Origin of the sequence: Okeania sp. (assembly GCF_035285525.1) — a bacterium.
In the GTDB taxonomy this organism is placed as follows: domain Bacteria; phylum Cyanobacteriota; class Cyanobacteriia; order Cyanobacteriales; family Microcoleaceae; genus Trichodesmium.
Genome location: NZ_JAYKGW010000018.1, coordinates 1 through 57,671 on the forward strand (window position 1 = coordinate 1; position 57,671 = coordinate 57,671).

Annotated in this window: 43 protein-coding genes, 1 tRNA gene and 1 pseudogene (1 of these 45 running past the window's edge); 25 read left to right on the forward strand and 20 right to left on the reverse strand. The window is 35.2% G+C overall.

The window, feature by feature from the left end; translation table 11 throughout:
- Positions 1-799 precede the first annotated feature (799 nt).
- Entirely contained in the window at positions 800-3,484 is a 2,685-nt protein-coding gene (locus VKJ25_RS01700) for a DUF3536 domain-containing protein (RefSeq protein WP_375340293.1), read from the reverse strand.
- Between the two features lie 2,180 nt (positions 3,485-5,664).
- On the opposite strand from VKJ25_RS01700, the gene VKJ25_RS01705 reads away from it, so the two are divergent.
- The 3 genes from VKJ25_RS01705 (at position 5,665) to cax (ending at position 11,587) form a co-directional block, all read left to right on the forward strand.
- Positions 5,665-8,130 (forward strand): HAD-IC family P-type ATPase, encoded by a 2,466-nt coding sequence (locus VKJ25_RS01705; RefSeq protein WP_324234895.1) that lies wholly within the window; start codon positions 5,665-5,667, stop codon positions 8,128-8,130.
- 1,166 nt (positions 8,131-9,296) lie between these two features.
- Positions 9,297-10,307: an NADPH-dependent aldehyde reductase Ahr gene (ahr, locus tag VKJ25_RS01710; RefSeq protein WP_324234896.1), complete on the forward strand. Its 1,011-nt coding sequence runs from the start codon at positions 9,297-9,299 to the stop codon at positions 10,305-10,307.
- A gap of 161 nt (positions 10,308-10,468) precedes the next feature.
- Positions 10,469-11,587: a calcium/proton exchanger gene (gene cax, locus VKJ25_RS01715; protein ID WP_324234897.1), complete on the forward strand. Its 1,119-nt coding sequence runs from the start codon at positions 10,469-10,471 to the stop codon at positions 11,585-11,587.
- Between the two features lie 747 nt (positions 11,588-12,334).
- Here the strand turns inward: cax and VKJ25_RS01720 are convergent.
- Positions 12,335-12,408: transfer RNA gene (locus VKJ25_RS01720), tRNA-Arg, on the reverse strand.
- Positions 12,409-13,416: 1,008 nt separating this feature from the next.
- On the opposite strand from VKJ25_RS01720, the gene VKJ25_RS01725 reads away from it, so the two are divergent.
- Positions 13,417-14,088 carry an Npun_F0813 family protein gene (locus VKJ25_RS01725; protein WP_324234898.1) on the forward strand — a complete coding sequence of 224 codons (672 nt, stop codon included), beginning with the start codon at positions 13,417-13,419 and terminating at the stop codon, positions 14,086-14,088.
- A 353-nt stretch (positions 14,089-14,441) separates the two neighbouring features.
- Complete coding sequence (locus VKJ25_RS01730; RefSeq protein ID WP_324234899.1) at positions 14,442-15,398, forward strand: hypothetical protein; 957 nt, start codon at positions 14,442-14,444, stop codon at positions 15,396-15,398.
- Positions 15,399-16,047: 649 nt separating this feature from the next.
- On the opposite strand, the gene dapB is transcribed toward VKJ25_RS01730, so the two are convergent.
- Positions 16,048-16,875 (reverse strand): 4-hydroxy-tetrahydrodipicolinate reductase, encoded by an 828-nt coding sequence (gene dapB, locus VKJ25_RS01735; protein WP_324234900.1) that lies wholly within the window; start codon positions 16,873-16,875, stop codon positions 16,048-16,050.
- 358 nt (positions 16,876-17,233) lie between these two features.
- Between dapB and bchI the strand changes: the two genes are divergently transcribed.
- The 6 genes from bchI (at position 17,234) to ruvC (ending at position 22,628) form a co-directional block, all read left to right on the forward strand.
- Positions 17,234-18,340 (forward strand): magnesium chelatase ATPase subunit I, encoded by a 1,107-nt coding sequence (gene bchI / locus VKJ25_RS01740; protein WP_324234901.1) that lies wholly within the window; start codon positions 17,234-17,236, stop codon positions 18,338-18,340.
- 812 nt (positions 18,341-19,152) lie between these two features.
- On the forward strand, positions 19,153-19,314 hold the full coding sequence (locus VKJ25_RS01745; protein WP_324234902.1) for a hypothetical protein: 162 nt from the start codon (positions 19,153-19,155) through the stop codon (positions 19,312-19,314).
- 416 nt (positions 19,315-19,730) lie between these two features.
- Positions 19,731-20,036 carry a hypothetical protein gene (locus VKJ25_RS01750; protein ID WP_324234903.1) on the forward strand — a complete coding sequence of 102 codons (306 nt, stop codon included), beginning with the start codon at positions 19,731-19,733 and terminating at the stop codon, positions 20,034-20,036.
- Between the two features lie 330 nt (positions 20,037-20,366).
- A complete protein-coding gene (locus VKJ25_RS01755; protein WP_324234904.1) occupies positions 20,367-21,134 on the forward strand; it encodes a serine/threonine protein kinase in 768 nt (255 codons plus the stop codon).
- Positions 21,135-21,210: 76 nt separating this feature from the next.
- On the forward strand, positions 21,211-21,759 hold the full coding sequence (locus VKJ25_RS01760) for a GUN4 domain-containing protein (RefSeq protein ID WP_324234905.1): 549 nt from the start codon (positions 21,211-21,213) through the stop codon (positions 21,757-21,759).
- A 377-nt stretch (positions 21,760-22,136) separates the two neighbouring features.
- Entirely contained in the window at positions 22,137-22,628 is a 492-nt protein-coding gene (gene ruvC, locus VKJ25_RS01765; RefSeq protein WP_324234906.1) for a crossover junction endodeoxyribonuclease RuvC, read from the forward strand.
- 806 nt (positions 22,629-23,434) lie between these two features.
- On the opposite strand, the gene VKJ25_RS01770 is transcribed toward ruvC, so the two are convergent.
- From VKJ25_RS01770 to VKJ25_RS01785, 5 genes and pseudogenes are all read right to left on the reverse strand, one after another.
- The gene (locus VKJ25_RS01770; protein WP_324234907.1) at positions 23,435-23,560 is read right to left on the reverse strand and encodes a hypothetical protein; all 126 of its coding nucleotides are present in this window, start codon (positions 23,558-23,560) and stop codon (positions 23,435-23,437) included.
- 46 nt (positions 23,561-23,606) lie between these two features.
- Positions 23,607-23,879 (reverse strand): HNH endonuclease, encoded by a 273-nt coding sequence (locus VKJ25_RS01775; RefSeq protein ID WP_324234956.1) that lies wholly within the window; start codon positions 23,877-23,879, stop codon positions 23,607-23,609.
- 74 nt (positions 23,880-23,953) lie between these two features.
- Positions 23,954-24,322: a hypothetical protein gene (locus VKJ25_RS01780; RefSeq protein WP_324234908.1), complete on the reverse strand. Its 369-nt coding sequence runs from the start codon at positions 24,320-24,322 to the stop codon at positions 23,954-23,956.
- An 892-nt stretch (positions 24,323-25,214) separates the two neighbouring features.
- Positions 25,215-25,277, reverse strand: a pseudogene (locus tag VKJ25_RS24425) (XisI protein); the annotation flags it as partial.
- Between the two features lie 6 nt (positions 25,278-25,283).
- Positions 25,284-25,406, reverse strand: a complete 123-nt coding sequence (locus VKJ25_RS01785; RefSeq protein WP_324234909.1) for a hypothetical protein — start codon at positions 25,404-25,406, stop codon at positions 25,284-25,286.
- 349 nt (positions 25,407-25,755) lie between these two features.
- Between VKJ25_RS01785 and VKJ25_RS01790 the strand changes: the two genes are divergently transcribed.
- The gene (locus VKJ25_RS01790) at positions 25,756-26,562 is read left to right on the forward strand and encodes a TPM domain-containing protein (protein WP_324234910.1); all 807 of its coding nucleotides are present in this window, start codon (positions 25,756-25,758) and stop codon (positions 26,560-26,562) included.
- Between the two features lie 650 nt (positions 26,563-27,212).
- Here the strand turns inward: VKJ25_RS01790 and VKJ25_RS01795 are convergent.
- From VKJ25_RS01795 to VKJ25_RS01815, 5 genes are all read right to left on the reverse strand, one after another.
- On the reverse strand, positions 27,213-27,962 hold the full coding sequence (locus VKJ25_RS01795) for a carbonic anhydrase (RefSeq protein ID WP_324234911.1): 750 nt from the start codon (positions 27,960-27,962) through the stop codon (positions 27,213-27,215).
- Between the two features lie 77 nt (positions 27,963-28,039).
- On the reverse strand, positions 28,040-28,675 hold the full coding sequence (locus VKJ25_RS01800; RefSeq protein WP_324234912.1) for a hypothetical protein: 636 nt from the start codon (positions 28,673-28,675) through the stop codon (positions 28,040-28,042).
- 302 nt (positions 28,676-28,977) lie between these two features.
- Positions 28,978-29,403 (reverse strand): thiol-disulfide oxidoreductase DCC family protein, encoded by a 426-nt coding sequence (locus tag VKJ25_RS01805; RefSeq protein ID WP_324234913.1) that lies wholly within the window; start codon positions 29,401-29,403, stop codon positions 28,978-28,980.
- 43 nt (positions 29,404-29,446) lie between these two features.
- On the reverse strand, positions 29,447-30,529 hold the full coding sequence (locus VKJ25_RS01810; protein ID WP_324234914.1) for a bifunctional heptose 7-phosphate kinase/heptose 1-phosphate adenyltransferase: 1,083 nt from the start codon (positions 30,527-30,529) through the stop codon (positions 29,447-29,449).
- 848 nt (positions 30,530-31,377) lie between these two features.
- A complete protein-coding gene (locus VKJ25_RS01815) occupies positions 31,378-31,923 on the reverse strand; it encodes a response regulator (RefSeq protein WP_324234915.1) in 546 nt (181 codons plus the stop codon).
- A 906-nt stretch (positions 31,924-32,829) separates the two neighbouring features.
- On the opposite strand from VKJ25_RS01815, the gene lipA reads away from it, so the two are divergent.
- A complete protein-coding gene (lipA, locus tag VKJ25_RS01820; RefSeq protein ID WP_324234916.1) occupies positions 32,830-33,771 on the forward strand; it encodes a lipoyl synthase in 942 nt (313 codons plus the stop codon).
- Between the two features lie 259 nt (positions 33,772-34,030).
- On the opposite strand, the gene VKJ25_RS01825 is transcribed toward lipA, so the two are convergent.
- Positions 34,031-34,423, reverse strand: coding sequence for a hypothetical protein (locus VKJ25_RS01825; RefSeq protein WP_324234917.1), 393 nt, complete (start codon positions 34,421-34,423; stop codon positions 34,031-34,033).
- Between the two features lie 383 nt (positions 34,424-34,806).
- On the opposite strand from VKJ25_RS01825, the gene VKJ25_RS01830 reads away from it, so the two are divergent.
- The 3 genes from VKJ25_RS01830 (at position 34,807) to clpB (ending at position 39,755) form a co-directional block, all read left to right on the forward strand.
- Complete coding sequence (locus VKJ25_RS01830) at positions 34,807-35,268, forward strand: hypothetical protein (RefSeq protein WP_324234918.1); 462 nt, start codon at positions 34,807-34,809, stop codon at positions 35,266-35,268.
- A gap of 365 nt (positions 35,269-35,633) precedes the next feature.
- Positions 35,634-36,110 carry a lactoylglutathione lyase gene (gloA, locus tag VKJ25_RS01835; RefSeq protein ID WP_324234919.1) on the forward strand — a complete coding sequence of 159 codons (477 nt, stop codon included), beginning with the start codon at positions 35,634-35,636 and terminating at the stop codon, positions 36,108-36,110.
- 933 nt (positions 36,111-37,043) lie between these two features.
- Positions 37,044-39,755 (forward strand): ATP-dependent chaperone ClpB, encoded by a 2,712-nt coding sequence (gene clpB, locus VKJ25_RS01840; RefSeq protein WP_324234920.1) that lies wholly within the window; start codon positions 37,044-37,046, stop codon positions 39,753-39,755.
- 304 nt (positions 39,756-40,059) lie between these two features.
- On the opposite strand, the gene VKJ25_RS01845 is transcribed toward clpB, so the two are convergent.
- A complete protein-coding gene (locus VKJ25_RS01845; RefSeq protein ID WP_324234921.1) occupies positions 40,060-40,266 on the reverse strand; it encodes a hypothetical protein in 207 nt (68 codons plus the stop codon).
- 580 nt (positions 40,267-40,846) lie between these two features.
- Between VKJ25_RS01845 and VKJ25_RS01850 the strand changes: the two genes are divergently transcribed.
- The 4 genes from VKJ25_RS01850 (at position 40,847) to psbU (ending at position 43,996) form a co-directional block, all read left to right on the forward strand.
- A complete protein-coding gene (locus tag VKJ25_RS01850; protein ID WP_324234922.1) occupies positions 40,847-41,551 on the forward strand; it encodes a DUF3120 domain-containing protein in 705 nt (234 codons plus the stop codon).
- 236 nt (positions 41,552-41,787) lie between these two features.
- Complete coding sequence (locus tag VKJ25_RS01855; RefSeq protein ID WP_324234923.1) at positions 41,788-42,765, forward strand: adenylate/guanylate cyclase domain-containing protein; 978 nt, start codon at positions 41,788-41,790, stop codon at positions 42,763-42,765.
- A gap of 474 nt (positions 42,766-43,239) precedes the next feature.
- The gene (locus VKJ25_RS01860; protein ID WP_324234924.1) at positions 43,240-43,419 is read left to right on the forward strand and encodes a hypothetical protein; all 180 of its coding nucleotides are present in this window, start codon (positions 43,240-43,242) and stop codon (positions 43,417-43,419) included.
- Between the two features lie 157 nt (positions 43,420-43,576).
- On the forward strand, positions 43,577-43,996 hold the full coding sequence (gene psbU, locus VKJ25_RS01865; RefSeq protein WP_324234925.1) for a photosystem II complex extrinsic protein PsbU: 420 nt from the start codon (positions 43,577-43,579) through the stop codon (positions 43,994-43,996).
- A gap of 388 nt (positions 43,997-44,384) precedes the next feature.
- Here the strand turns inward: psbU and VKJ25_RS01870 are convergent, their stop codons facing one another.
- The 3 genes from VKJ25_RS01870 to btpA all read right to left on the reverse strand — a co-directional run bounded on the left by VKJ25_RS01870 (position 44,385) and on the right by btpA (position 50,362).
- Positions 44,385-44,606 (reverse strand): hypothetical protein, encoded by a 222-nt coding sequence (locus VKJ25_RS01870; RefSeq protein ID WP_324234926.1) that lies wholly within the window; start codon positions 44,604-44,606, stop codon positions 44,385-44,387.
- Positions 44,607-45,103: 497 nt separating this feature from the next.
- Positions 45,104-47,311 (reverse strand): CHASE2 domain-containing protein, encoded by a 2,208-nt coding sequence (locus VKJ25_RS01875; RefSeq protein ID WP_324234927.1) that lies wholly within the window; start codon positions 47,309-47,311, stop codon positions 45,104-45,106.
- Between the two features lie 2,235 nt (positions 47,312-49,546).
- On the reverse strand, positions 49,547-50,362 hold the full coding sequence (gene btpA, locus VKJ25_RS01880) for a photosystem I biogenesis protein BtpA (RefSeq protein ID WP_324234928.1): 816 nt from the start codon (positions 50,360-50,362) through the stop codon (positions 49,547-49,549).
- Between the two features lie 934 nt (positions 50,363-51,296).
- Here btpA and VKJ25_RS01885 point away from each other — a divergent pair.
- Positions 51,297-52,232, forward strand: a complete 936-nt coding sequence (locus VKJ25_RS01885; RefSeq protein WP_324234929.1) for an SGNH/GDSL hydrolase family protein — start codon at positions 51,297-51,299, stop codon at positions 52,230-52,232.
- A 578-nt stretch (positions 52,233-52,810) separates the two neighbouring features.
- Here the strand turns inward: VKJ25_RS01885 and VKJ25_RS01890 are convergent.
- The gene (locus VKJ25_RS01890) at positions 52,811-54,007 is read right to left on the reverse strand and encodes an AI-2E family transporter (RefSeq protein WP_324234930.1); all 1,197 of its coding nucleotides are present in this window, start codon (positions 54,005-54,007) and stop codon (positions 52,811-52,813) included.
- Positions 54,008-55,155: 1,148 nt separating this feature from the next.
- On the opposite strand from VKJ25_RS01890, the gene VKJ25_RS01895 reads away from it, so the two are divergent.
- The 4 genes from VKJ25_RS01895 (at position 55,156) to VKJ25_RS24815 (ending at position 57,151) form a co-directional block, all read left to right on the forward strand.
- Positions 55,156-56,064: an AEC family transporter gene (locus tag VKJ25_RS01895; protein ID WP_324234931.1), complete on the forward strand. Its 909-nt coding sequence runs from the start codon at positions 55,156-55,158 to the stop codon at positions 56,062-56,064.
- Positions 56,065-56,285: 221 nt separating this feature from the next.
- Entirely contained in the window at positions 56,286-56,420 is a 135-nt protein-coding gene (locus tag VKJ25_RS01900; protein ID WP_324234932.1) for a hypothetical protein, read from the forward strand.
- Positions 56,421-56,579: 159 nt separating this feature from the next.
- Positions 56,580-56,843, forward strand: coding sequence for a hypothetical protein (locus VKJ25_RS01905; RefSeq protein WP_324234933.1), 264 nt, complete (start codon positions 56,580-56,582; stop codon positions 56,841-56,843).
- A gap of 137 nt (positions 56,844-56,980) precedes the next feature.
- Positions 56,981-57,151 (forward strand): hypothetical protein, encoded by a 171-nt coding sequence (locus VKJ25_RS24815; RefSeq protein ID WP_483143727.1) that lies wholly within the window; start codon positions 56,981-56,983, stop codon positions 57,149-57,151.
- A gap of 384 nt (positions 57,152-57,535) precedes the next feature.
- Here VKJ25_RS24815 and VKJ25_RS01910 read toward each other — a convergent pair whose 3' ends face one another.
- Positions 57,536-57,671 carry the 3' end of a SpoIIAA family protein gene (locus tag VKJ25_RS01910; RefSeq protein WP_324234934.1) on the reverse strand. 233 nt of this gene lie beyond the right edge of the window, so only the last 136 of its 369 coding nucleotides appear in the window; its start codon lies off the right edge, out of view — the gene reads right to left on this strand; its stop codon occupies positions 57,536-57,538.

Below are 57,671 nucleotides of genomic sequence, written 5' to 3' on the forward strand. Positions count from 1 at the left end.
GTGCCATACCCAATTGTACCAACTTCCCACCCATAGATTGGATCGGGATATGCTTGGGCTCGGCCATCAGAAAGTTCATCGTGATAACCCTCAAATTCCTTGATTAAATCAAGACCACATTGAGGAACTGAATTTTTTACACCCATAATTTTACTTAAATTTCCAGAATAAAACTCAAAGGACTTACACATAAACCAGTAAATGTTCTGGTTGAACAATAACCAGGGTAATAAACCCAGTTTCTTGTTGAGATGTGTAAGTCCTGATTGATACTAACTAAAGTGTCATAACCTAACAATCAAGTAAGACAGATATGACTTACACGGGAGGAACCCAGTTTCTAGGATAAATCGTTGTTTTAAGCAGTAATAATCTACCCTCGTACCGGGTTTCTGTGGGTTCATCTGCGTAAGTCCTGACAGAATTAGAGACTGCTTCATAAAACCGATATAAAACGTCATAATATGACATTTTACTGTTTACTTCCTGCTTTCACCGGAACTGTCCGCAGCACTCCATCCACAGGCATTAACGGTCAAGCTGACTGCATTTCTTAAATTTACAGGACTTACGCAAAGGTATTATATATAGAGTCAAAAAACTATTGTATAATAGTTTTAAGCACCATATCTAGGTTTGCTGCGTAAGTCCTGATTTATTAAGACAAATATTTATAGCAATGAGGGCTGGCATATTTACAAATTGCTAGAGTGGGAAAATAGCTGAAAGTCTTATATTATGACCAATTTAGTCCCCCTATTGCCTGCGCACAGTGCTATAAGTCTTCAAGAAAAAAGTATCAATATAACTGATTTAACCATTGATCTACATCAATTCCTAATTTTTTACCAAATTGTAATAATTTACGAATTTGAGGTAGTTCCCAAGTAGTTTTTCCAAAGTTTTCTCCTACTGTATTGGGTTTGATTTGAGTATTATTTATTCGTTGAATATAACCCAAACAAAGAGGTACAATTTGACTTTCCAAAGATTGGAAATAAATATCCTGAGCGCTAACTAATGATAAACCTAAATTTAATTGATTTCCTATTTCCACAAGTCGCTCTAAACCTTGGATATCTAATTCCAAATTATCGGGTTCATTATCATACAAAATATGCCGGAGCGAGGCAACAATTAATCTTTCCAAAGATTCTTTAACTTCCAGGTTGTGGAACCGACATTGCTGTTGACCAACTTCACTAGCAAGAGCTTCCAACTCTCCCAAATGACTAATATTTAATCTTCCATCACTACTTTCTGCCTCTAAAGTTCGCACGCTTGTCAATAACCGATGACCTAATGCCACTTCAGCAGCCACCTGTAACTCTTGGGGTACAGGTAAATCATCTCTACGGAAAGCCATCATTATGCTGTAATTATCTCGGTACACCTGAGTATACAATTGATCCAAACGATTGAGAGTTTCTTGACTCAATAAAGTCATTATCCGTTGACGCTCCTCTGCAAACAAATCTCCCAAACCAAATGAAGATTTTCCGAATAGTTCAGCCATACTCATAATTACATGAGCAACCCTGCCTTCTTCTAAAGCATCAAATAGGTTTTCTTTGATTTCCGTATAAACCCGACGACCAGTAAATGGTCGAACACAGCAATGGAAATCCCATCCTCCTAAATGCAGTACCGCAAACACAAATTCTTTGGATTCCAGAGTAATTTCTGAAGTTAATTGCAGTTGACCTACTGCTAAACTCAGATTACCCATTCGTCGCATTTGATAATCATTTTGTTTAGTGTTGTAGCAGTAAACTCGTTGTTCGCGAGTATAAGTAGTAAATAAGGAATTGATCGCGTAGTGAGCTGCTACTTGTTCCAAAGTAATTTGAGCGGTAGCAACTAACTGTCGATAAACTTCATCACCTGTTTTGAACAAGTCTACATTACTTTCAGCGAAAGCAAGTTGAGAGATAAACTCTTTCTCTAACTGTACTCCAGCCACATCACCTGCTAATTCTATGGCTCTGGAAGCATAACGCAAAATTTGAGTACCTTCTGGTCGAGATAGTTCATCAAAAAACCAACCGCAACTGGTAAACATTAACAGAGAATGTCTTTGCATTTCTAATAAACGCAAAGCGTCTACTTTTTCGGCTTCTGTCAGATAGTGGTTTTGATGCCGAGAAATGAAATTCTTAATGTTCTCAAGAGAACGATCAAGAATTACTTGAACGTATTCATCTCGTGCTGCCCAAACATCCTTGAAGAAATGACGACCAAAGTCTTCGTAAATGTCAACAAATTGATCTCGCAACCAATTAAGTGAATCTCTTAATGGTCGGCGCCATCTCTGATGCCAGGTGCCACCACCACCGCAACCACAATCATCTTGCCAACGGTCAACCCCATGACAACAACTCCATGCGGTAACTGGTTTTAATGCAACTTCCCAAGTTGGAGGATGAATACTGAGATAATGAGCAAAGTTAGTTACTGTCCAATTTCGCTGAGAAAATTCTCCTAAGAAAGCGAAAGCCAGACATTTTTCTGTACCACCTTTGTGATGACCAAATGTTTCACCATCAGTAGCAATAGCAATTAACTGGGAGGGTCGTTGGTCGCCCCGTATAGCCAGGCCAATGCGTCCAGCTAAATTATGAGAACTATTGAGGACATCATTAAAGCCCATATCTCTTGATATCGGACCGTCATAGAAAAAGATGTCAATGTATGGAGTTTCTGTGGAGTCATCAGTGTTGTTACTGCGCAGGAAACAACGATAAGGACGAGTAGGATCGATTTGGCTACCACCTACTTCGATCCATTCTGGATTTGGGTTGTCTGAGGTAGGGAATGGACGAGAACGTTGTGCTTGGGAAGGAGCTAAAACAATGAAACGGATCCCTTCTGCGACTAATGCTTCTAGGGTAGGATAGTCTACAGCGGTTTCTGCTAGCCACATTCCTTCGGGGTCGCGACCAAACCGAGAGCGGAAGTCTTCTTTCCCCCAACGAATTTGAGTATATTTATCTCGTTCGTTAGCAAGTGGTAAGATAATGTGGTTGTATGCTTGAGCGATCGCGTTACCATGTCCATCTAGTCGTTGACAACTTTTCCGATCTGCTTCAATAATTTTTTGATAGACTTCCATATCATTACGTTCCAACCAACTCATTAAGGTTGGACCGATATTGAAGCTCAGATATTCATAGTTATTTGTGATCCCCACTAATTCTCCTCTGTCATTGAGGACGCGAGCAAAAGCATTAGGGCGATAACATTCGTGTAAAATGCGCTCATTCCAGTCATGGCAAGGAGCTGCACTAGGTTGACGTTCAATGGCGTCTAGATAAGGATTTTCTCTGGGGGGTTGATAAAAGTGACCGTGAATGGTGACATAAACACCACTAGCAGTATGTACAGGTGCTATTGAAGTTGTTTGATTATCAGAAATAACTGATAATGATACTTCTAGTTCTAGGTCATTAGTTTGATTGATTTTTTTGTCAGATGAGGAAACCATGCGATCGCTTTCTCCGTTTAGTTTTTCTTGATTACAGGACTTACATATAAACACTATTGGTAGTGCATTGTTTCATTGAAAATGGTGTATGGGGTAGGGGCGGGTTTTCGCAAGAATTTTGATGCTTATCTAAAATTTATATAAACCCGCCCTTATGCCCTAATACACACTGATTAGATGAAACAGTCCAGTAAATGGTGCATGAGGTAGGGGCGGGTTTTCGCAATAATTTTGATGCTTATCTAAGATTTATATAAACCCGCCCTTATACACACTTATTAGATGAAACAGTCCAGTAAATAGTGCATGAGGTAGGGGCGGGTTTGAGCAATAATTTTGATGCTTATCTTAAGATTTATATAAACCCGCCCTTATACACACTTATTATTTGATGCTTATCTAAGATTTATATAAACCTGCCCTAATGCACACTTAGTTAGATGAAACAGTCCAGTCAATGGTGCATAAGGTAGGGCCGGGTTTTCGCAAGAATTTTGATGCTTATCTAAGATTTATATAAACCCGCTCTCATGCACACTTATTAGATGAAACAGTCCAGTAAATGGTGTATGGGGTAGGGGCGGGTTTTCGCAAGAATTTTGATGCTTATCATAAGATTTATATAAACCCGCCCTCATGCACACTTATTAGATTAGATGAAATAGTTCAGTAAATGGTGCATAAGTTAGAGCCGGGTTTTCGCAAGAATTTTGATGCTTATCTAAGATTTATATAAACCCGCTCTCATGCACACTTATTAGATGAAACAGTCCAGTAGGGTGTGTTGGTGCGTTAGCACCAACACACCTTATGTAGTGCCTTTCTTTGCCTAAGTTCTATTAATGAGACAAGTTATAGCAATCCTAAATAGGTTGTAAGATTTTATTGTAGGGGTTTGGTCTCCTTTCCCCAAGCGTTAAGGGATTTGGAAACCAAACCCCTACACTTTTTTCTTACAAATCATTTCTTATGGCTATAATTGCTTTACAGTTTGTCAACCTTAATTATGATGAAACTCCAAGATTGAGAATTTTTTTTCCAGGACTTATGCAGAAACCGGGTTTCTCAAGGAAATTTCGTCGTTTTCACAACAATATCACGGGAATAAACTCGGTTTCTTGGTTGGTTTGTGTAAGTCCTGTTAAACTTTAAAATTTAATGTTTAGTTCTAAATTTTGCTTCTTTTTTCTTTAGATCATGACTTACGCAAAGGCACTACATAAGGAGTATTGGTGCGTTACGCTATCGCTTTATATGTCGCGTAGCGAAACGCACCCTACTGGACTGACACACCTTAAATGGTGCGTTACTTTTTGGTTATGGGTAGACAAGGTGGACAAGGAAGACAAGGTGGTAAGGAAGAAAAAATCTAATGCACTATTTTAGCTGTGTCAGTCCACTACTAATAGCGTTCATGGCTTTAGTCCTATAGATTTCAATTACGTTTCTTGCTTTTGCCAATTAATTATTGCAGAGCAATACAAGGCAAATTATATGTAAGCATTCAGTAGTCAGCCATCAGCTTTATTAACTTTAAAAGAGGAAAAAGCAATAAGCCAGATTTCCCAGAATTATAAATTATTGTTCATTTAATAGATAATTACGTTTTTTGTTAAAAAGCTGAATGGGAGTGCATTCCTTAGAAATAGCTGTTGACGAAGCATTCAGCAGGAAATGCTTACAATTATATATTAGATAACCTCGATCGGTTAACCAAGCTTTAGTGTTTCAACAACTACCTTAAAAATATAATATTTCCTTCTGAATTGCCTTGATTGTAGTAGGTTAATTATAGCTAATTTTATAGTGTTGAAAACTTACTTAGAGAGTTCAATAAAATTTAATAACTACGGCTCGACTCCCATCATAAAGCCTATACTAACTTAAAAGCAAGACTGTAGTGATAAAACTTAACTTTACTTATGATTTCTCTGTAAATTAGTAACATTGTGTAAGCATTCAGCAGGAAATGCTTACAACAGTATTAAATCGAGCAATTTTATTTAATTTATGTCTAAAATATTATGTCTTTTTGGCAATAGGTAAGTCGGCAATGGGCAATCGGTAAGAGTTTTGGAATTTATTTCTAGTTTTTGAATTGTTAAAACCTATTGAGGATTGCTATATTAAAGATGCTTAATAATTAATAATTAATAACTGATAACTGATAACTGTAAAATATGAACGGTCTCACAGAAAGCGAGGTAATAGCTCGTCGTGCTGCTGGCTTAGGAAATAATATCAAATTAGATACAAGTCGCTCCTATAGGCAAATATTAAGAGAAAACTTATTTACTTTTATCAATATTGTTTTCCTCAGTATTAGTTTGGTTTTAATTTCTCTTTCTCGTTATGGCGATGCTTTTCTTGTGATCGTAGTTATTTTAGGTGGCGTTATAGTCAACGTTTGTCAAGAAATATATGCTCAACAAAAATTAGATCAAATTGCTCTCTTAACTAAACCATTAGCTACCGTTATTCGAGAAAACAAACAACAAAACATTGATCCCAGTGAGATCGTTGTCGGAGATATATTAGTAGTCCAGACCGGGGATCAAATAGTAGTCGATGGACAAGTGGTAGGAAAAGGCCAAATAGAAGTAGACGAATCACTCCTAACGGGGGAATCCGATCTAATTTCTAAAGAAGCAGGCCAACCAGTTTATTCTGGTAGTTTTTGTGTTAGTGGCAATGCTTACTATGAAGCCCAAAAAGTCGGACCCGAAAGTTTGGCCTACCAAATAACAGTAAGTGCCAGAGCATTTCGCCAAATTTACACCCCTCTCCAACAAGAAATTAACTTGCTCATCAGAGTCTTTTTACTCTTGTCTTGCTTTCTCTGGATACTAATTACTATTAACTGGTACTTGGGATTTTATACATTTGCTAATACCGTTCAGTATGCGGCAGTAATTGCTGGCCTAGTACCAAGTGGGCTTTATTTGGCCATCACTCTGGCTTATGCTTTGGGGGCTGTCAAAATGGTGGGGCAAGAAGTCCTAATTCAGCAGGCCAATGCTGTGGAATCATTGAGTAATGTGGATATTTTATGCTTGGACAAAACTGGAACGTTAACGGCTAATCGTATTACTTTACAAGATATTTATCCCATTGGACTTGATAAAACCCAGTTGGAAAATACATTAGGTGATTATGTAGCTAGTACCACTGTCAAAAATAAAACTATTGAAGCTCTAGCAGAGGTCTTTTCTGGAAATCAACGTTCTCTAATTTTGGAAATTCCTTTTACTTCATCTCGCAAATGGAGTGGTATGAGCTTTAGTCAGGAGGAAAATTTACCATCTGGAACATACATTCTTGGCGCTCCAGAAATATTAGCGGAAGTAACATCTCTGAGTAAACAAGTTAGTCAGCAAATTCAAGAATTAGCCAAACAAGGATTACGAGTGCTTTTATTTGCTCATAATCCTAACATTAATAGCTTAAACCAGAATTTAAAACAACCAAAATTACCTAAAGAACTTTTTCCCCTGGGAATTATTAGCTTTCAACATGAACTTAGACCAGAAGCTCGCGAAACCATCCAGGGTTTCTCGGAAGCAGGAATAGAGATCAAAATAATTTCTGGAGATAATCCTCAGACTGTAGCTACTTTAGCCTTACAAGTGGGACTTGCTTCAGATATTGAAGTTATTTCTGGTCCGGAACTGGCTAAACTAGATGAACCTCAGTTTATTCAAGCAGCAATATCTAAGACAATTTTTGGTCGTGTTACTCCCGATCAAAAAGCTAAACTGATCCGTAGTTTTAGGGAGCAAGGTCATTATGTGGCAATGATTGGAGATGGAGTTAATGATGTTCTATCTCTAAAAGAAGCTAATTTGGCGATCGCTATGGCAGGAGGTAGTAAGGCAACTCGTAGTGTAGCAGATATTGTTTTACTGAAAAATTCTTTTGGCTCCTTACCCCATGCTTTTTTGGAAGGACAACGGATTCGGAATGGTATACAAGATGTATTGAAATTATTTATGATTAGGGTATTTTGTGTTAGTATTCTAATTTTTGCTACAGGATTTGTGGGTGGTACTTTCCCTCTATTAAATAAACACAGTGCCGTTGTTACTCTTGTATCTGTAGGGTTTCCTAGTTTTTTTATTCCGCTATGGGCAAAACCAGGAGTATTACCTCGTCGTAGTTTAGTCCGAGCTTTACTGCACTTTACTTTACCTGCTACTTTAACTCTAACTCTTGTAGCTTTAGGCATTTATCTCACATATTTGGCAATACAAATAATGCCATCATTTTTAGGTAATCAATTACTTGAGAGTAGTCTAACTATTAATCTGAGCAATGACGAGCTTTCTATCCCTCGTAGTGCCCTTGTTACAATTATGATTTTCTGTGGTCTTTTATTAGTGCCTTTTCTGAAGCCCCCAACCAAAACTTGGGTGGGTGGAGAAAATTACAGTGGTGATTGGCGGTACACTTTAGTTGCCTTAGCTTTACTAGGAATTTATATAGTTATTTTGGCTGTTCCCCCTCTACGTCAATTTTTTGAACTATCTCTTCTCAGTACCCATGATTATGTTGTGATTATTTGGGTGGCTTTAGTTTGGTGTTTATTCTTACGTTATATGTGGCGAGCCAAACTTTTAGATAAATTTTTAGGCGTGGATTTAGCTTAAGGGAGTAGGGAGTGGGGGAGTGGGGGAGTAGGGGAGTAGGGGAGTGGGGGAATCTGGAATTTAAGATGAAACAGTCTAGTAGTGGACTGACATATCTAAGTTTTGTGTATGGGGTAGGGGCGGGTTTCTGAAGAGATTTTCATGGTTACTCTAAGATTTACATAAACCCGCCCCTGGAACATAAGCTTTACCCAGATATTTCTTAATATAAAACTTGGGCATTACAGATTTTTAGGTGTCGATCTAGCTTAAGGGAGTAGGGAGTAGGGAAGTATGGGAGTAGGGAGTAGGGAGTAGGGGAGTGGGGGAGTGGGGGAGTGGGGAAGAAAGACTTTTGTTGGGTTGAGGCACGAAACCCAACCTACGGGGAATGTGGGATTTAAGATGAAATAGTCCAGTAGTGAACTAACATATCTAATTTTGTGCATGGGGTAGGGGCGGGTTTCTGAGGATATTTTCATGGTTACTCTAAGATTTACACCCGCCCCCACTATGCTTTACCCACATATTTATTAATATAAAACTTGGGCATTATTAACAAGTTATGAAGTCTTAGTTCGGCTTTTACGGGAGAAAAATGTTATGAAAAAACACATTTTTTGGCGATCGCTTAAACTTGTTTTACTGAGGCCGTGTCATCAATTAAATAAGTTGACAACAAGGCTACTCTCTGTTATGTAAAAATGGCGATCGCGGTTGGGTAGGTTTAGATAGAGCGAGCGCATAGCTGAAATTGTGCGGTCTGTAGGGGCGGGTTTCTCAGTTAAATGAACGATTTTCAAAAGTCGAGTTAGATAAACCCGCCCCCCCAATGATGTAATGAACAGTTTTAACTTTGTCAGTCCACTACTTTTGTTGATAAAGCTTCTAACATCTAATTGATGACACACCCTAGCTACTATGATATTTTCTCCTTTCTCCCCTACTCCCTTCTCCCCCTCTCCCCACAAGCTTTTCAGGAGTTATAGGTAAGGGATAGCTCTGGAACGGTGACTTATATTTCAAAACTTTAAGAGCTATAATCATTTCCTAATCATACTTTCAGTATACTGTCAAATTCTAAATTCTAAATTCTAAATTCTAAATTTGTACTTTCCAGTCGATAACTTTTCCAGGTTAAAATTAACAAAATTATAGAAAATAATACAGCAAAGAAAACTCTAAACATGACTACAGTTCACGCTTACGCAGCCACAAAAAATGGTAGAACTCTCGAACCCTTCGAGTATGAACTAAGTCCCATTGAAGGACAAGATGTTGATATTGCCGTAGAACATTGTGGCATTTGTCACAGTGACTTAAGTATGATGGAAAATTCTTGGGGAATGACTCAATATCCCATTGTACCCGGTCACGAAGTAGTTGGTACAGTTTCCGCAATTGGAAAAGATGTCACCCACGTCAAAGTAGGCGATCGCGTCGGTTTAGGTTGGCACTCCGGCTATTGTATGGCCTGTTCAGAATGTTTAGGTGGTAATCATAACCTTTGTACTACTGCATCTGCAACCATTATTGGTAGACATGGAGGTTTTGCCGATCTTGTGAGGGCCAGAGGAGTAAGTGTCATTAAATTGCCCAAAGACCTTGACTTTCCTTCTGCTGGTCCACTCCTTTGTGGTGGTATTACAGTATTTAATCCCCTAGTCCAATTTAATATTTCACCCACAGCAAGTGTTGGTGTCATTGGTATTGGTGGTTTAGGACATATAGCTCTCCAATTCTTGAGTGCCTGGGGTTGTCAAGTTACAGCTTTTAGCTCTAGTCCCTCAAAAACTGAAGAAGCACTAAAATTAGGGGCGCATGATACACTCAATTCACGAGACCCTGAAGCGTTAAAAGCTAGTGCAGGTCGTTTTGACTTAATACTATCGACAGTAAATGTTAAGTTAGATTGGAATGCCTATGTCCAGACCCTTAAACCCAAAGGTCGTCTCCATCTTTTAGGAGTTGTTACTGAACCACTTGATTTAAGTTTGGTTCCCATGTTATTTGGCCAGCTTTCTGTATCATCTTCTCCAGTTGGTAGTCCAGAAACAATTACCCAAATGTTAGAATTTGCTGCTCTTCATCAGATTAAGCCCATCACAGAACATTTTCCCATGAGTAAGGTCAATGAAGCAATGGAACATTTACATGGCGGTAAAGCACGATATCGAATAGTTTTGGATCGTGAATAAATAGACATTTTCTCAAAAGAGGAAGCTCAGGAGTAGGGAAGAATAATTGATTATTTCTTAATAATTGATTTGATCTAAACCTTGGTTTTAGAGCTATGCTTTGCTTATTGCTTTTGTCTAATTTATGATTTACTGAACTTGAAACTTTTACTAATTTACTCATGCTAAATACACAAACAATCATTTCAATTTTATTAGTATTTGTGCCTATCTCCATCGCAGCTAATGTTATGGAATTAGGTTCATCAGCTATCTTTATTACATCTGCTATAGCAATTATTCCCTTAGCAAGTTGGATGGGTACAGCAACTGAAGAAATTGCGGTTGTTCTTGGTCCTAACTTAGGTGGTTTATTGAATGCTACATTTGGCAACGCTACAGAATTAATTATCGGTATTATTGCTTTAAATGCTGGATTAGTAAGCGTAGTTAAAGCAAGTATTACTGGTTCTATAATTGGTAACTTATTGTTAGTAATGGGTCTATCAATGTTTTTAGGTGGGTTACGTTTCAAAGAACAAACATTTCAGTCTGTAGTAGCTCGTTTAAATGCTTCAGCAATGAATTTAGCTGTTATTGCTATTTTAGTACCAACAGCAGTAGATGCTACTTCTCAGGGTATCGGTGAAAATACAATGCAAAATTTATCTGGTGCAGTAGCAGTAGTATTAATTACTGTTTATATACTCACCTTATTATTTTCCATGAAAACTCACTCTTATTTATATGAAGTTGGTTTGGCAGAAAATGAATCTGATGAATTAAATGCTGACAGTGAATCAGAAAAAGAGTCTGAACATAAACCTAATTTGTTACTGTGGATTTCAGTATTATTAGTCGCAACTTTAGTAGTAGCATTTGAATCAGAATTACTGGTTGATTCTTTAGAAGAAGCTACTGCTACTCTAGGATTAACAAGTTTATTTACTGGTGTGATTATAGTTCCAATTATTGGTAATGCTGCTGAACACGCTACAGCAGTAACTGTTGCTATGAAAAATAAAATGGATTTATCTGTTTCTGTGGCAGTAGGTTCTAGTTTACAAATTGCTTTATTTGTTGCTCCTGTATTAATTTTGGCTGGTATAGTATTAGGTCAACCTATGGATTTGAATTTTAATCCTTTTGAATTAATAGCAGTAGTAGTAGCGGTATTAATTGCTAATTCTGTCAGTTCGGATGGTCGTTCTGATTGGTTGGAAGGAGCTTTATTGTTAGCAGCTTATGCTGTTTTAGGATTAGCCTTTTATTTCCATCCCGTAATTGAAGGATTGAGTTAGATTATTCTAGTCTACATTATTCAGGATAAAATGTAGTATCAAGCTAGAAGTTAGAATCCAGAAGTCAGAAAAAATGGAAATCAGAGAAGAGATAGTCAGGCATTTTATCCTTTTTAGGGGACTTCCAGGTAAGAAATATTCCATTAGTTATTGAAGATAGGGAGAGTAGTAGAGATGTTGCATACAACTTCCCCATAGGGATTATATAGCAACTAGGTAACGATGAAACAGAAAATTGGGATAATTTATATTTTGCTATTCCCTAGGGTGTGTCATCAATTAAATAAGTTGACAAAAAAACTGTTTTCTGTTAAAGGGAAATAGCGATCGCCATTTCTTAGGTTTAGATACAGCGAGGGCACACCTGAAATTCTGGGGTCGGTAGGGGCGGGTTTCTCAGTTAAATGAACGATTTTTCATAGTGAGTGAGATCAACCCGCCCCCCAATGATGGAATACACAGTTTTAGCTTTGTCAGTCCACTACTTTTATTGATAAAGCTTCTAAGGTTTAATTGATGAAACACCCTAGGTGGGTGGTAAGAAATTACCGAATTTTCGCTTGATCAGGCTCAAAGATTGAGGATTATAGCACATAGTTGGGCAGTTGGCAAGGAATAATTTTTCCGATTTATCGGGAACCGTGTACCTTCTGTACAACTCCCTGAAACTATTGACTAGGTAGGGACCTGCCATGGCAGGTCCCTACCTAGTTTTTTTATTAGTCTAAAGAATATAATCTGAATCTACGGGTGCGGCAGGATTCGAACCTGCGACTCGCGACTTAGAAGGTCGCTACTCTATCCAACTGAGTTACGCACCCAATTATTAACAATGCAAGAAGTAATAGTGTTTCTTTACTACTATACTATAGTTAACCTCTAAATAAGTACTCAATTATTTAGATTAGATTAATAAAGTCAAACTCTAAAATCTAATATTAGCCAATTTCCTCAAATGCCTTAACAATGTAATTTTAACACAAGTTTTGGTTGTATTACCTCAAATAAGGTATCAGAATTTAGTAAAAAGCTAAATATGCAAGGAATTTGTCTTTAGTAAAAGGATACATACAAAATGAGCTGGACATTCTAACCTACTAAAAAATATAGATAAGGGGTAAGTTGTCCATTCTGCAAAACTATTAACATTATCGAACCAAAGACTCTTAATTATAAGCAAATGGTTAAGTATTAACCAGTATTAATACTTTATTATGTAATTTGGTCAACAGTTCAGATAAACTCAATCTATCTAGCTTTAAAATATGTTTCCCCAAAAAAATGCCTATTAAACTGTTTCATCTGAAAACGATCCAATAAAAAAATTGGTACTAAATTGCTTCATTATAATTCATAATGATAATTATAATGCACTATTTTAACTAAAAAGGTCTACTATAGTAATCAGGAAGCAGATGTGAGAATTTGTTTGAAACAGAAGCTCTAATATGATAATAATACCATAAGCATTCAGCAGTCAGCTATTAGCTAGCCTTTTGCAGAGGAACTTCCTAATTCAGCTATGAGTTATTATCTAAATTATCTTGTCAGAAAAAATTAGTAGTCAAAGAGTGACAGAAGAATGAAATATTTCTGTCAGCTAACCTTAGTCTTGGCTTGGTTATTTTAAGAGCTGTTAAGAAAGTTCTGACCCAGGAAGCTAGCTGAATGCTTCATCATACCATTAATACCTTCCTCTCATAAATCATTCCTGATTGGTATATCGTTTTCTTGAAAATAATCCTATATTTAAAATAAATCAATGTTAAAGGGGTTACAATTACACCAAACATACCCCAAGGTGATGATGGGAGTCTAATGAAAGTGTCATGTTTATTCTGAAAAGGCAAGATGTTGAAATTACAAGTATTACACACCCCAAGGGGGAACAAAAGATCCCCATTCTTAATTATCAAGGACAAACTTTTCGCTTAATCAATATCTTTAAGGCAGAGCAAGCTGAAGAAGCGAGAACTTTCTGGCGAGATTTAACAGATAATCGTGGTAAAGCTTGTGTTTTACTAGAGGAACCTGACCGATATAGTGTTTGGGGTAAAATTCGCTTGGAGCAACTTGCTACTGAAGAAGCAAATGAGAATGAAACTGTTACTACAGCTTGTATTCACGGTTGTTTGTTTTTGGTACAAGCAGTTTACTTTGATGTGGAAGATCTATTGGGCAATAGACAGGCCAAGTCATTTCAGAAAGATTTTAGCAAAGTCCTGAAAGAGAAAAACTTTCCTGATATAGATTCTGCCGATGCAATTAAAGCTTTATTGATAGACGATCCTCTGACAAAATTACAACTACCTTCCTGGCGAGAAGTTCACCTTTATACTTTATTACAAGAAGTCCATCGTTTAGGGGAAGAATATTTTGGTAATTCCAATTTTGCTGAAGGCATTGACGAAATCTTAGAACCTATGAATACCCCTGAGAGAAATCAGTTTATAGCTTGGCTAAGTCAATCTCCTGAAGGTAAAAAATGGGCAATGAAATAAGTTTGATTTTAAACAAAATTTAAAATAGCAATCTCCTACTAACTGTATCAATTTTTATAACTGTTGATTTCAACTTAAAACTTCTAAAATTGTTTATGCTTACAACTTTATAGCTCTTCTAGCTAATTTATAATTGGTACTAAAATATTATAAATTTAGTTGATATTTTAACAATTTTAAAGTATTAATTTTCATCCTAATAAAACCCTGAAACTAACACTATTTTTTGACTCGATCAATCTTGATTTTTCTCTATAAAAAAACTATAGATAAATCTGAAAAAAGAACTAAATAGTTTTGAGGAGTAAGGATAAAATATTTAATATAAAGTAACGCTTAATGAGAAGATTCCTATGAGCACCACTTCAGAAAAATCATCATCTGCTACTAAGCCCTTCTTTTCAGCCCAGAATATTGTAATTATCGGTCTTACCTGGGGTGTAGTAGCTTTATTATTTTTTCTACTATTTAGTGTCCCTCTGCCTGGGGAAGAATTACCAGAGTGGTATTCCATTGGCACTTATGTATTTGAACTAGGGGCTTACTTACTAGCTTCTATAGTTTGCTTTAAAAACTGGCAAAGCCCTCAAATGGTCAGTGGTCGTAATGTTTGGATAGGTATTGGTTTAGGATTATTGTTCTACTTTATTGGTGGTGTTTTGTTTGGTTGCTGGGAAGTACTCTGGGAACTAGACCCTGATGTTTCAATGGCAGATATTTTCTATATTATTTCCTACATATTTTTTGGTTGGGGTATGACTTTAGCTGTCACTTCCAAGCGATTAAATTTAGAAGTTTGGCAGTGGGTGGTCTTAGTTATAGTAGCATTGGCAGGAATCGCTTTTGCCATCTTAGTCGCTAATCCTTTTGATATATTTTCTAGCCCAGATGCTAAAACTTTGGCAGAAATAATAGATGTAGGTGAAGAAATAGGAGAGGCATCCGATAGTTTGGCTCCACCTTGGGTTATTACTCTGGATAAGTATTTAGAACCCTATGCTTATGGTGTTAACTTATTTTATATAATTGCAGATGTATTTTTACTAATTATTGCTACGGCTTTACTTCTAGCTTTTTGGGGTGGGCGTTTTTCTCAGTCTTGGCGAATGATTGCTGCTGCTACATTTTCACTATACATAGCTGATATGTATTTTAAGTGGGCAGATTCTTATGCTCAAGCAGAATATGAGAGTGGAGCTTTGTTGGAGGTATTTTTTGTGTTTACTGCTATTCTGTTTGGAATAGGTGCAGCTTTAGAATATGATATCTCAACCCGTTCTCGCCAAAGTAGACGTAGTAGACGTAAGTAGTTCTTCTTAAAACTTTCTTCGACTAGATTATTATTATTAAGAGCTAAGATTATCTACTAAATAATCTTAGTTCTTCAGTTTGGATAGTTTGGACAATTCCAAGGAAGTTGCAATTTAATAAATATCAATGTGTTAGTTAAAGTAGAATAGAATTTAAACTACGATTGGTATATTTTTGGGTCATGTATCAACCTATGAAGTCTAAATTTTTCAAATATAAAGTGCTTTTGAATCAGCAATTAAATAATTGCTATTTTCAAAAAATCATAGCTACAATCACGAACTTCCTAACATTATTGGGAGGGCGGGTTTATTTAACCAACTTTTGAAAATTGTTCATTTAACTGAGAAACCCACACCTACGGACTGAATAATTTTTCATGACATTATTGGGAGGGCGGGTTTATTTAACCAACTGTTGAAAATTGTTCATTTAACTGAGAAACCCACACCTACGGACTGAATAATTTTTCATGGCATTATTGGGAGGGCGGGTTTATTTAACCAACTGTTGAAAATTGTTCATTTAACTGAGAAACCCGCCCCTACCGACACATAAAAAATGGCGATCGCCATTTCCCGAATAACAGATAGTAGCCTTTTTGTCAAGTTATTTAGTTGATGATACGTCCTCAGTTTTCCGTTAATTCTAAAGTATCTTTTCTAAACCATAGATAAGTTTGGTTAAAGATTGGACTTTACGAATAGCCAGCAAAACCCCTGGCATATAACAAGACCTATCTGATGTATCATGCCGTAAAGTGTAAATTTGACCAGGCCCACCAAATATTACTTCTTGATGAGCTATCAATCCTGGTAAACGTACACTATGAATACGAATGCCTTCATCTGCTAAACAACCTCTAGCCCCTTCCATTTTTTCTGTTTCTTCTACAGTAGGAACATTGTAAGTTTTTCCTAATTCTGATAACATTTCGGCTGTTTTAATGGCAGTACCACTGGGAGCATCAGCTTTTTGATTGTGGTGTAATTCAATAATCTCTACATGGTCAAAATGTTGGGAAGCGGCGATCGCTGCTTGTTGGAGCAAAACCATACCAATAGAGAAGTTAGGAATTATTAATGCACCAATACTGGCTTTTTCGGCAAATTCGGCCAAATCTTGAATTTGCTCTGGACTCAAACCTGTTGTTCCTACCACAGGTCTAACTCCATAAGCAATAGCAGAACGGACATTTTCGTAAACGCTATCTGGGTGAGTAAAATCAACCATTACAGCAGGTTGTTTTTCTTGAGCTGCCATGACTAATATTCCTTGTAAGTCATTTAGAATAGGAATTTCTAGGGGGCCACAACCAGCTACATCACCAATATCTTGGCCTACATATTCTGGTTGACGCTCTATTGCCCCAAAAAGAGTCATATCACTAGCATTGGCAACAGCTTTTATTACTTCACGACCCATTTTACCTGCTGCACCACTTACAATTACTGGAATAGAAGTTTGGTTTGTCATTTTCAGTTATCAGTTATCAGTTATTAGTACCTTGAACTTCAACCGGAGGCTTTCAAACCAGTTATCGGTTATCAGTTATCAGTTATCAGTACCTTCGGCTGAAGTTGGAGGCTGGAATATCCGAAATTTAATTTTCCACTAATATTCAAAGAAGACTTTATAATTTTAGATCATTTTTTGATTTCCTTCAGAAACAGGACTAAAGCCATGAACGCTATTAGTAGCGTAACGCACCGACACGCTATATATAGTCCCTTTGGGTAAGTCCTGAGAAAATTAGATGAAGTAAGACAAGAAAGTAAAATTGTCCTTCAATATGCCAAAATAAAAGATTAGTAATTATAATATAAAATCTACTGTGAGTCTAACCGTTCAAGCCAATAATCAGGTAAATACATCTGTTAAGCCAGCCGTTCCCAAAGGTAGGGCTGTTTTTCCTTTCACTGCTATTGTCGGCCAGGAAGAAATGAAACTGGCCTTATTATTAAATGTAATTGACCCCAAAATAGGGGGAGTAATGATTATGGGAGATAGGGGTACGGGTAAATCTACTACTATTCGTGCTTTGGCTGACCTCTTGCCAGAAATTGAAATTGTTGTGGATGACCCTTTTAATAGTGACCCTTATGACCCAGATTTAATGAGTGATTCTGTGCGAGATAGATTGGCACAGGAGGAAGAAATTCCAGTTTTTACTAGAAAGGTCCAAATGGTGGATTTACCATTGGGGGCTACGGAGGATCGGGTCTGCGGTACTATTGACATTGAAAAAGCTTTATCGGAAGGGGTGAAGGCTTTTGAACCGGGGTTACTAGCGAAGGCTAACCGGGGTATTTTATATGTTGATGAGGTGAATCTTTTAGATGACCACTTGGTTGATGTTTTGCTGGATTCGGCGGCCAGTGGTTGGAATACTGTGGAGAGAGAGGGTATTTCTATACGTCATCCGGCTCGTTTTGTGCTAGTGGGTTCGGGAAACCCGGAGGAAGGGGAGTTACGACCTCAGTTGCTGGATAGATTTGGTATGCACGCCGAAATTAGAACTGTAAAAGAGCCTTTATTAAGAGTGGAAATTGTGGAACAACGTTCTGCTTTTGACCAAAATTCTCCAGCATTTTTAGATAAGTATAAGTCACAACAGGAAGAGTTACAAAGTAAGCTTGTAGATGCTCAACAAAAGTTGAAGTTAGTGGAAGTTGACCATGATTTACGAGTGAAAATTTCTCAAGTTTGTTCTGAGTTGGATGTAGATGGTTTACGGGGGGATATTGTTACTAATCGTGCGGCAAAAGCTTTGGCTGCTTTTGAGGGTAATACGGAAGTGAGTGTTGAGGATATTGGTCGTGTTATTGTTATGTGTTTACGACATCGATTAAGAAAGGATCCTTTGGAAAGTATTGATTCTGGTGATAAGGTGAAGAAGGTATTTAATAAGGTTTTTGGATTAGCAGAAGTAGAAGGATAATTTTAGAGCTAATCTTTTTTAATTGTAGTTGAAATTGTTGAGGGAGAAGCATATTGATAAAGGCAGGTTTTGCATAAAAAATTGACTATTTAATAATTATGAAAAACTTGTTTTATGCCTTCTCCTAATTTGATTTAATTATGGATATTTTTTTCCGATAATTAATTCAAAATACTAACTAAATTAAATATTTTAAATAAAGGAATTAGCAGTTACAGCAGTTTTCGTAGTTATGAGGTAAAGCTGTCGCGGGCAAGATGCCTACTAAACTGTTTTATATTAAATGGTGCGTTAGGGAGTCATAATTGATTGGTAGTAGGGGCGGGTTTTACTGTAGGGACGTTGCATGCAACGTCCCTACAACGACGTCCGTACAACGAGTTTTCCAAGTAACCTCAATAAACCCGCCCCTAGTGATATAAACTACCGTCTCAGGGGCGGGTTTATGTAAATTTTAGAGTGAGCATGAAAATTTCCTGAGAAACCCGCCCCTACCCCATGCACTATTTTAGGTGAAACAGTCCACTACAATAATTTTACTATTTAACCTGTACCTTATTTGCCCGAAATATGCTGTAACATTTAGCATAGTCTTGCTGAAAAAGCAGAAATTTACTTGTCAAGACGTGGGGATGACTATTTACTGCTTTTTCTACCGATTTACTATCAAATAAATTAGTTATTTAAGTTGTTTATATAGATAAATTTTAGTCTTTGATTTTTTATTCTATGGAAATGATTAATCTATTAATACTAAACTGGAGTTCTTGAATTGAGTTTTGATAAATCTATGATACAGATAAATTGTTTTTTTGAGTTTTGAAGTACCTACTCAAGATAAAGCAGAGTTTTTAGACAATTGGAAAAAATTAGAAACTAACTTAAAACTAGCTGGTAGTTTGGTTGATGCTGAATCCTATTTAAAAATTGCTAGTCAAAAAAAAGAACTAACACTTATTAAGCTTTTTAATTGAAACTTCATGGCATTCCGGGAAATATTTTATTGATGTTATGCAAACAAAAGAATTCCAGTTTTTTGTGAAAAAGTGGAATATTAAAGACGCATCGTTTACCAGTTATCTACTTATGAACAAAAATTATTTTGTTCAGAAACAAATCAGAATTTCAAATAATTTATTCATTGTAATATTTTTCTTGATTCCAGTTATTATTGCTGGGATTATTCTTGATTCGAGATAAATAAATTTCAACAAATTATGAAGTAGGTAAAATGCGAGGATTGTTACTTTTTATATTTGCAGCAGTCTCTATCTGGGACTTTGTAACCAGTCTTTTAGGTGTAATTGGTATCTTTGGAGTAACTGATTAGAAACAAGAAGATATTCCTATCTATATAACTACTCTTATTAGTAGTGCTTTGATTTTGGGTTTGAGTATCAATACAGAAGAAATTTGGTCAAAATCTGCAAATAATAAATACAAAGTTTTAATGCCATTTCACATAATTGCCGTATTTTTTGATGCTTATACATATTTTTTAGGAACTGCACAAAATTTTTTATTAAAGGATAGTCGCACAGCTTTTATAACTATAGGTTTTGGAGAAGTTTGGGAAAGAACAACTTTTGAACAGAGAAAATTATTTTTTATTTGTAACAGCATTAGTCACAATGAGTCCTATTGCATTCTCAAAATTCAGACATTAAAAATTATTGATACTAAATTAAAAAAATAGTTATAGTCGAAATATCTACAAAACCTACAATGGTGCATCTCGTATCTGCAAAAATACTTTTTTTCTATTTCCTATTCTCTTTTCCCTTTTCTCTTAATACTGTTTTATAAAAACAGGATTTATCTAAGGTTAAAATTTTTATTATATTCTGACAGAAAAATTGCCTTTAAAGCTTCCTCTTTCAAGAGGATGAAAAATTAACTTTAGTATTTCAAGCAAGCATACTTCAGCCAGAGGTGCTGATAAATGAAATTGCCTAAGTCGTCAATTTACAAATATTGAGATGCACCGTTTTATGATTTTTTTCACTTAAGTTAAATTATCAATTTAATGATGATGAATAACTGGCAACCAGGTACTTTGTTAAATAACCGCAGATATAGTATAGAAAAAATTTTAGGACAAGGAGGCTTCGGGATTACCTATTTAGCACGAGAAAATTATACTAAGAAAAAAGTAGTTATTAAAACCTTAAATTATCAAGTACAAAAATTACCTAATTTTGATTATTTTCAAGACAAATTTAGAGAGGAAGCTGAACAACTGAAAAGATGCCAACATAAGAATATCGTAAAATTTTATAATTCTTTTCAAGAAAGTAAACTCTATTGTATTGTTATGGAATATATCGAGGGAGATAACTTACTTGTTGTTATTAATAAACAAGGAACATTACCAGAACAAAAAGCCCTTAATTATATTCGACAAATTGCTAATGCACTGACAGTTGTTCACAATCCAAATATTCTGCATCGGAATATAAAACCAGAAAACATAATATTACGCAGAAATAAAGAAGAAGTAATTTTAATTGACTTTGGTATTGCCCGTGAATTTATTCCCAATCAAACCAATAGCTTCACCCAATTTTATACACCCGGTTATGCACCTATAGAACAATATACACGCAAACATAAACCAGGACAATATACGGATATTTATGCTCTAGCAGCTACACTTTATTTCCTATTAACTAAATCTCCATTACCTAACTCTATAGAGAGATATCATCATCAATTAGCAATACATAAAACCCCATTGCCAAAAAAAGCTCGTTTCGTATTAAAATTGTCTTTTAAACTGACAGAAAAAAGCTAGATATGACCTATTAGTAGAACCCAAATAAATTAATAAAAAAATTAGCGATCGCCTCAATTATGCCATTATTAAAGGAATGGAAATTCAACCTGAAGACCGTCCTCAAACTGTCCAAGAATGGTTGAGATTACTTCAAGTAAAACCTCAGAACATTATGTCTAAAATGTCTCAGGTTTCTCAAAGAATTATGTCTCAAATGGCTACCTTAAAGATTCCAGGTGTACAACCTATTTATCAAAAATATATTTCTCAAAATTATGTCAAAAGTTTTTATACAGGAGAAGCTAATGGATTATTGATGGGAATAGGTGTGTTTATATTTGTTGTTATAATTTATATCTTTTCTCCCAAGCTACATTTTTCGATAAATTCTTCACCTTCAATAGATAAAGAAATAGATTATACAGCTTTGGAAAATTTATTGTCATCCGATAAATTTGAAGAAGCAGACGAAGAAACACTAAAAATATTACTTTCATTAGTAGGGCGAGAAAACAACTATTGGCTTGATTTAGAACATATCGAAAATATCCCTTGTCAAGACTTAGATAAAATTAATCAATTGTGGATTTACTATAGTAACGGCAAATTTGGATTTAGCATTCAAAAAGAGATTTGGATATAATTAGGAGGTGAACTAGAAATTTATGATGTGGCGATCGCTGACTTTTTTATTAAGGAAGTAGGATAGGGCGAGAAAAATAAAAGATATAAAAATATTATATATGAGATTTCAGCCCCTTACGGACATCTTCCTTTTAGAGCTACTACTCATGCTCGGCATTTTAATGTTCCTTATATAGCGGAAAAACTGGAGAAATGTAAGTCTGATAATAGCTTATAATTTTATCTAGTTCCCTAAAACCAACAAATTTACTATAGCCTTTTTCCAAACTATGAGATACACATATCTATCCCCCCTAAATCCCCCCTTCCGAAGGGGGGATAAAAACTGTACCTAAACGACTCAATAATTGCTATATAATTATCAAAAGTGTAAAATTGGAAAAATTAATTCTCGGATTAGACCCAGGTTTAGCAACTTTAGGATTTGGATTAATTAAGTGTATTTATAATGCAAAAACCAAGGAAATAGATTCTACTTCTATGGTTGATTTTGGAGTTATTAAAACTACAAAAAAACAAGAAATGGGAGAACGTCTCGTCACAATATATGAAGATTTGCACACTATTTTGAATACTTTTAAACCAGACTTAGCAGCTATAGAAAAGTTATTCTTTTATCGGATGGGCAATACAATTTTGGTTGCTCAAGCTAGAGGAGTTTTAGTATTAGTATTAGCGCAACATGGGATTCCACTAATTGAGTTTTCACCTCCACAAATTAAGCAAATAATAACAGGTTATGGGAATGCTAATAAATCTGATGTGCAACAAGCAGTTGCTAGAGAATTAGATTTAGACGAAATCCCTAAACCGGACGATGCGGCCGATGCTTTAGCAGTTGCTATAGCAGCAAGTTGGTTGGAATAGATACCACATTACCCACGAAAAAATGTAGTATAGCGCTGCACGCAGGGAACAGGGAACACAGAAGGTGGGAACAGGGAGAATGAATGGCAGATAATATAAGGCTTTTAGCTATTGGACAGCTCCTGCAACTTGTAAAGATTAAGTGCGCACATTGCTATATAGCGCTACGCACTAGGGAATAGGGAACACAGAAGGTGGGAACAGCAGATTATCAAAGGGTTTTAGAATTTAAAAATCTCCTAATTTTTGCTTCGACTGCTATACACAGCGATCGCTCCATTTAAGAAACTATCAAATGAAAGTTCATTTATCTATATAGGGCAAGCGGGCTGGAAATATCAAAGTCTTTATATATAAAGGTTTTAGGCTTTTTAGGTGGTGAAAAAGTACCAAATTTTTGCCCCTTTTAGCTGAAAAAATGAGTATTTTGGTTATATTGGGGCACTCAAGTCCAGGGATAATTTTTCCAAGTACGTCCTCTATAAATCCTGATTCCTCTTGACTTCCCCTCCACGGTCGGGGTTAGGGGTGGGTTTACTCCCTACTCCCTATCGTCACAAAAAGACTTTTGAGGGCAAACCCTAGTTAATTAATAATTAATCAGGACTTACGCAAAGGTACTATATATAGAGTTAAAAAACTATTGTACAATAGTTTTACAGCACTTTTCACTCTCGATGAACCACATCGTCATAAGCAAAATCTTGTAGGGACGTTGCATAACAAAAATGCTAACGTCCCTACTGTGGTTTACTGATATGAAAACTGCTGTAAGCGCTATATCTAGAGTTGCTGCGTAAGTCCTGTTAATGTTCTGTTGCAAAACCAGGAAAGTGTAAAACTCGATCTATAATTATTCCGTAAAATCGGCGATCGCCTGCTTTTCCTAATACTTTTTGAATTTTTTTATTTTGGACAAAATAAGAGTCCATTTTCAATTAATAATTGACGTTCTTCTATTCTTTCTAGGCGGTTAAATTATAAAAGTCGAGCAGTAACTCTCCCTTTAGCTGAAGAGGGAATAATTCTACCATTTTTGATGGAAAAATGGTCTAACCAAATATCCTGACGGGGATGATATAGAGAGGTAATATCTCCAGTATCTGGGTCTATAGAAGTTAAATCAGTGCTCTTATATTGATTGCACAAAGTACAGGATAATGCTAAATTATTTTCCTCTGTTGAACCTCCATGTTTTTCAGCAATAATATGATCTATTTCGTGAGTAGCAAAAGTTAAAAATTCTGGAATTCAACAATATTCACAACACTCATTAGCAGGTTCTCAAACTAATCGTCGTAAGGCAGACAAAATCCTAGTTTTACTCATATTTGATATTTTTTTTGTTTTAATTTAAGGTAAGCTTGAGCTTTAGCAATACGAACTAAATGTTCTAAATATTGATATTGTTCCCACTGTTTTTTGTCTTCATTCATAAGTTCCGAACTCCGATTTTTTTCTAATAAAATATTGATTTGATTTTGCAAATTTTCGGAAGGACGCAGGGCAAGAATTTCTTCAGGAGAGGGTAAAGAAACTAAAAATTCTAAAAGGTTAGCAATTCCTTTTAAACCTGCAGTTGAACTAGCATTTAATTCCCGCATTCCTAGTTCTAAATTTTGGGGTAATTCTTTCTCAAAATAATCAAGGCGTGAAATTAATTCATCTGGAATATTTAGAGTAATTTGTGGCATATATCTATCCTGTTTATTATTTGATATTAAAATGATATAACTATTTGATTTCCTTTTTAATTTTAATTTTTATTTGGGGCGATCGCTACATTTAAGAAACCATAAAATTCAAGTTCTTTTATCTATATAAATTAGACTTATTTATCTGAGAGCAATAAGTATTTATTTTATTTAAACAGATTAATGATCTTGAGTTTTTTTTTAAACTATCAAACCATCTTGTATATCTTCAGAATAAAGAACATTTGCACCTCCAGCTAAAGCACTAGCAAAAATTAAGCTATCCCAAAATGATCAACTATATTGATTGCGTAAGTTTGAAGCAGATTCCAGAATAATTAACTCAAATGTTAAGACCTGACAGCGATTATAAATATATTGAATAATTGTCTTAATTTGACTTTCATTAAATTTAGCTTTTTTAATTAACTTAAGTGAAAGTTTATTGATTACTTGGATACTAATAATAAGATTGGGTTATTCTGTAATAGCAGTAGCAATCTTCCGCTTTCTTTCTCTTTCTATGGCTTCTATCCGTTGGTCATTAAACAAGGGATCAAGCCAAACATTTGTATCAAGAAAATTTAGTTCCATTTTAGTTAACGATTAACTTTCATAAATTTGTTCCCTGGTTAAAAAGCTATCGACTTTAATTGGCTTTAGGGAAACCTAACAATTAATACTCGTGAAATAACACATATTCTAGTCTGGCTTTAATGACAAAAAGTTGGGTTTCTTACCTCAACCCAACCTACTTAATGCAAGAATTTATAGCTTACAGAAACATCAGAAAATTGTCGCACAAAAAGCGAATGAAAAGCCAAAACAATATCAGATTTTCCGCACCTAAATCTAATAGTTGTTGAGCAATTCCTTGCTCAGTAAAATCTTCCTAAATCCATATTTTCCCATCTTTAATATCAACATGAATAAAACAACCATAATCCCATTGTTCATTTTGTCAGCGCTGATTTATTTCCGAATCCAAAATCAGTTGTGTTTCATATTGTGAATCTTGAGTATGATATTGATAGTGTTCTTTCACTATTTGCATGACAATTTCTGGATAATTTAATCGCTCCATAACACAATTACCTCCCAAGTACTATTAACCCCACAATATTGTCCTGAGAATTTGACTAATAAGAAAGATAAATAAAAATGATTTCTACATTATAAATACCTAATCAATATTTCCACTTTATTTACTTAGAATCTGCTGTAATTGTTATCCTCAATACATTATTAATAAATGATTTGTATTAACAAAAGACAATATGAACAAGTCAAAAGTCTTAAAACATTAAGATTAACTTAACAATTTGTATAATTATGAGTTAAAGTAAATAATTGTAAAGAAATATAAGATTTTTGCCTTTCATTTTTAAAACAAACATTTATTGTCCACTTTTTGGATATAAACAAAACATACAATGATAAAACTTTTTTCAAAAAAACTTTTTGTGTCAATTACAGCCATCTTCCTAGCTTTATCAACTTTCGCTCTAGCTCCAAAAGTTGCTCAAGCTTACGACAACCCAGATTTACTTCCAGCAGAGCAAACACCAATTATTGACCTAGCTAGGACTTTCACAGACATTCAAGAAGAATCACTAGCCAAAGACTTAGAACAATTTGAAACAGAAACTGGTTGGAAACTGAGAGTTCTAACTCAATTTGACAGTACCCCAGGTAGAGCAGTTAAAGATTTTTGGGGACTTGATAATAACAGTGTATTGTTAGTAGCGGACTCCCGTGGTGGTAATATTCTTAACTTTAATGTCGGTCGCGCTCTCTATCAATTTTTGCCCCGGACATTTTGGGTAGAGTTGCAAACTCGCTACGGTAATCAATTTTTTGTGCGAGATCAAGGTGAAGACCAATCAATTATTCAATCATTAGAATCTATCAAAATTTGTTTACGTCAAGGTGGTTGTAACGTCGTACCAGGTTTACCACGGGAACAGTGGATTTTAACTTTAATTACATCAGCTATTGGTGGATTAATTTGTGGCTTTGCAGCTCAACCTCGTAAATCAAACCAAGCCTTTTCTTGGCAATGGGCGTTAATATTTTCTCCATTGTGGGGAATTTTATTTATTGCTTTTGGTATTGGTCCAGTAGTATCGAGAACTTCAGATTGGTTGCCATTAACTCGTAATGTTGCAGCTTTTCTGATTGGTGCTTTAGCTGCTTATCTAACTCCATTTCTGAGTCAATCTTCTCCTTCTGAAACTTAAAAAAATAAGCATTCAATCGTCAGCTAGCCTCCTACAGAGGAACTGCGTTAACAGCTATCAACTATGAGTTATTAACTCACTTTCATACTGAAGAAGGAGTTAGTCTCGAAAAAGAATTAAAACTTATGTTTTCGTAGCATTTCGTAGGAAAAAAAAAGGCAACGAACTAACTGTAGTAAATTATTAAATTCAAAAGCTAAAAGCTGAATGCTGACAATAATTTTATCTATCTAAACTGAAAAAAATTAAAAAATAGGAATGTTTGATTAATTCAATTATTCCTATTTTTTATTGTTTGAAGTAGTTTTGTTGCTGAGAGCTAATATCAAATCCGGTACGGTATAATTCGCTCGGAGTAGGGGTTTGGTCTCCAAACCCTTAGAATCTAGGAGTTTTAGCCAATTTGTAGGGGCGGGTTTCATTATTAAGTTAACGAGTATTCACCGATAAATTAGCTAAACCCGCCTTCCATGATATCACGCACTAAACCCGCCTTCCATGATATAGCCAACTGTCCTAGGGGGCGGGTTTATATAAATCTTGGAGTAACCATGAAAATTCTGGCTCAAACCCGCCCCTACGCTTTGCACTATTTTAGGTGAAACAATGCACTACTAATAGCGTCCATGGGTAAGTCCAGTATATGAATACTAACTTATTAAAGAAACTTTTCCTTCATCTAAATCATAATAACCACCCACAACTTTGAGCTTATTTTCCTTTACTAACTGACTAATTAATGGAGAAGAATTTATAATTTTCATTTGTGCAACAACATTAGCTTTCACCGCATTTTCTACAGGGTTTCCAGGTTGATTTTTAGCTGCTTCTACAGCAGGTTTAATTGCTGCAACTATACTACCAATCTGACCAGGAAGAGGTTTTTCAGCCATTGCTGCTTGAACTGCCCCACAATTTTCATGTCCTAATACCATCAATACTTTTGAACCTAATACAAAAGTTCCATATTCTATACTACCAATTTCTTCTGGAGTAGCAATATTTCCTGCTTCTCTAACCACAAATAAATCTCCAAAACCTCGGTCAAAAAGTATCTCCACAGGTACACGAGAATCTGCACAAGAAAGAATAGTAACAAAGGGGTTTTGACCATCAGCAACTTCTGTTACTCTAGCCATACTTACATTGGGATTTGTAAGTTTATTTTGTACAAATCTTTGATTTCCTGCCATTAATACTTCCAAAATTTCATCTGGAGACATTTCTGGAGAAACTTCAATTTTGGCAAGTGTTGTTGGTGTGGCTTTTGCTTGCTCAATATTTTTGGTTTGACAACTAACAGCTAAACTTGTTGCTCCTGCTGCTAAAGCAAATTTGCCATAGTTAAGGATTTTTCTGCGGGAAATTTTACTATTAAAGTTTTCTGAATTTGTATTCATTAGAAGATTAATTTAATTACAGCATAACGACACAATACATGAAAATTTATACTATTAGAAAGTTTTCTTTAGTTATTTTATTTTATTTTAATTTTGTCAGCATTTGTGGAGAAATATTTCTGAAAAGGATAAGACAAAATAGCCAAAAGTTTGTCAGTATTTCTGATATAATATTCACGCAGATCGATACAGAGAAGATTGCCTTCTAAGATGAGAAATTGCCAAATTGTTCCTGTAGTTACGGCTCCATAAATGGACAAATTAATATTTTTTTTCAAGTTAAATTTTTGAGCAGCAATCATTTCTGCCATACACTGGGCTAAACCTCCTTTAATATTTTCATTTTTGGCTTCAACTAATGTAAATACTGGTTGGCATATTTCATAAATTTCTCTGGAAGCTGTTAAGATAAAGTCACAATAACCGTTTAATCCTAACTCAGGATCGATATTAAATTCTGAACCCGAAAAAAAACCTACTTCATTTTGATGAATATGTCGAACTTCCAATAGGGTGGGAGCAATTAAAAGTTCAGAGCGAGCTTTTTCGGTATTGATAGCATTAGCGAGGGGAATATTTCTTTCTAAAATTTGTTGTAGAAATGTGCTGACTTCGATAGGAGGAATATCAGCAAATAAATTTTTTGACTCGTCTACTTTTAAGTTAAAGCGATCGCGCACCTCAGCTATGGTTTTAAATTCACTATAGGGCATTTTCAGTTCCTTGTAATTATAATAAAGTTTCTAGAAATGTCTTTATTGTGTAGGGGTTTCCCTACATTAGCGCCAAAGATTAGCTAAATATTGACAGACATCAAAAAAACCATCCCAAGATACATAAGACTTTTGCCTTTTATCGAAATACTTAAGCTAGGCGATCGCCTGCAAATATAAGGACGCTGCTCAACCCATATTGAAATCTATGACCGAATTTCCTATTGCTATTTTTTCATAGGGTAGGGAGTAGAAAGTAGTTAAGAGTTAAGATTTAGAGATGTTGTATGCAACGTTTCTACCTACTTTTTGTTCCCTAACTCAGATAAAGACACTTTGCAACCAACTGGATAAGGTGAATAATAAGTAGTAGAACGTTTACCAAAAATTGTATAACGATTATCTCTAATCTGTTCATAAAAGCGATCGCCTATCCATTTTGCTCCAGGTAAAGCACGATATGCTGCGACAAAGGCATTTCCTGTAGGTAATAATCTGCCTATTTCTTCTGCTGCATCACTACCTTGCCACCGAGATTCTGGTACATTTTTATTAATTAAAATCATTCCCATTTCACAATCTTCAGCAGTAATACCAAATTGATTTAATGCTTCTAAATCTTGCATCGGAATGTACTCAAATAGTTGACCTTTATCTATATTTTCTAAGACTTGTACTAAAGTTACACATAAATTACAATTCCCATCGTAAATTACAATATAGTTCATATTAAAGCTGTTTCCTCCCAAATATCCTAAACTCTCCACATTTCTAACCAACAAGCACCTCCAAAGTTTCCCGCAACTCATCCACCGTTGTAGTTGCCGTACCAAACTTACGCACCACCACACTAGCAGCCAAATTTCCTATCACCGCTGCTTCCCAAGTGGAAGCACCAGCACCCAAAGCTAAAGTTAAAGCTGCCACTACAGTATCTCCAGCACCAGTGACATCAAAAACATCAGTCCGGTTAAAAGCAGGAATATGCCAACAATAGATACTCTCACCCCCATTTCCAGAAATAGTAAAAGGAGGAGGAGAAAACTCAGAAGGAGCTAGACGGTCAAACAAACTCATACCTTCGTCACCACGAGTAATCAAAATTTGTTGTGCATCCGTTAATTTTAACAGATCGCTCCCAGCGCGATAAAGAGTATCAAAATCAGAAATAGTATATCCCACCGCATGCTCCGCCTCCGGAAGATTAGGAGTAAACAAACTTGCGCCCCTGTAACGTTCCAAATTTTTCTGAGTATCAACAATAATTCTGTGAGAATGAGAAACACTCGCTTCAATAGTAGGTTTAGTCAGAACCCCATCCCCATAATCAGAACAAACCACTGCATCCACCTTACCAACTTGTTGCTGAATCAACTCTGCTAACTGTGATTGTAAATCAACACCAGGCAAATCATCAGACTTGCGATCCACCCTAACTATTTGTTGAGTCACAGACTGGCGAGCATGACCAGAAATTCTAGTTTTAGTCACCGTCGGGCGGTCAGAATCAACTAAAATACCAGTAGTATCAACACCAGCATCATCAAAAATCTGACGCAGCGCCATACCCTGTTCATCCTTTCCCACCAAACCAACAACCCGAACCTTAGCGCCCAACTTAGCAAAATTATAAACGGCATTAGCACCACCCCCTGGTACTCGGTCTGTATTTTCGTGACGCAAAATTAATACAGGTGCTTCACGAGAAATGCGTTCGACTTGACCAGTCATAAATTCATCCAGGGTTAAATCTCCGACCACTAAGACTTTAACTTGAGAAAAACCCTCCAGTAAATTCAGGAGTCGAGGGGTAGAACTTTTGAGTAGAGCGATAAATTCTGAGTCTAATAGCATAATTGAAGGAAGAAGGAAGAAGGAAGAGGGAAGAAGGAAGGAAGCCTAGTAGTAGTGTGACATCAAATCCGGTAGTATCGGTATGATTCATTTCCCGTAGGGGTTGGGTCTCCAATTTTTCGGGAACCGTACCCTCTACAAACTAGGAGTTTTCGCCAATACTTATAGTATAATCTTATTCTCCAAAGCAAGCGTTGATATGACACATCAATAAATAGTAGGGGCCACTTTTAGTGGAAATTTTCATGTTTACCTCAGTGGATTGTTTTACCTAAATAAAATAGTGCATTAGGCATCTCCAGAAAAGAGGTATGGGGGCAATAGGAAGAAGGAATTTTTTGGAGATGTCTATTAGCTTTTTTCTTCACCCCATCACCCCATCACCCCATGACTTCATTTTCTAATCCAACATTTAAGATGAAATTGTCTACCACATTTTTAGGTGTGTTAGTCTAGTAGTTACATACAGCATATTTCGGACAAATGAGATTACAGGATAAATGGTGAAAGTATTGTAGTGCGATTTTTCGGGAACCGTGCATCTTGCCCGTATGGGGGTGTACCTCACCAGCAGCGGAAAGGGCTGTAACACATCTAAAATAGTCCAATAAATAGTAGGGGCGGATTTTTAGTTGAAAGTTCAATGCTCAACCTAAATTTAAGTAAACCCGCCCTAATGCACAAAATTAGCTTTGTCAAAAAAATAATTGAGTCCTGCCACCCCACCTTGATTGCACAGCATTCCCTATGGGAATCGGCGAAACGTTTTTAGAGCTTTGCTCAAATCCCCGTTACAAAAACAACTCCTCACTTCTGACTTCTGACTTCATTAACAGTCTACTACTGGACTACTTTTTCAACTTTTTGACAATAGTCACAACTTGAGCCATTTGTTTTTTCAATCCAGCAATTTCAGCTTCCATTTTCTTAACTTGAGCTTCCAATTCCTGAATTTTACCAGAACCATCTCCCGCTTCTGCTACATTATTTGAAGTATCCTCCGTAGGCCGTTGTTTGGATAACTTAAAGGCTAATTGAATAGCTGCTGTTAATTCTTTTTGCTCAAAAGGCTTCTCTAGAAAAGCAAAATAATGTTTCTCAAAAGGTTCAGGAATTTTTTCTGCTACCTCTTCCTTACGACCAGACATAAGGACTAGAGGAATCTTTTTTAATTGAGGTTGGGATTGAATTTTTTGAAATACCTGCCAACCAGTTACTTTAGGCAGCAGAAAATCCAACATAATTAAGTTAGGACGTTCCTTTACAATAAATTTGAGTCCTTCTTGGCCATCTTTTGCTTCTAGAACATTAAAGTTTCCTTGAGGAAGCATTTCCTTAACTCTAACTCTAATAACTTTACTATCATCAATAACTAAAATTTTGTGTCCTGCCACAGCTTGCCCCTCCAATGATGAGTTAATATTTTCAAATTAATTTTATCTATAATGCTTATAGTTAGGACTTACGCGGAAACTGGGTTTATCAACGAAATTTTTTCATCTCAAGAGAATAATTTAAACTAATACACCCTGTTTCTTGGTTAGTTGGCGTAAGTTCTTATAGTTAGCCATCAGTATAACTAAATCTTGGCTTTAATATTAACCAATATTGATCAATATCCACCGACTCTAAATTAAAGAAACTTACAATTAGTTTTTCATCATATCCTTGCTTTCAGACCTTCTTTAATTTTATAGATAGATAAATATTGCACTTCTGGCATTAATATGTTATTTTACTATGACTTATGATATATGCTCTAGCTATATCTAAGCGAGCTATCTAAATTAACAAGTGATTATAGTGGACTGACCCATCTAAAATGGTACATACAATAACTAGCAATAACTAGGGGTGGGTTATAGTGTAATTTATGATTTTGACCATCAGATGAAATAAATCCACTCCAAAATCCCACCTAATTATTTTAGTTGAAATAGTCCAGTAGATTCACTGTAAAACCTAAAAAAGGTTAAGAGCTTTACCAAAAAATCAAGGTCTAAACCTTCTCCATTTTATGGAGAAAAAGCGGTTTTTATGAAAGGTTCCCAAAGGGTGGGATGTTGAGAAAATGCCCTCTTGCACAGCCACTCCGCAAGTACGGAATATCCAATCGACCAAGAAAAGAAGAAAAATTCCTTTTAGTCAATCCTCTTTGTTTATAATAATAGCTAATTATTAATTGTTAATTGTTAATTATTAATTATTAATTATTGAAAGTATGGATACCCCATAAGCAAAAAACCTAATTTGTGAGGTTTAGTAATCCCTTATTTTCGTAACTTCACAAAGTCTGAAAAATGTCAAGGCTACAAAAAAATAGTCAATCAAAAAAGATGAAATCTCAAATTCAGAGTATGCCAAAGTGGCTGCGACCTTCTTTGGGAAAAGCTAGTGAAATTTCTACTGTCCAGAAAATTATCAAGCAGCGTCAACTTCATACAATCTGTGAAGAAGGTCGGTGCCCAAATAGAGGTGAGTGTTATGCCCAGAAGACTGCTACTTTTTTATTGATGGGTCCTGTTTGTACCAGGTCTTGTGCGTTTTGTCAAGTGGATAAGGGTCACGCTCCAATGCCCTTAGACCCAAAGGAACCAGAAAAAGTAGCTGAAGCTGTAGAAATGTTGGGTTTGGAATATGTGGTACTAACTTCTGTGGCTAGGGATGATTTACCAGATGGTGGTGCTAGTTGGTTTGTCGCGACTATGAGGGCCATTAGAGAGCGGAACTCAAAGGCAAAAATAGAAGTCCTAACTGCTGATTTTTGGGGGGGTAAAGATGGAGTGGGTATTGATATGTCTGTTTCTCTCGCTGAACGGCAAAAAAGACGGATTCAGATTGTAGTAAATGCTGAACCTGCTTGTTATAACCATAATATTGAAACGGTCTCTAGATTGCAAGGCCCGGTTCGCCGTGGAGCCAAATATGAGCGATCGCTGGATGTATTAAGAGTTGTAAAGGAATTAAACCCTAGTATTCCCACTAAGTCTGGTTTAATGTTGGGACATGGAGAAACAGAAACTGAAGTAATAGAAGCAATGGGAGATTTGAGAAAAGTGGGATGCGATCGCCTAACTCTAGGTCAGTATATGCGACCTTCCCTAGCACATTTACCAGTGCAAAAATATTGGACACCAGAAGAGTTTGACCAACTTGGGGCGATCGCTAAACAAATGGGCTTTTCTCATGTTCGTTCAGGTCCCTTAGTTCGTAGTTCTTATCATGCTGGAAATAGGGAGTAGGGAAATAGGGAAATGGGGGAGTAGGGGAGTAGGGGAGTAGGGGAGTAGGGGAGTAATTTTTTTTGCCCAACGATGAGCCGAAAATGGTAAATTTTTGATTTTTCGGGAACCGTGCATGGTTGAGCTGATTTTTCGGGAACCGTAAACCAGGTACTTTTTCCCACATAAAAAGGCTAAAACCTTTATTCTTAAATACTTTCAGGTTTAATCAGCTAGCCCTAATAATGAATAATTAATTATTCATTATTCATTATTAAACCTATCCACAAGACATACATTGCCATTCATCTTTTAACAAAGACAATAACTTTTCGTCTCCTCTTGCCTTAGCTAATAAATATTGGCGTTCCAAAATATTACACAAATTTATCTTGTCAACCTGAGCTGTATTATTTTTGGCTTCAACGTGCTGTTGTATCGCTGCTTGAACAATCAAAGTATTTTGTCCTTCCTTGCTTAAAGGTTCCTTCATACTACAAACCGTCTTTTGAGGAGGATGTCCATGTCTGGGTATATGTCTAGGGTAAGGATAGTTCCAACCTTGACCTCTATTTTGTCCTCTGTATTTCTCCACATCTTCCCCAGGCATAATATTAATAGTGGGGAGGTCTTCTTGATTATTTGAAAAACTATTATTTATTTTTAGTTTCATATTCTCATATCCTTTTGTGATCTCAGTTATCAATTATTGGTTTGCTACACATAACGAAAAGCCTCTGGATTTTTAATTCTGTTAACAGTATCTCCGGTTGAGGCTAGAAGCATTAAATTCTATTTTTATTTCTGTATTTATTTTTACATTTTCCTAAGAAATATTCATATTTTTGACAAAATTTTACATAAGTTAGTTTTTATACTTTTTATTCTCTATCTATTCATGGACTTCTGATTAATTTCTGAGAAAAAAAATTAGCTTACTTTTGTAAGTTGACAAAATAGCCAAGCATTATTTAATATAGAAATATATAAAAATAGATCAAAAACTAAGGCCACAATAATATATTTAATATAAGGGTATATTTTATGAAAAAAACTATGGCGAATAAATATACTGATAGTCATCCTTTGCGTAGATTTGTAACTAGAGAGGCATTATCATTTCATTTAGGAATTAAATCAGAGCATATTTATAAAATTAGCTGTTGGAAATATGTAATTCATGTTGTCTGCAAAGGAAAAAGTACATTTGTTAGTTATGCTGATATGCCACCTATTTTAGGAGTAGAACCACCAAGACAAGGTGATTTTGCTAAATGGCGAAAGCGAATAAAAACTAGAAAACAAAAGTATGTACCTAAATTTTGGGCACAGTTTTATGTCAAAAAAATAGAAGATTCTAATTCCATACAAACACTACTAAATTGGCAGAGTTTAGTTAGTCAATGTAGGTCACTAATCTCATTAGAAGGAGTAAAAAAAATTGACCAAGCTGTAGCGGAAAGAAAACTAAAATTAGAGGGACTTCAGGACTTTAAGTATAAAAAAAAACAGAAGTAAAAAATATTATTCGCTATCCTACTTGGGAAAATTGACAATTTAGTTATCAATGACAGCGGATTCCACCAGACGTGAGGTATACCCATCGCGGGCAAGATACCTAGAAACATTTAATTCTGAATAATTGAGCTTTACTTTTTACTTCACACCGTAATCAGCCTATAATAACTGGACTTGGTATAACTTCTAACTTCTAAATTTTGACTTCTACGGTTGAAGAACTGATTTATTGGTCAATGGCAAAAATTTCACTCCTGGCTAACTTTTGACTTCTGAATTTTGAATTTTGACTTAAACTCCCCATATTAACCAAATTGCCTCAAAATGTAGAATTATAAATGTAGTGAAGGAATAAGGAGTAGACCATGCGAATATTACATACTATGCTGAGAGTCAACAACTTAGAAGAATCTCTGAAATTCTACTGTGATGTCCTCGGCATGAAACTAATACGCCAAAAAGAGTATCCTGATGGCAAATTTACTTTGGCTTTCGTTGGTTATGGCAATGAATCAGACAATGCAGTATTAGAACTAACCTATAACTGGGGTGTCGATAAATATGATTTGGGCGATGCTTATGGCCATATTGCTTTGGGTGTTGATGATATCTATAGCGCTTGTGAAAAAATCAAAGCCAAAGGAGGAAAGGTTACTAGAGAACCAGGACCAATGAAACATGGTTCTACAGTTATTGCTTTTGTGGAAGACCCAAATGGATATAAAGTAGAACTAATAGAGAAAAAATGTGGAGACCCAAATGGATATAAAGTAGAACTAATAGAGAAAAAATATACTGAAAAATCTACCATAGAAACTCCGCCTATGTCCGCGCCTTTCTAGTATTATTTGCATCAATATTGAAACCCTTTTTATGATAGGGAAATGCGGAGCAAAATGAAGGAAAAGGCTATATTACGCCTGGCTGAAAAAGTCTTTTTCAGAGGTAAAGAAGTTAGGGATTCAACAATTAATAATTAATAATGACCTTTTCTTCTTATAAAAAAGAAGAGGGTTAGCTGAAAAGATGTTTTTTGTTTATTTATCGATACTTGGAGACGTTTTATACCTTGATTTTTTGCCCTTGTCTAACCACAAGACTAAACTTTTGGAGTATTGTTATACAGAAAACAAGCGCAGTTTTTTATAACCTAAAAAGGCTAGAATATTTATGATTAAAAGTTTGAAATTTAATCAGCTAGCCCTAGTTAGAGGTTGTTTTCTCATACATAAAGTATCGCTTTTAGGAAAAGAGAATTACACTATTAATTATCTATTGATGAAATAGGGTTTACTGATTAAGTCTAAAAGAATTGAGAGATAAAGGTAAGTTTTTTTAGTATTGAAAAAATACTAGGTTTTCGGTGAAAGCGAGCTGAAAAAGTAAGTATTTTTTTGGGGTTAAACAATGTATGAAAATTACTTTGACTATTTTTCTAACTAAAAAAAATCAGGTCTCTTGCTCTTTCCAGGGGAAGAAAAAAAAACTTCAGTATTTCTAGCTTCTGGACACATTTGTCAGCTACTATTAGCGCAGTTCCTCCCTGGGAGTCTAACTGACAACTAAAATAACCACTTCCTCAATAACTCCCCTAAATCCTAACTCCTAACTACTCCCTAGTATTATAACTTATTTAATTAGTATTAATATTTGCATAAAGTGTAAGTAAAAAGTAGTAAGCTAATTCTACAAAACTATTAATATTATCCCAAATTATTTCTAAGTGCTATACAAAACAATATAGAAATAGAAAGAAAAATTTTAGAATAGTTCAAATGCAGCCAACTGACCCAAGTAGATTTACAGAACAAGCCTGGGATGCTATAGTAAAATCCCAAGATGTTGCTAAACGCTACCAAAACCAACAACTAGAAGTAGAACACTTAGTTCTTGCCCTCCTGGAACAAAAGGGCACAGCCAATAAAATTTTAAACCGTGCTGGTATAGAAGCAGAACGACTACAACAACAAGTAGATGCTTTTGCGAAACGCCAACCTAGAGTCGGTAGTATAGAACATCTCTACTTAGGGCAAGGTCTGGAAATTTTTTTAGACTTGGCAGAAGCAGCTAGAGAAAAATGGGAAGATAAATTTATTGCTGTTGAACATCTTTTAATTGCTTTTCACCAAGATAAACGTTTGGGTAATAAACTTATTGGTGGTGGTGGTACTCCCCAACTACCAACTCGCCCCGGTTTTGAACGCCCCCAAACTAACCCAAAAGTTGAATTAGAAGAATTAGAGACAGCTATTAAAGCAGTTCGAGGTAGTAGTAAAGTTGAAGACCAAAACCCAGAAGCTACTTATGATGCTTTGGAAAAGTATGGAAAGGAGTTGACAGAATTAGCAAAAGCTGGTAGACTAGACCCGGTTATTGGTAGAGATGAAGAAATTCGTCGGGTAATTAGTTGTTTGTCTCGACGGACAAAAAATAATCCTGTCCTGATTGGGGAACCGGGGGTGGGAAAAACAGCGATCGCTGAGGGTTTAGCTCAACGTATTATTAATGGGGATGTACCAGAGTCTCTGAAGGAACGACAACTTATTAGTCTGGATATGGGTAGTCTCATTGCTGGGGCAAAGTTCAGAGGAGAATTTGAAGAACGTCTTAGGTCGGTTTTACGGGAAGTGACTCATTCGGATGGTCAAATTATTTTATTTATTGATGAGTTACACACGGTAGTTGGTGCAGGTTCCGGAGGAGGTAATGGTTCGGGGGTAGATGCGGGAAATTTACTGAAACCAATGCTGGCTCGTGGGGAACTCCGGTGTATTGGAGCTACGACTATTGATGAATATCGGAAACATATAGAAAAGGATGCTGCTCTGGAACGTCGGTTTCAAAAGGTAGAGGTTGGTCAACCTAGTGTAGAGGATACTATTTCTATTTTGCGCGGTTTGAAAGACCGTTACGAAACTCACCACGGGGTAAAAATTACTGATACTGCTTTGGTTGCTGCTGCTACTTTGTCTAATCGTTATATTTCTGACCGCTTTTTGCCAGACAAGGCGATCGACTTGGTAGATGAAGCTGCTGCTCAATTAAAAATGGAAATTACTTCTAAACCAGTGGAGTTAGAAGCTATTGACAGACGAATAATGCAGTTAGAAATGGAGAAACTTTCTATTGAAGGAGAGTTGCAAGGGAATAATAAGGATAAAAATGCTGATGCTACCTCATCTGTAAAAGTATCTCCTGCTTTAGAGCGCATTACTAATGAAATTAATACTTTAAAAGAAAAGCAGGAAAAATTTTCTTCTAAATGGTCCGGGGAAAAAGAGTTGTTGAATGCTATTAACTCCCTTAAAGCAGAAGAAGATAAAATTAAGGTACAAATAGAACAAGCGGAACGAGCTTATGATTTGAATAGGGCAGCTCAGTTGAAATATGGAGAACTAGAAACTGTACATCGGGAGCGCGAAGCCAAAGAAGCAGAGTTATTAAAGGTTCAAGCTCAAGGTTCCTCTTTTCTGCGGGAGCAAGTGACTGATGCAGATATTGCCAGTATCGTTGCTAAGTGGACTGGTATTCCGGTAAACCGTTTATTGGAGTCCGAACGGCAGAAGTTGCTCCAACTAGAAAAACATTTACATCAAAGAGTTATTGGGCAGTCGGAAGCTGTATCTGCTGTAGCAGCAGCTATTAGGAGAGCTAGAGCAGGAATGAAAGACCTAGGAAGACCGATCGGTTCGTTTATGTTTTTAGGTCCGACTGGAGTGGGTAAAACTGAGTTAGCACGGGCGTTAGCAGGATTTTTATTTGACCGGGATGATGCTTTAGTTCGCATTGATATGTCCGAATATATGGAGAAGCACGCGGTTTCTCGGTTGGTAGGTGCGCCTCCTGGATATGTAGGTTATGACCAAGGGGGGCAGTTATCGGAGGCAGTAAGACGACATCCTTATTCTGTGATTTTGTTTGATGAAGTTGAGAAGGCACATCCGGATGTATTTAATGTGTTATTACAGGTATTGGATGATGGTAGGATTACTGATTCTCAAGGAAGGTTGATAGATTTTAGCAATACGGTGATTGTAATGACGAGTAATATTGGCAGTGAGTATATTTTGGATGTAGCTGGAGATGATTCTAAGTATGAGGAAATGTATAAGCGGGCGATGGCAGCTCTCAGAAAACATTTCCGTCCTGAATTTTTAAACAGGGTGGATGAAATTATATTATTCCACACTTTAAGAAAGAGTGAATTACGGCAAATTGTGGAAATTCAAGTGAAGAGAATTGAACGATTATTAGGGGAACAAAAGATTAGTTTGAAGTTAACTGCTGCAACTTTAGACCACATTGCTGATGTTGGATATGACCCGGTTTATGGAGCGCGACCTTTGAAAAGAGCGATTCAAAAAGAATTAGAAAATCCTCTGGCAAATTTGATTTTAGAGAATAAATTTCTTAGTGGAGATATTGTGGTAATTGATTGTGTAAATGGTGGTTTAGTATTTGGGAAAAAAGAGGAACTAAATAATTAATAATTAATAATTAATAATTAATAATTAATAATTAATTATTAATAATTAATAATTAATAATTAATAATTAAAGTAAGCGTAGGTTGTGTTTCGTTTCTCAACCCAACCTACATTTCTAGATTTTAAATTAAATGGTAAAAGTAGCGATCGCCCAATAAAAAATCCAGTTAAACAGCAACCAACATCTTGTCCCCCCTTCCGAAGGGGGGTTAGGGGGGATACTTCTTCCTTCTTCCCTCTTCCTTCTTCCCTCTTCTTTCTTCCCTCTTCTTTCTTCCCTCTTCCTTCTTCCTACTCCCTACTCCCTAACTAACAATATTCACACTCAAATTATAATTAGTCCGACTGCCACCCACCGGAAAAACCTCCGCATAATAAAGACCAGCTTCCAAAATAGTCTGAATAATCTCAGGATTAACACCCTCCGCATTTGACTGATTAACTACACTTCCATCCTCAGCATACAATTTAATTCCCAAATCTTGAACAAAAGCATCCACAAAAATACTCACCGTACCTTCCCTTCTAACTTTAAAACGATAAACATCTTCCGTATCTCGATTACTTACTCCCGTGGTAAAACCAATAGTGTCAACCCTAGAAACAACTTCCAGAGAAAGAAATCCTAAAAGTGATTGTAGGGGCGGGTTTCCCCAGGGATTTCAGAAAGGTTCATAAATTGAAAAAAACCCGCCCCCCATATCTAGAATTGTTCATCAACCCGCCCCCACATTTAACTTACCACATTTTGGCGTTGTAGAAAAGAGGGTGGGTTTAGTTACATTTAAGATAAAGCCATAAAATCTCTGATTAAACCCGCCCCTACAGAACCGCCCCTTGGGTATTTTTCCATCAACGGTATTTTCATTTTGTAGTCAGGGGAGCGGGTTTAGTTAAATCTCGGCTTAACTATGAAAATTCCTGTTTCAACCCGCCCCTACAAAAACTGCCCCTACAGATAATTTTTCTGACATAAAAATTTTGATAATATTAAGATCCCCCCATAGGGGATATCAGCTATGATATATTAAATAAAGTAAATTTAAGTAAACAATCTTAAAAATAATTTGTTTAAAAATCTTATTTATTGTTATGATAAAGAGTATTTTTCTAACTTTTACAGCCAGAAATTCTTTAATATCCGTTTCCGAAAAAATTAGAATCAGCGAAAAATGGGCAGTTTTTGCCACTGCCGTCTTTCTAGTATCAGTACCAGTATTTTTTCAAGCTCCTATGGTACGGCAACTACCTTGGTTAAGCCTAGCTATGACTGGGTTTTGGTTATGGCTAAGTCTAAAATTGCTGGAAAACAGAACAACTAATATCTGGGGCGATCTATTATTAGGGTTTACTTGGACTTGGTTCACAGGTTCCATATATTGGGGTTGGCTACGATATGAACCATTCCTCCATTTACCAGTTGAAGCGATGTTTGTACCTTTTGCCCTCTGGTGTCTGAGAAATAATCGAGATATGGTCGGCAACTGTTTTTATTTAGGTTCTCTATTTGGTACGGCAGTGACAGATGGATATTTCTTCATAACTGGCCTGATCCCTTATTGGCGACAGTTAATGGAAGTAGAACCACAAATGGCATTAGAAGTATTTCAGAATGCTTTTACTTTAGTCAACACTTCCTGGGGCATCAGTTGGATTATTGTCTTAGTCGGGATTCTTTTACTATTTGGTATAGCACCTTTGCAGTCAGAAAAATTATACTGGTGGGGATTTGGAGGAGCCGTATTGAGTACAATTTTGGTAGACAGTTTATTTTTATTGGCTGGTGTTGTGGCTTAATACTATAAATAATTAATAATTAACAATTAATAATTACCCTTGTAAACTGTTAAACTGAGATTGTAGAAAATTGTTGTTTTTTATCAGGACTTACGGAAACCGACCAAGAAACTGGGTTTATTGCTGTGATATTGTTGTTAAAACCAGGAAATTTCGTATATCAACCCGGTTTCTGCGTAAGTCCTGTTTATATAAAAGTTTCAACATAATTCGCACAAGTTAAAGCCTGTGTTACTATGAGTGCTAATGTCGTGACTTTGCAACCTCCCCATCTATTGCTTCGGACTGAAGCAGGCGATCGCTACCTACCTTTAGTTGGTAATAATTGTTGGACTATAGGTAGAAGTAAAGATAACACCTTTGTCATAACCGATCAATGGATATCCCGTCACCACACTATGATACAGCAGATGGATACGGGAGATTTTTATCTGATAGACTTGGGTAGTCGAAATGGTTCTTTTGTAAATGGCCGTCGTGTTAGTATTCCTGTTACACTGAAGGATGGAGACTATCTATTATTTGGTCAAACAGAGTTAAAATTTCATTGTCCTGAACTGGAAATGGATACGGAATCAGTGGTTGATATTGATTCTCAGGGTTTTACAGCAACTTTGCACTCTCGTCGTTTAATTTCGGTCATGGTAATAGATATTAGAGATTTTACAATTCTGACGAGAAAATTAGATGAGAGGGTATTATCTGAAGTGATTGGTACTTGGTTTCGGCAAGCAGGAAACATTATTAGTAATAATGGCAGTTGGGTAGATAAATATATAGGTGACGCAGTGATGGCTGTTTGGTTCCATGGAGTTCAGGGAGTTAACGCTACAGAAATACTGGGTATTTTTCAAGCATTGAGACAGATATATGAAGTAACAGAAGAATTAAGTAGAACTTATCCTTTACCTTTTCCCCTCAGAGTCGGAGCTGGAATAAATACAGGTTATGCGATAGTAAGTAATGCTGGTAGTAGTGAGCGGTCTGATTATACAGCATTGGGGGATACTGTCAATGCAGCATTTCGTCTGGAATCATCTACAAAAGAAATAGGTATGGATATAGCTCTAGGAAAAGGTACTTATGAATATATTTCCGATTTAGCAAATCTTCATCAAGTATTCAAGGAGTATGAAGTGAATATGAAAGGCTATGATCTTCCAACCATAACTTATGCAGGTACTTTTAATAATCTCAACAATTTCTTGAGTTAAGAAACTTTCTATAGTAGGGAACAGGGAATAGGCAACCGGGAATAGGGGGAATAGGGAATAGGGGGAATAGGGAATAGGCAACCGGGAATAGGGGGAATAGGGAACAGGGAACAGGGAACAGAGGAGAAGAAAAGATAATAGTACCCCACGAGCTTGAAAAAAGTTCTAGTTATTCCTCTGCTGATAAAATAGGGCTGGGTGAAAAAGTATGAAAGTATTGACATATAAAGCTTTTAGGAAGTTGTTTGTCTAAAAAAAGTACCAGCTTTTAGGTCATAATTCCCTACTCCCTACCTTAACAAAAAAAATTAAGAGACAATTATTCCAACTAATTCCTCTATAACTGCTATTCCTCCTAAATTCCCCTCCTGGGAGGGGTTAGGGGTGGGTTGACTCGCTACTCCCTACTGCCTACTGCCTACTCCCTACTTTAACCATCAGACTTTTCATACGCAAACCCTAAATATACAAACATTGAAAAATAAAGGTTTCAGCATTTTTAGGTCAAAAAAAGTACCAGATTTTTGTGGAAGGAAGGCACGGTTCCCAAAAAATCAAAAAGTTAGTATTTTGGCATATAGTTGGGCAGAAAAATTATCAGCAGAAACAATACAACAGTCTGGTAATATACCCATAGCATTCATTCATGGATAATGAGAATCCTTAAGGGTGACTCTGAAAAATTCTGCACCAGAAGTTTTGGGTTGTATTAAAGCAAAACTTCCTTCAAAACTGTTGCACTTCAGCAAAAGTTTTGGGAGAATTTCCAAAAGCTGTGTAAAAAATATTTAATATTGGGAGAAATACAAAAATGAAGCAAATAGCACGAGTATTGGTAATACTTGGATTATCTCTAGGTTTCATCGCACTACCACACCAACAAGCTCAAGCTGGTAACTTAAGTTTAACTGCATGGCCTTCAGTATCAATCTTAGCAGTACAACCTAACAAGGCCGACAGAAAATTAGCAGAGATTGGAGGAGAAAAGCTCGATCTAAATAATAGTCCTCTACGAAGCTTTCGCAAATACCGGGGAATGTTTCCAACTATAGCTGGGATGATAGTAGAAAATGCTCCCTACGAAAAGGTAGAAGATGTACTAAAAATGCCTGGTTTAACTGAAAGACAGAAAAAGCTTTTAGAAGCAAATCTGGAAAATTTTACAGTGACTCCACCTGCTGATGTTTATATTGAAGGTGACTATAGATTGAATACTGGTTCCTACGACTAAAGGCTAAAAGTTAGTCATTTTTTTATCTTGTCTGTTTGAGTTTTTCCAGCAACTCCTTTGAAAAATGTTATCTAAGCTATTAGATTGAAAGTTAAAAGCTTAGATACAGCAATAAAAAATAATTAATAAAAAAATTTTAGGGGTTTGGTTTCCAAATCCCTTTTTTGCTAAGGTCTGGTTTCCAAATCCCCTCATAGAATATTTCATCTAATTAACATTGCAATAGAAAGTTTTCTAGATATTACTTGACTATCTTTCACAGTGACAATTATCCGGCACTATCTTAGATAAAACTTTTCCCTACGATAAAATCTCAAAACTTACTAAGTTACTATCCTACTTTAATTTCGTCATTTTAATTAGGTTAGAGCAGATTAAGTAACATTATTTAACGTCCTCCTCCACCTTCTTGAGAATCTTCCGGTTGTCCTTGATCTCCTGGTTCTGGTGTATATGCTATTTGAAAAGTAATAGAAATATTTTTTGTATCAACTTGAGTATAGTAATGGTTTATGTCTGTTACTGCCATTACTGGTTTGGGTATCATGCTCAAGATGAAAGTCAGAGTAAGAAAAGTTATACCTTTTTGTGTGGGTAAGATCGTATTCATAAAAGTTATCCCCTGATAGAAAGTACGAAAAGAGCAACTAAATTTTATTGGCCTGAAAAATGGCTATTTGTTTGTGTAAACATCACAGCCACAATATGAACTTGAGCCATAAAGATATGATACCAGTGTATGCACTTAATTTTTCTATGAAGATTTACAGAATCTTCATAAGTTACTATTAAATGTATCAATAATTTTGCCCAGAGGAAACTTGCTAGGTAATAACTATCTTTTATAAGTAGTCATCAACAAAGTTATGACATTCTCAAAAAACCCTAATCAGTGGAGAGATGGGGAGATAGATGGATGCAGGAGTTTTCTAACGCAATGACAAAATTGCCTTGCGTTGTCTAAGTTCTGTTTTGATATCATAGTCAATCCAAAACCCTAAATTTTTGAATCTAAGGAAACTAAAAGCTGGTAGTTTTTTCGACAAAAAAAATTCTCAAACTTTTATCTGTAAAAACTTTGATAATTAATCAGTTAGCCCTAAATAATTAACGTTGTTTTTTATATCTTTTCTTATCTTTGTACATAGCATTATCAGCTTGATCAATTAGTTGATCAACATCCTGACTATTAAGAGGATAAAAACTAACCCCAATACTAATTCCTACAGATAAAGTATTGCCTTCTATTTTGAAAGGTTGATTAATTGTTTGGCAAATTTTTTCAATGACCTTAGATACTTCAAATTCTTCAGGAATACCTGGTAAAATTATGGTAAATTCGTCACCACCAAGTCGAGAAACTATATCACCTCCCCTTAAGCACCCTTGAAGTCTTTGTGATACTAATTGTAATAGTATGTCTCCTATAGCATGACCAAAGTTATCATTAATAGCTTTAAATCCATTGAGGTCTAGAAATAGTAAACCTACAATTTTTTCATTAAAATTTGCCCACTCAATAATTTGAGTGAAACGTTCATAAAATTGTTTACGGTTAGGCAATCCCGTCAGAGGATCGTGATTAGCTTGATGCTGTAAACTATCTCCTAATTTCTTTAATTGCGCGTTATCTGACTTTAATTTTGCTGCTGTTTCTTTGAGATTTTCTTCCATTTTTTTACGTTCAGTAATATCTCTAATTACTCCTACTAGAAATAAATTTCCAGCTCCATCTTGATGGAGAGTTCTTTTAGTAGCAATTATGTGAGTAACTCCCTGACCATCTGTAAAACATTCTTCATTTTCCTGTTCTTGAAAGGTTTGAAATACTAATTCATCTTGTTCCCAAAATATATTAGCTTCATTGACAGGAAATAATTCATAATCATTTTTAATTAGTAAATTTTCTACAGGATAACCAATAAATTTACTATAAGCTTCATTTAAAACAATACGACGATGATGCTTGTCTTTGACGAAAATAGGGTCAGGAATTGCATTAATAACTGAGTGTAAAAATTCTGTTGATTTCTGCCATTCTTCTCTTAAGTAAGCAAGATGAAACATAATCATTGTAGCAGAACCACCAAGAGAGAATATTGAGGGAATTATAGGCAACCACCAACCATTAAAAATGAAGGCAATATAAGAAATTCCTGTAATACCAATACTGATAAAAAGAGTAATTAAAATAGATTTTTTTGGTAATAACAATTTCCAATTTAGATTGGCACCGACCCAAGAAAAAATAATAATTACTAACCATTCTAAAGGTTCAGGCAAAACTTTAATATTTGTTCTGCCATCAAGTGCTGCACTTAAAATCTGACTCAAAAAATTAGCTTGTAGTTCTACACCAGATATTTTTTCTGGGCGAGTGAATAAACGAGCGCTATAAGAATTGATGTGAAAATCTTTAACGCTAGGAGCAGTATAACCAATCAGAACAATCTTATTTTTGAATAAGTCTAGAGTTATATTTCCAGAGAGTAAATCATCCATTGTAACTATATCAAAGCTACCTGTTTTTCTAGGATTTGCTAAAAATTGATAGCCACCTACATCAGCTCTAATATAAGCTCCATCATTTCTTTTTAAACGATTAAATACTGCTAAACCTAACTGCAAATCATTAGCTTTATTAGCTGCTTTTGGTTCAATTCCTTCTGCTCTAAGATAACTTAAAGCAAGTTTCAATGGAAAACTTTCGCGAAATTTTTCATTTTCTGGAAAGATATAAAGAAAGCTACGACGAATAGTTCCATCAGCATCAACAATTAGATTATTGAAACCTACTTGTTGTTTTTGATGCAAAATTTCAGGAGCTTTTACTCCTAAATTATTGCCGATTCCGATTTTTTCAATTCCAATTATATTGGGGATATATTCCAAAGCTGTTACTAAATTTTCATGACCTGGTTCTTGAGGTAAATCACGATATATATCTAAACCAATAGCATGAGGTTGAAGGGAGTTTAATTTGTACAATAATTCTGTTAGCAATTGATCGTTAATGGGATAGCCATACTTTTGTATATCTGCTTCAGTAATTTCTACAATCGCAATTCGAGAGTCTAATGGTTCTGTAGGTCTGAGACAAAAAAAATTATCATAAAGCTTCCATTCCCAAGTTTGCAAAAGACCTAATGAACGTAAAAGTATAACGATACCAGCGGAGGTTGATGCTGTTATTAATACTCGGCTGTTTTCTAATAGCCAATGTTTAATAGTTTTCAGGATGGGAGTTTGGTGTATACCGAAAAGTTTAAACATTTGTAAGTAATCTAAATCTAAATAAAGAACTTTTGTAAGCATTCAGCTATTAGCTGTCAGGTAGCTTCCTCCGGAGGAACTGCGTTAATAACAATAAAAACCTCAACCTGAAGAAGAAGATTTCAACGAATAAAGAAAGTGAAAACTCAATTTTTTAGTCAGATAAAATTTCTGATTTATCGGGAACCGTATTATCAAGCCTGAATCAAAAACTAAAAACAAGAGCTGACGGCTGAATGCTTATTAACTTTTTTGATAGAAAAAACTTCACCATTCAGCTATTAGGATTTACTATTTTCTAGGGAATACTACGGAAACAACTAAAAAAAATCAAAAGATTACTAAATTTTGCTGATCACCTTTTTTTTTTGGCGTAATAGTTCACAAGCATAATAGTTAATTCTTTTTAGATCCTACCTAACCGCTGAATGTTGACAAAAAAACTAGCTCTCTATCTCTAGAGATAGAGATTCTATATACACCCCATCAATAATTAAACTATGATTTTTTATCTACTATTATAGCTTATATATATTGATAATGTTGACAACAAAATTTCTGCCTAAATTGACAGAAAAAAATAGATAGAGTAGATTGAAAATTTTGGGGGTATAAAACACAAAAACCTAGTAAAATAATTTGGTAAATTTACTAGGTTAATCGTACTTTATTTGACTTTATTGAACTGGATTGAAATATTTTCTATACCTCTTTTGTCATATAAATAAGGTAAGCATTCAGCCCTTACCTTTTTAATAAATGATGTAGCTTGATAGACTATTAAGAGTATGAAAATGTATGTAGAGTTATAAATTTAAGTTAAGTAAATTAGCCAGGACTTAAGCAAAGGCACTATATATATAGAGTCTCAGTCCGTTACGAAGCCCACTTTACATGTCGCGTAGCGAAACGCACCCTACCAATAGCGTTTATGGCTTTAGTCCTATTAGCGTTAAAATTTGTTACATATAGCAATGTGCGCACTTAATATTTACAAATTGCCGGAGGTGTCCAATAGCTAAAAACCTTATCTTATAAGCTATTAATTCTTCCTCCATACCTGTTCCCTGTTGCCTTTTCCCTAAAAGCAGCGCTATAACAACAAATTGTAAACTCGATTCAAATCAATTTGAGGTTGGAACTGGAAGTTAGTTTGCAAAACTTAATATAGGGCTTGCTGAAAAAGTATGAGTCGCAAGGGGAGGAACCAGAATCCATAATCCATAAGGGAATGAGAATCATAGAAGAAGTAGCCAAAAGAATATTCCCTTAATTTTCTACCCCTTTGTTGCCCAAAATCTGCTCCTAGCATAAACTGGAATTACCTAAAAGCTGGTACTTTATTATGATCCGCAAAGGCTGAAACCAATGCTCATAAACACTTTGATATTTAATTAGCAAAACTTAATATAGTTAAGGTTTCTTGAAAAAGTCTTTTTGGGGAGATGGGGAGATAGGGAGATGGGGAGATGGGGAGATGGGGAGATGGGGAGGTGAAGAGTAATTTTTTTGCCCAACTATTATTTATGCGCCCAAAATGCGCTCCCTTTTGAATATTAGGGACTTAAAAGCTAGTCCTTTTTGCAGTTATAAAATTGCTACAACCTTTATCTGTCAATATTTTAAGATTTAATCAGCAAGCCCTAACTATATTTGGTGTAATAGCATAGGCTATAAATATGTGTAAAAAATGGTAAAAAGATTGTATGGAGCGTCTGTATGGCAAATAATATAACTTTTTCTACACGGACATCTTCCCTATGATAGCCATACTAAACTCAAACAAAGTCTGCCTGATCTATAGTGCTATAGTTTTTCACACCCTATCAGGACAGAAAAATCAAGAAACAATTATTCCTACTAAATAATTGCCATTTTTCTTAACTGCTGACTCCTGCAAAACTTACAAATTTTTGAAATTTAAACACTAGATATTTATAGCGCTATAGTTTTTTGAGCGCTATATTATATTTAGTGTCTCTGTGTAAGTCCTCAAGAATTTTTTAGCCAACCCTATTTAGGGTTTGCGCTTCTTTAGTCTCTTGGTGAGTATAGGCAATGGTTGTAGGTGTTAATTTTTGTGCATTTTTCTTAGTTTGGTGAAGAAAAATCCCGAGTTCTCAAGATTAATCTAGTAGTTTCTGGGAATTTTGTGTTACCTGAAACAGCCTTTAAGCTTGATAAGTCAATGCTTTGAGATTCCCATACGCAAGCCCTATATAAACAGTCTTAGTAGAAAAAAGTTAGCTCCTGGTTTTTACTTCTCATTTCTAAGTATCATTTTTCCTGATTTTCTAAACTCCGTCGAGTAGCTTCCACAAACTGACTTACACGAATCGGGTCTATGGGTTGTTCTATTTTGCCATGTCGCTTTAGGGAGCTAGACACAATGACCCCATCTGCAGCTGGCATCAAAGTAGAAATATTTTTCCAGTCTGCACCACTACCGATAAATACTGGGGTGTCCCCTGCTGCTGCACTAGCTAATTTTAAATCTTCCAAACTAGGAGGATTACCAGTAGCACATCCAGAAAGAATGACCCCATCAGCAAGACCACGTTCAATTGTTTCTTGGACAACAGTCGTTAGATTTGGGGAACCCAAAGGTAGGGCGTGCTTAACTAAAACATCTGCCAAGATTTTAACGTCACTACCCAGTTCTCGACGATAACGTAAAAGTTGGTGTGCTATACCTTCAATCAATCCTTGGTCTGTGGCCATAACTCCAGTCAGAACATTCACACGGATAAATTGGGCCTCTACACAGGAAGCGATCGCCATGGCACTATGGCCATCATTCCGCAAAACATTAATCCCTATTGGTAGGGAAACTAAGTCCATAATTTTTTGTACCAAGAGAGTCATGGCACTAACTACAGCCGGATCAACTTGGTCTCTAACAAAAGGAGCATCGAAAAAGTTTTCTACTATAATGCCATCCACGCCTCCTGATGCAAGGGCTGTGGCTTCTCTTTCTGCTCTGCTAATAATAGCTTGGAGGTCACCTCCCCAAAGGGGTGAGGTGGGCAGAGGTTGTAAATGTACTACTCCAATAATTGGATTTCTGGTTTTAAATATTTGCTTTAAGTCCACGGGTTTACCTGAAACCACAGTTATTCATACTCTGTGATTATCCCATTGCAAATGCAGATTTATTCTATTTCCTTTAACCTTTTTGCCAAATCAAGATAGGGTATTTTCAGTTATCAGTTATCAGTTAGCCTCCTGGGTCAGAGCTGCCATTTTTCGTATAGGGAATGGGAGCGCATTTATGCCGCGCAGCGAAATAGTCTCTCTGGCTGGTTGCGGATCATTCGGCAGGGAACTCAGAGACTTGAAGTAATGAACTTTTATTTTTTTATCCCCTTGAAAGGCTATGCTGTACCCACATATTTATTAATATAAAACTTGGGCATTATTGACAAGTTATGAAAATTTCTTATTTCGGCTTTTTCGGAAGAAAAATCTATAAAAAAACACATTTTTTGGCGATCGCTTAAACTTGTTTTATGTAGCTACTATGATGTTTTCTTTTTTCTCCTCTGCTTCCTTCTCCAACCTCTGGAATGTGAGTGTGGCACATCCAAATGCCTAATTGTAAAAAACATATCCCTGTAAGTTTCCCCTCCTGGGAGCTGGGATAATTCTTTGTCGTCAGAGTATATGACAAGTAAATATGATGAGCAAGAAACAAATCAAGTCTGACTTTAATTATAAATTTCTTTATTCTTAAACAGGATAACCAACTCTGATCAAAAGTGGCATAATCTTCAAATTAGTTATTAGTGGCAACTGCTCAAGTATTCAGATTGAAATACTTACTTAATAGAATATTTTTTATCCCATTGAAAGGGAGGCACATACCTCAAATTTTTGGTAAAAGATTCATCTGAATGCTAATAGCTGAGTGTTTATTAATAATTGTTATAATCTAAGCATTTGCTGGGGAATACTGCAAAAACAGCTATTGGCTATCAGCTCTTCCTCCGAAATGCTTACGTTATAATTTATTAGGAATTTTAGATTAGTGAACACTCTCTTCATAGTTTCAGAAATCATAATTTGCTTATTAGCGATATTAGAAATAGGATTGCGTTTAGTTGCTGGTTTTGGCAATCCTCTCACTTATAATACTGATAGTAAAATTGGTTATCTTTTAAGACCAAATCAAAATGTTACTCGATTTGGAAAACGAGTAAAAATTAATCAGTATTCTATGCGTTCTGAACCAATAGAACAGTCAAGAAAAGATAATACTTTGAGAATATTTTTGTTAGGAGATTCTGTGGCTAATGGAAATTGGTGGACAGATCAAGATCACACAATTTCTGCAATTATAGAGAAGCAATTAAATGAAAAATTAGGTCAAGATAAAATTGTTGAAGTTCTTAATGCTTCAGCTAATTCTTGGGGTCCTAGAAATGAACTTGCTTATTTAGAAAAGTTTGGTTTGTTTGATTCTCAAATTATAGTATTACTGATTAATACTGATGATTTATTTGCTAAGAAACCAAGTTCTTTAGTGGTAGGAGTTGATCGAAATTACCCTGATAAAAAACCTATGTTGGCAATAGCTGAAGTGATAAGTCGTTATCTTTTACCAGCGCCAAAAGTTCCCACAATTAATGAAGGAGGAGATAGAGTTGGTTTCAATTTAGCAGCAATAAAAAAAATCCAGGAAATTACTCATCAAAATAATGCTAAATTTATTTTAGCAATGACTCCTTTACTTCGAGAATTTGGGGAACCTGGTTCTCGCGATCATGAAGTTAAGGCTCGTCAACGTTTAAAGAACTTTATCCAAGATGAAAATATTCAATATTTAGACTTATTACCTATTTTTAAATCTGTATTAAAGTCAAATAGTTTGTATCGAGACCATATTCATTTAAGTCCTGAAGGAAATCAAATTGTTAGTGACGTGATTAGTAAATCAATTATTAGTGAAGGGAGTAGGGAGTAGGGAGTAGGGAGTAGGGAGTAGTTAGTAATTAAGAGCAATAGGGAGTTATAGAATAAATGATTGTTTCTAATAGCGCCTTAATTTTTCTGTTTTTAGGGAGTAGTTAATAATTAGGAGGAATAGGGAGTTATAGAGAAGGTAGTTGGAAAAATCATCCCTTAATTTTTCTGCCTCGCGTTAGCCTAAAATCCTAATTTTTTGATTTTTCGGGAACCGTACTTTCAAGACCTAAAATTTGGCACTTTTTCGACACCTAAAAAAGCTGAAATTTTTTCAATATCAAGCTTTCATATTTAATTAGAAAATTCTAATTATTAATTAGGGTCTGCTGAAAAAGTCTGATGGTGGAGGTAGGGAGTAGGGAGTAGGGAGTAGGGAGTAGTGAAGAGTAAAGAGGAATAAGGAGTTCTAGGGAAACTTGCTTTAAGGAGCTAAACCTTGTACTTTTTCCATACCTAAAAAGACTCAAACTTTAGAATATCAATGCTTTGATAAATAATTCAGCAAGCCCTAATTATCAACACCCTATGCCCTGTTTCTTCAAGGCTAAAAGTTTGTACTTAACGAGGATAAAATTGCTATAAAATAGAGTTTTTTTCTTGCCAAATATCTAGAATATCTTTGAATAAAGTTTCCTCAATCCAAGTTTTAGCTACTACAGTTAAAGGCAAAGCTAAAATTAAACCTAAAATTCCAAAAAAAGTAGTAAAGAAAATTTGAGAACCTAAAGTAACAGCAGGTAAAAGAGAGACTTGTTTTGCCATAACAGTTGGACTTAACCAATAACTTTCCAGGTTCTGAATAATAATGTATAAAATTCCTACTGCAACTATTTTCCAAGGGGCATCTAAAATAGCAATCATTATCGGAAAAACTACACTCATAGTCGGACCAATATTAGGAATAAAATTGAGTAAACCTGCTAGTAAAGCATGAGTCAAAACTAAATCAATTTGTAATAGAAATAAACCAATACCACTACAGGTTGCTACAAACAGAGAGTTAATTACTATTCCACCAAACCAATTACCTAAAGCTACCTCACACTTCGATAAAATTTCATCTGCACGTTGTCGATAAAAAGAAGGAAATAAAAGTAATCCTACTCGTCGATAAGCTTCAGCATTAAATAAAAACATGATGGTTAATACAAATACTAAAAGTACTTGTAAAAAGACGATAAAAGTATTAGAAAAAATCTTAAAAAAGTTGCTGAATAACTGAGTACCAAATTTTTGTGTTTGTACTAACATATCAGTAGCAGTAGGTGGTGCTGGAAATAGATCGGGTGTTTGTCGATATAACTCCACAAGTTGAGAGCGAAATTCTCTAAATACATCGGGTACTAAAGCAATTAATTTTTGGAACTGGCTAATAAAAGGTGGTACAACTAGCAACAAAAATAGCAACATAATTAATGTGGCTAAAGTTAAAGTAGCAATTACAGCTAATTTTCTGTGAATACCCCATTTACTAATTTTTTTTACTAATCTATTCAAGGCAGTTGCTAATACTATTGCTGCAAATATTAATAGTACAAGTTGTCTAATTTCCCACAAGATATACAAGGAAATAAGCAAACTAAAAAAACCTAACCATTTACCAAAATTCATATTTAAGTAATAAGTAATAAGTAATAAGTAATAAGCAATAAGTAATAAGTAATAAGAAGTAAACCGGGCGCATTTAATATTTGCCAAAATACTTTTTTCCTGTTCCCTATTCCCTAAAAGCAATAAATTTTTGGCTTTCTTCGCCCATTGAGATGCACCCAATAAACCTTTAACAAAAACTCTAACAGAAAAGGAATAAATGATAAAGCTTTATTATTCAAAATTAAATTTTACTACAAAAGCCAATTTTGAACTTTATATACCATAAGAAATCATTTGCGAAAATAAACTGTAGGGGTTTAGTCTCCAAACCCAAATACCAAAGGAATAGGAAAAAAGTATTTTCGCAAATATTGAGATGCAGCCAATAATTTAGGATTATTATAGTAAGCTGTTAAGCATTTAAACCACATATTTGTTATGTGCCTAATGAAGAATACAACTCTGATCACTTCTGATTTATGACTTGCTAATACGCATTTAAAATGCCTATTAGCTTATGGAGATATTCTGAAGAGAATATTCACCAAAGGTAAGCATTCAACTATTAGCAATAAAAACCTCAAGCTTAAGGAGAATATTTAAACGAATATAAACCTCAAAGCTGGCTTTTGTAATAATTTTCATTTGATAATGAAAAAGCTTTGATAGCTTACTAAAAGCACTCTTCTGATAGCTAATAGCTGACGGCTGAATGCTTACCACAAAAGTTAAATTTTTAATATAAAATCTGAACTACGTTAACAGTAAATAATGAATAATTCTTTTTAAAGTTAAAGGAGCTTGCTGTGGTAGTAACTTTATAATTTTCTCTCAATTTATAAATTGCTTTTACCGAATAATTAATAATTAAATAATTAAATAATTTGCGGGTTGAAGCCTCCCTTTTAAAAGGGAAAAAGCGGTCGTCAGTGCAGTTTCCCGAAGGGTGAGATTGATGGGTTTCCTAACCATATCTAATCTCCCCTTGAGAAATAAATTTTTTCCTTTTATTTAATCCTCTTCCTTTTAGGGAAAGGTAATTATCAATTATTCATTATTGAACTTTCCTGCTAATGTAAGCATTTCCTTTGGAATGCTGGGCAAACAGCTATTAGCTGTGAGCTAACAGCAATTAAAATGCTGTTTTTAAGGGTAGGGTGTAAATGAAAACTTTAATCTTAAAGAAGCCGACTTTTTTAGTAAAATTTACAGCTTTAACCGGCATCAAAAAATAGCTTATAAGTTGATAGCGAACGGCTGAATGTTTACCTGCTAATTAATAGCTAAAGGCTTACTTATAAAATGATTAATTCATAATTTTTTGAACTATGATTGAGATTTTATTTTCGGTTGTATCTGCTGTTTTTCCAGTTGGGTGTATTGTTTTAATTGGTTTTATATTTGGCAAAAACTTTTCCATTGATGAACCTACACTTTCCAAACTATCTTTATATGTATTATTTCCAGCATTACTAACAGATATTTTGTATCGCACTACTATTAGTATTGCAGAAGCCATGGAAATATTTATTGCCTTTGGATTAATTTATATTTTGCTATGTTTAATATCTTGGATAATCGCAAAAAGATTAGGTTTTTCTGTAGCTGCACAAAAAAGTTTAGTAGCTTCCACCGCTTTGTCTAATTCTGGAAATATGGGTCTGTCTGTAACTTTATTTGCATTAGGAGAACCAGGGTTAGAAAAAGCTGTAATTTATTTAATATCATGGAATTTAATTGTGATGAGTACCATGCCTGCTATTCTCAAAGGAGGTAGGTTTTGGTCTAGTATTATTTTTACTCTCAAACTGCCTATAATTTGGGGAATGATTTTAGGTTTAATTTTTAATTTATTTAATGTTCAATTACCTTTGAGATTAGATGATGGTTTACACCTTTTAAAAGAAGCTACAATTCCAGTTGCTTTATTATTGATGGGAATACAAATATCTAATAGTTCTTTTAAACCAGGTACTTATGAGTTCGGTGCTAGTTTAATGCGTTTATTAGGAGGAGCATTGGTTGCTTATTTAGTTGGTAAAACTATGAATTTGGCAAGACTTGATTTACAGGTATTAGTTTTACAAAGTTCGATGCCATCTGCTTTAGCTTCTTTTTTAATGGTTAATGAATTTGGTGGGGATGCGACAAGAACTTCCAAAGTTGTGATAGTATCAACATTGTTATCTTTTTTAACTTTGCCTATAATATTATGGGCAATTGGAGCAACATCTTAAAAACAAGGAAGAAGGCAGAAGGAAGAGGGAAAAATAATGTTATAAATAGTTTAAAATTTTAGATGTGAATATATGCGAAATATAGCACTTTCTTTACCAAAAAATGAGGGTATGTACCTCCCCTTTTAAGGGGATGAAAAAATATTTAACACGGTTCCAGAGAAATCAGTATTTCAAGCCTCCAACTTTAGTCGGAGGTTCACTCTCTACTGATAAATTAAATGACACTTACTATTAATTTAAAACATATTGCTGCTACTTTACCAATTTTTGTCAGACTAGAACAAAAAGAAAAGTTATTATTTGTTTTAGGTGCTTTGATCGCTAGATTAATTAGTTTGAGAAAAGCTGCGTAAATTATGGAAATTGATGCTGAGGAATTGTTGCAAATCTTGGATTTATTAGGCATTAAATTTTCCTATCTTTCCTCTGAAGATATAGAACAGGAACAAAGGTGGTAAAAGTTTTGAAAATTGTAATTAATTCCTCTCCTATCATCTTTTTTTTTAGTCAAGTTGCAAGCTTTAGAATTATTTATTAGTAACAATAATGAATTTTATACACAACCCTCTGTTGTGACTGAAATTAATGCTAAAAGTGATGAGATTAGTTGGGTATTAACTCCTTTACTAGCATCAGAAAAATTAATAATACAAAGCGCTAGTTTAACTTCTTTATTTAATCAGTTAAATATGAACTTTGGCAGCGGTAATTTCAGTTATCAGTTATCAGTACCTCTAGCTGTTTGCACAGCATTCCTTAGGAAAGTAAGAGGCTAAATACTGAATATTCTTTTTTTATCCTCTTAAAAGAGGAGGCTTCATACCTAAATTTTTCGGTGAATCAGAAACTATTGCTTTAGCTATAGAATTACAAGCTGATTTTGTAATTTATAGACAATTTATTTGCTAGAAAAATAACTACTAATTTAGGATTAAATGTAAAGGGAACTTTAGCAATTTTGAAAAAATTAGCTGTGGAGGGAAAAATAGAAATAGGTAATAAAGATGAGCTTTATAAAAATCTTGTCAAAATCAAATTTAGAATTTATCGTTCTATTTTCGATGCTGTATTTCGTGATATTTAGTAAATAATTGATAAAATCTTACCCAAGTATAAGCATTCTACATTTTGAACCAACTTGGGATGATTTTTTAGCTAATTTAGTGACAGATTATTTAGTAAATTATTATCTAGACTAAAAAATAATTTCCGATTTAATTTGCTGTAATTAATTGTGTTTTGCTACTTAATTATCCAGTAAGCATTCAGTCGTCAGCTATCAGCTATTGTCTTTAGTTTGAGATATAAAGCTTTATTAACTGAGCTAGGTTAATTGGTTTGAGATAACAGTTTTATTAATTAACACAAAATTAGAGCTTACTATAAAAGCTGAGTTTTATTGCTGATAACTGCTGAGTTTTATTGCTGATAACTGAGGTGCTAATAACTGAATGCTTACCTGACATTACTACTTAATTATCCATTCTAAAGCTTGGTCTTTTTCTGACCAAGAAAAACATTTTGCCTCAAGATGGATTATATCACCAAAAATTTTATTACCAGCAGTAGTTAATTTATTTATCCAATTTGCATCACATACAACT

Coding starts and splice junctions, on each gene's coding strand:
- VKJ25_RS01700 (WP_375340293.1), bottom strand. CDS start 3,484: ATGGTTTCCTCATCTGACAAAAAAATCAATCAAACTAATGACCTAGAA.
- VKJ25_RS01705 (WP_324234895.1), top strand. CDS start 5,665: ATGAACGGTCTCACAGAAAGCGAGGTAATAGCTCGTCGTGCTGCTGGC.
- ahr (WP_324234896.1), top strand. CDS start 9,297: ATGACTACAGTTCACGCTTACGCAGCCACAAAAAATGGTAGAACTCTC.
- cax (WP_324234897.1), top strand. CDS start 10,469: ATGCTAAATACACAAACAATCATTTCAATTTTATTAGTATTTGTGCCT.
- VKJ25_RS01725 (WP_324234898.1), top strand. CDS start 13,417: ATGTTTATTCTGAAAAGGCAAGATGTTGAAATTACAAGTATTACACAC.
- VKJ25_RS01730 (WP_324234899.1), top strand. CDS start 14,442: ATGAGCACCACTTCAGAAAAATCATCATCTGCTACTAAGCCCTTCTTT.
- dapB (WP_324234900.1), bottom strand. CDS start 16,875: ATGACAAACCAAACTTCTATTCCAGTAATTGTAAGTGGTGCAGCAGGT.
- VKJ25_RS01755 (WP_324234904.1), top strand. CDS start 20,367: ATGATGATGAATAACTGGCAACCAGGTACTTTGTTAAATAACCGCAGA.
- VKJ25_RS01760 (WP_324234905.1), top strand. CDS start 21,211: ATGGAAATTCAACCTGAAGACCGTCCTCAAACTGTCCAAGAATGGTTG.
- VKJ25_RS01770 (WP_324234907.1), bottom strand. CDS start 23,560: ATGGACTCTTATTTTGTCCAAAATAAAAAAATTCAAAAAGTATTAGGA.
- VKJ25_RS01780 (WP_324234908.1), bottom strand. CDS start 24,322: ATGCCACAAATTACTCTAAATATTCCAGATGAATTAATTTCACGCCTT.
- VKJ25_RS01785 (WP_324234909.1), bottom strand. CDS start 25,406: ATGGAGCGATTAAATTATCCAGAAATTGTCATGCAAATAGTGAAAGAA.
- VKJ25_RS01790 (WP_324234910.1), top strand. CDS start 25,756: ATGATAAAACTTTTTTCAAAAAAACTTTTTGTGTCAATTACAGCCATC.
- VKJ25_RS01795 (WP_324234911.1), bottom strand. CDS start 27,962: ATGAATACAAATTCAGAAAACTTTAATAGTAAAATTTCCCGCAGAAAA.
- VKJ25_RS01800 (WP_324234912.1), bottom strand. CDS start 28,675: ATGCCCTATAGTGAATTTAAAACCATAGCTGAGGTGCGCGATCGCTTT.
- VKJ25_RS01805 (WP_324234913.1), bottom strand. CDS start 29,403: ATGAACTATATTGTAATTTACGATGGGAATTGTAATTTATGTGTAACT.
- VKJ25_RS01810 (WP_324234914.1), bottom strand. CDS start 30,529: ATGCTATTAGACTCAGAATTTATCGCTCTACTCAAAAGTTCTACCCCT.
- lipA (WP_324234916.1), top strand. CDS start 32,830: ATGTCAAGGCTACAAAAAAATAGTCAATCAAAAAAGATGAAATCTCAA.
- VKJ25_RS01825 (WP_324234917.1), bottom strand. CDS start 34,423: ATGAAACTAAAAATAAATAATAGTTTTTCAAATAATCAAGAAGACCTC.
- VKJ25_RS01830 (WP_324234918.1), top strand. CDS start 34,807: ATGGCGAATAAATATACTGATAGTCATCCTTTGCGTAGATTTGTAACT.
- gloA (WP_324234919.1), top strand. CDS start 35,634: ATGCGAATATTACATACTATGCTGAGAGTCAACAACTTAGAAGAATCT.
- clpB (WP_324234920.1), top strand. CDS start 37,044: ATGCAGCCAACTGACCCAAGTAGATTTACAGAACAAGCCTGGGATGCT.
- VKJ25_RS01850 (WP_324234922.1), top strand. CDS start 40,847: ATGATAAAGAGTATTTTTCTAACTTTTACAGCCAGAAATTCTTTAATA.
- VKJ25_RS01855 (WP_324234923.1), top strand. CDS start 41,788: ATGAGTGCTAATGTCGTGACTTTGCAACCTCCCCATCTATTGCTTCGG.
- psbU (WP_324234925.1), top strand. CDS start 43,577: ATGAAGCAAATAGCACGAGTATTGGTAATACTTGGATTATCTCTAGGT.
- VKJ25_RS01870 (WP_324234926.1), bottom strand. CDS start 44,606: ATGAATACGATCTTACCCACACAAAAAGGTATAACTTTTCTTACTCTG.
- VKJ25_RS01875 (WP_324234927.1), bottom strand. CDS start 47,311: ATGCTTACAAAAGTTCTTTATTTAGATTTAGATTACTTACAAATGTTT.
- VKJ25_RS01895 (WP_324234931.1), top strand. CDS start 55,156: ATGATTGAGATTTTATTTTCGGTTGTATCTGCTGTTTTTCCAGTTGGG.
- VKJ25_RS01900 (WP_324234932.1), top strand. CDS start 56,286: ATGACACTTACTATTAATTTAAAACATATTGCTGCTACTTTACCAATT.